This is a genomic window from Bacteroides mediterraneensis, assembly GCF_900128455.1.
GTDB classification, from domain to species: domain Bacteria; phylum Bacteroidota; class Bacteroidia; order Bacteroidales; family Bacteroidaceae; genus Phocaeicola; species Phocaeicola mediterraneensis.
Genome location: NZ_LT635783.1, coordinates 1,142,919 through 1,200,589 on the forward strand (window position 1 = coordinate 1,142,919; position 57,671 = coordinate 1,200,589).

Consider the following 57,671-nt stretch of genomic DNA (forward strand, 5'->3'; position numbering starts at 1 on the left):
GTGTATAAGAGACAGAGCTGGGCCTGATGAAGCCGACCGCCATTCTGATTAATACAGGCCGTGGCGGACTGGTCAACGAGCAGGATTTGGCAGATGCCTTGAACGGCGGGAAGATTGCGGCTGCCGGTCTGGATGTGCTTTCTTCCGAACCGCCCCGTGCCGACAACCCGTTGCTGAAGGCACGTAATTGTTACATAACTCCTCATCAGGCCTGGGCCACCAGTGAGGCACGTGTCCGTCTGATGAATCTTGCAGTAAACAACCTGAAGGCTTTCATGGAAGGTCGTCCGGTGAATGTGGTATCAAAATAAAATGGAACGACGTATGACAAAGGAAGAACGTATAGAAAAGGCAGTCAGCCTGTTTAAGGAAGGATATAACTGTTCACAGTCGGTGGTGGGAGCATACGCCGATTTGTATGGGTTTACATTTGAGCAGGCGATACATATTTCAGCTTCATTTGGTGGAGGTATCGGCAGAATGCGTGAAACTTGTGGAGCGGCTTGCGGTATGTTTTTGTTGGCAGGGCTGGAACGATGTGCCAAGGACGGAGCCGACCGTGAAGGGAAAGCGGCCAACTATAAGCTGGTGCAGGAACTGGCTGGAAAGTTTAAGGAAGAATGTGGGGCACTTCGTTGCGCCGATTTGTTGGGACTTTCCAAGACGGAACCCATTGTTTCCACTCCGGAAGCCCGTACCCCGCAGTATTATGCCAAGCGCCCGTGTGCTCACATGGTGGAAACTGCGGCGAGAATTTGGGGCGATTTTTTGGAAAATGAAGGAAAATTGTAATAAGAAGCCGTTTTCTCAAATCTAAAATGAAAGTTTCCGGTTTTTCTTTATGCATTTATCTTGTTTTTTGTTAAATTTGCTGCCAAATAGAAAACGTCAATATTAGATGTTTAATTATAAAAGCAAAAAGATTATGTTAAAAGAAAAAGCGGGTGTCATTGCCGGACAAATCTGGGAGGCACTGAATGAAACAGAAGGCAAAACTCAGAAGCAACTGAAAAAGGAAGCAAAATTGAAGGCAGACAAGGATTTGTTCCTTGGATTAGGCTGGTTGCTGAGAGAAGATAAAATTGAAACAAGTGAAGTGGATGGGGAATTGTTTGTAAAACTGAAATAATTCTTTCAAAAATAAAAATGCGCCGAGGGGAGAATCCTTTCGGCGCATTTTTATTTTATCGTCTGGTCTGTCTGTAGCATCCTTCAGAGGCGTCACAGCAGTGAGTTTCGGAGGTTTCAAATTCGATGGTGGAATGTGTGATTCCGTAAGTGGATAGCAGTTGCTTCAGCTGCCGTTTGGTGTCTTCCATTTCCGCAAGGTTGCGGATTACCACATGGAGAGTGGCTGCGTTTTCAGTGGTACTGACGGCCCAGACATGCAGGTGATGCCAGCTTGCTACGCCAGGAGTCTGCCCGATGGCTGTCTCCAGTTTGTCCAGCTGGACTTGTTCGGGTACGGCATCCAGACACAGATAAAGACTTTCCTTTAGCAGTTTCCATGTGGACACCAGAATAATAAGGGCAATAGCCATACCAATAAAGGCATCAATAAGATAACATTGTGTGAAACTGATGAGGATACCCGATACGACTACTCCTACGGAGACCAGCGTGTCCATGGCCATGTGCAGGAAGGCACCTTTGATGTTCAAGTCGTTTTTCTGACCTTTCATCAGCAGCAGAGCGGTGGTTCCATTGATTAAGATACCCACACCGGCTGTCCAGGAAATGGCTTCGCCGGAGATAGGGATCGTACTTTTCAGTTTGTAGATGCTTTCAATCAGGATTCCTCCTACGGCAATCAGTAGGATGACGGCATTGACCAGCGAGACCAGTACGGTGCTTTTTTTGTATCCGTAGGTGAAGTGGCTGTTTGCTTTCCGGGTGGCCATCCGGATGGCGAAGAGGGAAAGTAGGAGGCTGAATACATCGCTCAGGTTGTGGCCGGCGTCGGAAAGCAGCCCCAGTGAATGATAGGTAAATCCTATACCTGCCTCTACGATGACGAACAGCAGGTTTAGCAGAATGCAGGCAATGAGTGTGGTGCTCACGGATTCTATGGCGTGATGATGTGCGTGGGCGTGTGAATGAACATGTGACATAAGTTAATTGTTTTTATTTTCAGATGCGAAGTTAAGTGCTTTTCTCCTATCTTGTACTCTGTGTGTAATAATAACAACCCGGTTGCAGGGAGAGGCGAAAAATTTGGCAAGACTTCGGGTGATTTGACTGGGAAACATTATTTTTGTAGTTAATCAAAAGAGAAAAGAAATGAAGAAATTGGTATGTCCGCAGTGTAAGATAGCGGCAATGTATGTGAAGAATGCGGCAGAAGAGCGCAGGTTGGTATATGTGACTTCAGAAGGAGAGGTGATTCCGAAGAAAGAAGGTGAATCGCTTGAAGGCTTTAATTTGGATGAAGTATTTTGCTTAGGTTGTTCATGGCATGGCTCTCCGAAGCGAATGGTGAGGTATTGAGCACCGTGTGGTTCGTTTTTCTGTCCTGTGAAATCGGAGAAATAATCTATTTATCGTGAAGTATAGTCTAGTTTATTTTGAGAAGAAAACGGGAGAAATAAGAAAATATACTTATCTTTGTCTATATTTTATGCATTTTAAAGAATAACGATAAGTATGGACAAAGTAATTATTAACTCTTACGAAGAATTTGAGAAATTGGTAGGCCAACAGATTGGTGTATCCGATTGGCTGGAAATTCCACAGGAACGTATCAATCAGTTTGCTGATGCTACACTGGATCATCAGTGGATTCATGTAGACACGGAGCGTGCAAAGGTAGAAAGTCCTTACAAGAGTACGATTGTACATGGTTACCTGACCCTTTCATTGCTTCCTTATCTGTGGAACCAGATTATTGAGGTGAACAACCTGAAGATGATGGTGAACTATGGGATGGACAAGATGAAATTCGGACAGGCGGTATTGTCCGGACAAAGTGTGCGTTTGGTTGCCACTTTGCATTCATTGGTCAATCTGCGTGGAGTAGCAAAGGCCGAAATCAAGTTCTCTATCGAAATCAAGGACCAGAAGAAAAAAGCACTGGAAGGTATTGCTACTTTCTTGTACTATTTCAATTAATACCTTATTAAAGGAAAGATATTGGAGGCTGTCTCAAATTGAAATATAATTTGAGATGGCCTTTTTTGTGTCTGCAAAAAAAATCGGGCAAGCCCCAACTTCGCTCAGTCAGGACTTGCCCGTCTCCCTAATTTTTTGTATCTTAGGGAATCAAGCAATATATCCCAAAGATAATGTTTAAAAACTATACCTCCAACGATAATCTGCTTTTACCTCCGTGTTTAGGCGATTTTATTCCCCAGAACGACCCGGTCCGGGTTGTTCACCGTATCATTGAACAGATCAGCCTGGAAGAACTTTACCGCAAGTACTCCGTCAAAGGCTGTCCGGCCTACCATCCCCGCATGATGCTGCAGATTCTGGTATATGCCTATCTGCGCAACATCTATTCCAGCCGCCGCATCGAAGAGTTTTGCCGCAATGACATCCGCTTCATGTGGCTGACCGGCAATGTGACTCCTGACCACAACACCATCAACCGTTTCCGCAGCAGTCGGCTGAAGGATGTGCTCAAGACCGTCTTCGCCACCATCGTGAAGTTCCTCGTGGCGGAGGGCTTTGTAAGTCTGGACGTGGCCTGCACCGACGGGACGAAGATGGAAGCAAACGCCAACCGTTATACGTTCGTCTGGGGCAAGTCCATCCACACCCGCATCTCCAGAATCGCGGAACAGCTTGAGGAAATATGGCGGTACGCCGAGTCCGTCACCAAGCAGGAGTTGCGCGACTCCGCTCCCGTCACTTACCAGGACATCACCCCCGAGAAGGTGGAAAGGGCGCTGGAGCAGATACATGAAGCCTTGGAGGGAACGGATGCGGACCGGAAAGTGAAGGCCAAGGTTCGGCGCGTGAGGAAGGCATGGCCCGAACAGCTGAAGAAATATGAATCCCAGGGAAAGATTCTCGATGGGCGCAACAGCTACTCCAAGACAGACCCCGACGCCACGTTCATGCGGATGAAGGAGGACCACATGAGGAACGGGCAGCTCAAGCCCGGATACAACCCGCAGGTCAGTACCAACAGACAGTTCATCCTGAACTATACCCTCCACCAGTGTGCCGGTGACACCTCCACCTATCCCCTGCACATGGAAGACTTCCATTCCCTGTACGGCAGATATCCTGACGTGTCCGTCTGTGACGCCGGATACGGAAGCGAGGAGAACTACCTGTACGCCTTCAGGCATGGCATTGAAACCTTCATAAAGTACAGCTATTTCCACAAGGAACAGAAAAGGAGCTTCAGGAATGACCCGTTCCTGTCTGCCAACTTTTACTATAATGAAGAAACCGACGGGATGTACTGTCCGATGGGACAGAGGATGAAAAGACTCTCCGATGTAAAGCGGACGACGGACAACGGTTTTGTACAGACCATCTCAAGGTACAGGGCCCGGAACTGCAAGGGCTGCCCGTTAAGATGCCGGTGTCACAGAAGCCGGTCGGAAAGGATTGTGCAGGTAAACCACAGGCTGAGGAAAATCAAGGAAAGGGAACGTGAGAAACTCCTTTCTGCGGAAGGTCTTAAATACCGGAGCCAGCGGCCGCAGGATGTGGAAGCCGTATTTGGAAACCTCAAGAACAACAAGCACTTCAAGAGGTTCCATCTCCGTGGACTGAAGAAGGTGGAAATTGAATTTGGCCTGCTGGCCATAGCGCATAATCTTGCAAAAGTAGCCTCTTAGGAGGCTTCTGACCAAGAAAAAACCGTTTAAAGCGATGAAATCTGTAGAAAGAAACTTGTAAATTCCTTTTTTTGAGAAAAATCCAAACGACTTCAGTCTGATATGAAACGACAGAGGCCATCTCAATTCATTTTGAGACAGCCTCTTTTTTTTGTTTAAAATTTCAGTGAAGCATAGAATCCGCAATATCCGTCGCCTGCCATGGGACTGATTGCCAAATCATGTTTCTGGGCGAACGGACGGGTAAAAATATAGGAACTTCCTACACCGATGGCAGCTCCTGCAGCCACATCCCACCAGTCATGTTTTTTTCCGTACACCCGGCTCCAGCCTACATACGTAGATACGACATAAGCCGGCAAGCCCCATTTCCATCCGTAGCGTCGCTGGATAAAGGAAGCGGCGGTAAAAGAAACGGATGTGTGCATGGAGGGGAACGAATGGTTGTCGCTATGGTCGGGCCGTTCCTTCTTGACCGCATATTTCAGTGCGTAGGTCACTCCCAGGGTGGTGATTCCGGCCAAGGCTCCTTGCTGCAATCCTTTCCAATCCTTTTGTATTAGAATGGCGGTTAGTCCGGCCACAGGAAGCAGAACGGCTCCTATATCGCCGGAAGTACGGACTGCTTTTCGTGATTCACTGATTTCGAGCTGTTGGGCATGAAGGGATACAGTGAGACAGAGAGCCGTCAGGAAAAGTATAAGCTGTTTCATAACAAAAGAAGAATTTTAGGAACGAAGATGATGAGCCCGACGATAGCAGCACCGATAGCCAGAATCAATACGGCTCCGGCAGCCAGGTCTTTGGTACGTTTGATGGCTTCGTTGTAACCGGGAGAAACCAAGTCGGCCAGTGCCTCGATGGAAGAATTGACGGCTTCTGCCGCCAATACCATGGCGATGGCGAATACAATGGCAATCCATTCGATGGATGATAGCCCGATGAGCCATCCGGCTATCGTGACACATACAGCGGCAAAACAATGAATCCACGCATTGTGTTCATGGGCAATGAGCAGACGGATACCGTTGCCGGCAAACTTAAAGCTCCGCAACCGTTTTCGTAAAGTGAATCCTTCGTTCTTCATCTCATAAAACTTAAATTTCGACAGTGACTTCCACAGGGCAGTGGTCAGAACCGAATATTTCGGTATGTATTTTAGCTCCCTTCAATTTGTCGGAAAGGCTGGCTGAGGCCAGAAAATAATCGATACGCCACCCGGCATTCTTCTCGCGTGCCTTAAAACGGTAAGACCACCAAGAGTAGATGTTGGTCTGGTCGGGATAGAAATGACGGAAGGTATCGACGAATCCGGCATCCAGCAGCTGCTGGAATTTATCGCGTTCCTGGTCGGTAAATCCGGCGTTCATCCGGTTGGTTTTGGGATTCTTCAGGTCAATTTCCTTATGAGCCACATTCAAGTCGCCGCATACCAGTACCGGTTTTATTTGGTCGAGCTTTTGTAAATATGCCCGGAAGTCATCGTCCCAAGTCATGCGGTAGTCCAGGCGTTTCAGCCCGTCCTGCGAATTGGGGGTATAGACCGTTACCAGGAAAAATTTTTCCATTTCCAACGTAATGACACGCCCTTCATGGTCGTGCTCGTCAATTCCCAGACCATAAGTCACTTGTAGGGGTTGGTGACGGGTAAAAATAGCCGTGCCGGAATAGCCTTTCTTTTCGGCATAGTTCCAGTAGGAAGTGTAGCCTTCGAAAGAAAGGTCAAGCTGTCCTTCCTGCATTTTAGTTTCTTGCAGGCAGAAGAAATCGGCATCAAGCTGGTTGAATACATCGCGGAAACCTTTGTCGCAGCAGGCACGCAGTCCGTTTACGTTCCAAGATATCAGTTTGATCATACAGGTTATTTTTTCAAGTCAAATAAATAGGTGAGACGTCCGCCGATATAAGAATGTGCGGAACGTGAAAAATAGTCTTTTTTACTGTTGTTATAAAAGTCGCTTAGCCCGAAATAATAGCGGGCTTCCAGCAGGAAATGGCCGATTCCGGTACGTATCTCGACACCTCCGCCTCCTACAATGCCATAGTCGAACTTCTTGTCGGCGAATTTTCCATATTGCGCGTCGGTCCCTTGTGGGCGGTTGGAGGTATTCCATGTGGAAAGGTCGCTATAGAATTCTTTTTCACTTATCAGAAAACCGATTTGCGGGCCGAGGTTGATGATAAATCGGGCACCGTTACCCTGGTCCTTCCCGAAGGCAAGATGGGCCAACAGAGGAACTTCCACATAATTCATGGCACGGTGGTAAGTGTTGTCGCTGCCGTCTTCAATGACTTCTTTCCATCCTCGTTGGGAGAAATTGATTTCGCCTTGTATGCCACAAATCATCTTGAAGTATTTTTCGGAAATATAACGGACGGTAAGTCCGAATTCCGGGGCTATGAAGCTTGTCTGCTTGATGCTGGGAGAGAAACTGACAGAGTTCAGGTTTACTCCTCCGTTGATTCCTACCGCAAGATTATGCCGCTCGTCTTGTAGCTGGGCATGGATGAATTGCGGAAGCAAGCAGAGCAGACTGCATATAAATAGGATTCGTCGGTATCTTTTCATCTTATTCAAAATCAAGTTTAATCAGTTCGTAGTTTTTGGTCAGGTGCACAAAAAAGACTTTCTGGTTGATGAATCCTCCCCAGTTGTTGACTCTTTCAAACTTGAATCCGGTCTGGATAGGGGTGACATGGACCTTATCCAAATTCTCTTCCAGTTTGTTACCCTGCTGTGCGAGGCCTTTCAGGAAGAAATATCCCGTATCAAAGCCCAACATACCGTATTTGGGGAAGATGTTGGCCATATCTTTACTATACCAGCGGCGGTAGTTTTGGGCAAAGCGCACCGCTTCCGGGAACAGATTGTTGGTATAGAAAGAGGAATAAAAATAGGTGTCCAGTTCATAGAAGCTGGCCAAATGTTCTTGTGTGTAGGTCTGCCATTCCGGATAACCGAACAAATGCATGTTGAAAGCAGGGTGAGCCCGCAACACATTGCTCAGTTGTGGAATGATTCTGGTCAAGGCACTGCTGCGTCCGGATGTCGGAATGAAGATGTTTTCCCGAAGTGTATCCATGGCTGCAATCACTTTTTCCGGAGTGAGGGTGGCTCCCAATTGAATTTGTTTGAACTTCACACGGTTGTCTTTCAATTCGTTTTTCAGTCCGTTGACAAATTCTGCTTTTTCTTTATCTCCATTAGCGATGTCTATGAAAATAATGTTCGACTGGCTGAATTTTCGCAAGAAGTGTTCATAGACTTCTGAATAGAAGTAAGACTGAGGAGTGTTAATCTGGTAAATCATCGGGTTGGTGAAGACCTGATCCACTTTTGGCGCAAAAGGAATAACCAGACGTATTTTGTGACGTTTGGCAAAGTCGGATAACTGTCCTATTTGGTTCGTATGGACAGGACCGAAAATAATATCCATGTCTTGCATCTCCGGTTTGTTCAAGATACCGGAAATGGCGTTTCCGCTTCCTTTGGTGTCGTAAGTGTACAGATTGATGGATACTCCCTGCCGTTTCAGGCTGTCTACAGCCAGTAGAAATCCTTCGTAATATTCTATCATCCGGCTTTGCTCTTCGGCTTTGGCATTGTTGGCAGCTGTAAACGGAAGCATGACAGCGGCCTGGATTGTTCTTAAATTCCTGGGTGCTGTTTTGCTTTGACTGAATAGTTCTTCGTTAGACGGGGTGGTGACAGGCGTCGCAACTGTTTGTTTGTTGGGCCGACTGTTTTTCGGATAAGGAATAAAGAGGAACATCCCTTTCTTCAGTTTCCCGTTTTTCAGTTCTGGATTCAGGGCCAGAAGGTCTTCTCGGGTTATTCCATACTCTAGGCAGATGCTGTAAATCGTTTCTTTCCGTTCTACCTTGTGCATCTCTTTCCAATCCTTCTGGGATGTGGCCGGAGTGACAGTGGGGTGAGTTTCGGCTGGCTTGGAGACTGGTGTTGTGTGGTTTCCTGTCGGGATGGAAATGACTTGTCCGATTCGGAAATTGCTGGCGCTCAGTCCCGGGTTGGCATCACAGATGGCCTGTGCACTGACATTGTACTTTACGGTCAGCTGATACAACGTTTCTCCCGCTTGTATGGTATGAAAAGTGCCGTTTTCGCCGGAAGAAGTGGGGTTTGCCTGTGGTATCTTCAGAGATTCACCTGCCCGGATTTGTTTGTCGCTTCCCGGATTCAGGCGTACAATGTCGTCCACCGTCACATGATACATGCTTGCTATGGAATAAAGGCTTTGTCCCTTACTTACTGTATGTAGAAAATAATTATTGTTCCCGTTTTGTGCGTGAAGGGCCGTTATGGCACTTCCAATGGTGAATGCCAGTACAAGACACGCTATTTGAAAGAATCTCATGGTCATTTATATGATTTGTTGAGTGGCAAAAGTACAAAAAAAATTGCATTGTAGGATGAAAATGGAAAAGTAAATATCTCTATCTTTGCAAAGATATCATTGAAGGATTATATGACTGAAGGAACTGAAACGATTTGTGTGCAGGGAGCCCGGGTACACAACTTGAAAAATATAGATGTAGAAATTCCCCGTGATAGTTTGACGGTGATAACCGGATTAAGTGGAAGTGGAAAATCGTCCTTGGCCTTCGACACCTTGTTTGTGGAAGGACAGCGGCGTTACATAGAGACCTTTTCGGCGTATGCCCGTAATTTCCTGGGGGGAATGGAACGTCCGGATGTGGATAAGATTACGGGACTGAGTCCGGTGATTTCCATCGAGCAGAAGACAACCAATAAGAATCCACGTTCTACGGTAGGAACCACTACGGAAATATATGATTATCTGCGTTTGTTGTTCGCGCGGGCAGGCACGGCTTATTCGTATCTGTCGGGAGAGAAGATGGTGAAGTACACCGAAGAGCAGATTCTGGATTTGATTCACCGGGATTATAAGGGAAAACGAATTTTTATTCTGGCTCCTTTGGTCCGGACACGTAAAGGACATTATAAGGAGTTGTTCGAGCAGGTGCGCAAGAAGGGTTACCTTTATGTCCGGGTAGACGGGGAAATCAAGGAGATTGTCCATGGCATGAAATTGGACCGTTACAAGAACCATGACATTGAGGTGGTGATTGATAAAACGGTGGTGACGGACAAGGAAGACAGCCGGTTGAAGCAAAGTGTGTCTACGGCCATGCAGCAGGGCGACGGCCTCCTCATGATATTGGATGCACAGACCGAGAGTGTACGCCACTATAGTAAGCGACTGATGTGTCCGGTGACCGGGCTGTCCTATAAAGAACCCGCACCGCATAATTTTTCGTTCAATTCGCCACAGGGAGCATGTCCGCGTTGTAAGGGATTGGGGTATGTCAATTTGATTGACGAGGACAAGGTGATTCCCGACCGTTCGTTGTCTGTCTATGAAGGAGCAGTCGCCCCGTTGGGAAAATACAAGAATGTGATGATTTTCTGGCAGCTGGAAGCCTTGTTGGAACGTTATGAGGCCACGCTGAAAACTCCGGTAAGTGAATTGCCGGAAGATGCCATCAATGAAATCTTGTACGGATGCGATGAGCGTCTGAAAATTAAAAGTACATTGATTCATACCACTTCCGATTATTTCGTGGTGTATGAAGGTATTGTCAAGTATATCCAGATGATGCAGGAAAAGGAGGCTTCGGCTACCGCACAGAAATGGGCGGAACAGTTTGCCAAGACGGATGTGTGCCCGGAATGCAAGGGGGCACGTCTGAACAAGGAAGCCTTGCATTTTCGGATTCATGACAAGAATATTTACGAGCTGGCCACCATGGATATCAGTGAACTGTATGACTGGGTGTGTCATGTGGAGGATTTCCTGGAAGAAAAGCAACGTTTGATTGCGACGGAAATTTTAAAGGAAATACGTACCCGCTTGAAGTTCTTGCTGGATGTGGGGCTGGATTATCTTTCTCTGAACCGTTCTTCGGTCACTTTGTCGGGCGGAGAGAGTCAGCGTATCCGTCTGGCCACTCAGATTGGTTCCCAGTTGGTCAATGTGCTGTATATCTTGGATGAGCCCAGTATCGGGTTGCATCAGCGTGACAATATCCGGTTAATCAATTCCTTGAAAGAACTGCGGGATTTGGGAAATACTGTGATAGTGGTGGAGCATGACAAGGATATGATGCTGGCCGCAGACTACATTGTAGACATGGGGCCGAAAGCCGGTCGGTTGGGAGGAGAGGTAGTCTTTTCCGGTACTCCGGCAGAAATGCTGAAAACCAATACGCTGACCTCACAATATTTGAACGGGAAGATGAGCATTGAAGTGCCGGCGGAACGGAGAAAGGGCAATGGGTATTCTTTGATTCTACGGGGAGCCCGTGGTAACAACCTGAAAGGGGATGATGTGGAGTTCCCGTTGGGCAAGCTGATTTGCGTGACGGGCGTTTCCGGTAGTGGAAAGTCTACATTGGTGAACGATACGTTGCAGCCGATTCTCTCCCAGCATTTCTACCGTTCGTTGCAAGACCCCTTGCCGTATGACCGCATTGAGGGTTTGGAATACATTGACAAAGTGGTGAATGTGGACCAGTCTCCGCTGGGAAGAACGCCCCGTTCCAATCCGGCAACATATACGGGCGTGTTTTCCGATATCCGTAATCTGTTTGTCGGCCTTCCGGAGGCGAAGATCCGTGGCTATAAGGCCGGGCGTTTCTCGTTTAATGTGTCGGGCGGACGATGTGAGGCTTGTGGCGGAAACGGTTACAAGACTATCGAGATGAATTTCCTGCCGGATGTGCTGGTGCCGTGTGAGGTGTGTCACGGCAAGCGCTACAACCGTGAGACGCTGGAAGTGCGCTACAAGGGAAAGTCCATTGCCGATGTGTTGGATATGACCATCAACCGTGCGGTGGAATTTTTCGAGAATGTACCGCAGATTTTGAATAAAATCAAGGTGTTGCAGGAAGTAGGACTCGGTTATATCAAGTTGGGGCAACCTTCCACGACCTTGTCGGGAGGGGAAAGCCAGCGCGTGAAACTGGCTACGGAATTGTCGAAAAGGGACACAGGAAAGACCGTATACATTCTGGATGAACCTACCACCGGATTGCACTTTGAAGATATTCGGGTGTTGATGAATGTGTTGAACCGTTTGGTGGACAAAGGAAATACGGTTATCGTGATAGAGCATAACTTGGATGTCATTAAAATGGCAGACTATATTATTGATATGGGACCCGAAGGCGGAAAGGGAGGAGGCCAGTTGCTGGTTTGCGGTACTCCGGAAGAGGTGGCCGAATCGGGTAAAGGATATACATCAGGATTTTTGAAGGAAGAATTGAAAGGAGTGATTAAAGATGGCAAAAGATAAGATTGCAAAGACCAATGCAGCCCGTCTGTTGGATCGGGACAAGGTGAAATACGAACTGGTTCCATACGAGGTCGACGAGAACGACTTGAGTTGTGTGCATGTGGCTGCCACGTTGGGAGAGAATATCGAACAGGTGTTCAAAACACTGGTTTTGCAGGGAGATAAATCGGGATATTTTGTTTGTGTGGTTCCGGGGGAACATGAAATCGACCTGAAAATGGCGGCCAAGATTTCCGGAAACAAGAAATGCGACTTGATACCCATGAAAGAACTGCTTCCGCTTACGGGTTACATCCGTGGGGGATGCTCTCCCATCGGGATGAAGAAACATTTCCCCACTTACATCCATCACACTTGCAATGATTTTCCTTATATCTACGTCAGTGCAGGAGTGAGAGGGTTGCAGGTGAAGCTGGCTCCGGCCGATTTGATTAAAGTGAGCCAGGCAGAAGTGTGTACATTGTTTTAAGATAGTAGAATAATAGAATTAATCGTTTATGGGATACGGAAAATGGATTGGGGGAATCATGGGATTCATGACCATGGGACCTCTGGGGGCCTTGGCGGGATTTGCCATCGGTTCTTTGTTTGACAAAAGTGTGGCTGCACAGAATGAAATGGGGGAGACTTCCGGAACTTATACGCAGGAGGATATTTATGCCGGACAGCGCAACAGTTTCTTGTTCTCCATGCTGGTCATGGCTTCGTATATTATTCGTGCAGACGGTCGCATCATGCACAGTGAGATGGAATTTGTACGTCAGTTCCTGCGGGTTAATTTTGGTGCCAATGCAGTGGACGAGGGTGAACGTATTTTGCTGAACCTGTTTGAACAGCGCAAGCAGATGGAACGGAATGACCCTTCTGCGTTTCGTCGTACCATCCGGGAATGTGGGGCGCAGATTGCTGCCAATTTGACCTATGAACAGCGTCTGCAGTTGCTCGATTTCTTGGTAAAGATTGCCCAGAGTGACGGCAATGTGTGTCAGGCAGAGATTGACGCCCTGAAGGAAGTGGCTCAGTCCATGCAGTTGTCTTTACAGGAAGTGGATTCCATGCTGAACCTGAAGGGCGATTCACTGGAGGATGCTTACAAGGTGCTGGAAATCGAACCTACCGCTTCGGACGAAGAAGTACGCAAGGCTTATCGCAGTCTCGTGTTGAAGCATCATCCTGACCGCGTGGCTACGTTGGGGGAAGACATCCGGAAAGCTGCCGAAGAAAAGCTCCAGCGCATCAATGATGCGAAAGAGCGGATTTTCAAGGCGCGGGGTATGAAATAAATACAAGAGAGGCCTGTCACGTTCATTTACGCTGGCAGGCCTCTCTTGTATCTTTTTATGAAATTGATAAATAGATTATTATGCTTTGCGAGTACTGCCTAAGAAGTACCGCAGTACTTCCTTGGCAGTACTGTAGTACTTCTTAGGCAGTACTGCAGTACTTTCGGGGAAGTACTGGCTAATCGTACCAGTTGAGTTCGTCTTCCTTCAGGTCGAATTCCAGGTTGTCTGTAACACCAGCCTGCTTCAGGGCATTGCGGATGATTTCCTGTTCCTTGGGAGGCAGTTTTCTTTCCCCTCTTCTTCTTTCAAAATAAGGGTTTCGTCCGAAGCGGGCAATCAGGATATTCATGAATTTCTGGTATTGGTCGGGGTACATTTGCTTTTTCATTTGGCTGAAACCGCGCATGTAGGTCACCGGAGTGGCATCGCGGTAGTACGGGCATGAAGTGTCTTTGGTGCATCGTGCAGGATTGGCCAGGTGCAGGAATGTCTCCCGTTCCAGCAATATCGGATAAGCCAGCTGGCGTAGGCAATTGGAAGCGCAGGTACAGTCAGTATGTAAGCAGATGGAAAAACTGGCCGGAGCCTCTTTGTAAGGATTCTTTTTCATAAGTATGTTTTTTAGCTTGAGCGGATAGCAAACTTACGGAAAATAATTTTGAAACAGGAGGAGTCCGGCTATTTTTTTTGATGGCATGACAAAAATATTTTGTGGCTTACGCTTTTGGAGCCGTGAAGGAATGGGGCCTAATCAGCAGTTGGACGAGGGAGGCGTATCCGCCTTCGACGGGCCGAACCACTTGTCAATGAGCAGTGCCAAGGCTCCGTCGCCCGTTACGTTGCAGGCCGTACCGAAACTGTCCATGGCAATGTAGAGGGCAATCATCAGGGCTTGCGCGTTTTCGTCAAATCCCAGCATGGACGACAAGATGCCGAGCGAGGCCATAATGGCTCCTCCCGGTACACCCGGGGCGGCTACCATGGTGATTCCCAACATAAAGATAAATCCGGCAAACATCTGAAAATTGTAGGGAATATCCTGCATCATCATCAGGGCCAGGGCGCAGGCCACAATCTTCATGGTACTTCCCGACAGGTGGATGGTGGCACACAAGGGGATGACAAATCCGGCAACTCCTTCGTGTACACCGTTTTGTATGGTCTGTTTCAGGGTCACAGGAATGGTGGCGGCAGACGACTGGGTTCCTAAGGCGGTGAAATAGGCCGGCATCATTCTTGCCAGCAGACGGAATGGATTCTTGCGTACAAACAGTCCCGCGATGCAGTATTGGAATATTAGCAGGAAGATGTGCAGCAGGAAGATGATACCGATAATCTTAATAAACACTGCCAGTACGTGAAACACTTGTCCGGAGTGAGTCATGTTGAAGAAAATGCCGAAGATATAAATCGGCAACAGGGGAAGGATTACGGCTTGTATGGTCTTGACGATAATTTCCTTGAAATCGTTGCAGACATTTTTCAGGTAGGTGGTATCCAAGTGAGCCAGTCCGAGTCCGAGGGTGAAGGCCATGACGAGTGCGGTCATAACGTTGAGCGGTTCGGGTATGGCCACGGTGAAGAACGGGGTGGTTCCTTGTGCCTCACTGATTTCCGATAGTGGAATGTTTCGGGTGATGAGGCTGGGGAAGAAGGTTTCTCCCACGCCGAATGAAAGAAATCCGGAAAACAGGGTGGCTCCGTAAGCCAGCAATACGGTGGCTACCAGCATTTTCCCGGCTCCTTTCCCGATGTCGGCAATGGCCGGGGTAACCAGTCCTACAATAATCAGGGGGATGATGAAGTTCAGAAACTGGCTGAAAAGCGCATTGAATGTCACAAAAATGCGTACCGGAAGTGCCGGTGAAACTGTACCTGCACCAATACCCAAAGCGATAGCTAGGATGATGCGGGCAAGGAGTCCTAGTTTAATTTTTTTCATGGGGCTTAGTTTTTGTCACAAAGATAGTATAATAATCCTGAATAAGCGATACACCCTACCTGAGGAAATGATTACTTTTGTGCCCGAGAAAAATAACGGACAAAATTAGTTAAATTATGGAACCGACTCAAAAGAAGATTAACAAGGTAGAGCTTCGAAATTTGCAGATTGAAGACTATGCACAGCTTGCCCAGTCGTTTACTCGCGTTTATGCAGACAAGGATGTGTTCTGGACACATGCACAAATAGAAAAACTGATTCGTATTTTCCCCGAAGGACAGATTGTGACCGTCGTGGATGACAAGATTGTGGGATGCGCACTTTCTATCATCGTGGATTATGATTTGGTCAAGGGAGACCATACGTATGCGAAGGTGACAGGAGATGAGACTTTCAGTACGCACAACCCGAAAGGAAATATCCTTTATGGTATTGAAGTGTTTATCCATCCCGAATACCGGGGATTGCGTCTGGCCCGCCGAATGTATGAATATCGTAAGGAATTGTGTGAAAAGTTGAATCTGAAAGCCATCATGTTCGGTGGACGTATTCCGAACTATTACAAATATGCCGACCAGATGCGTCCGAAGGAATACATCGAGAAGGTCCGTTCGCGCGAAATCTACGATCCGGTGCTGACCTTCCAGCTTTCGAATGATTTCCACGTACGTCGTGTGATGCGTAATTACCTGCCGAACGACGAGGAATCCAAGCATTGCGCTACGTTGTTGCAGTGGGATAATATTTACTATCAGCCGCCTACGGATTCGTACATTGACAAGAAGACCACAGTCAGAGTTGGGTTGGTACAGTGGCAGATGCGTTCCTATCAGACATTGGATGACGTGTTTGAGCAAGTGGAGTTCTTCATCGATGCGGTAGCCGGATACAAGAGTGACTTTGTACTTTTCCCGGAATATTTCAATGCTCCGTTGATGGCCAAATTCAACAATATGGGAGAGGCCCAGTCTATCCGTGCTTTGGCTCAATATACGGAAGATATCAGAGACCGTTTCATCAACCTGGCTATCAAGCATAACATCAATATCATTACAGGTAGTATGCCTTACGTGAAAGAGGACGGCGGACTCTATAATGTGGGATTCCTTTGCCGTCGTGATGGAACTTACGAAATGTATGAGAAGATTCATGTAACCCCCGATGAAGTGAAGAGCTGGGGGTTGAGCGGCGGTAAGAAAGTACAGACCTTTGACACCGACTGTGCCAAAATCGGTGTGCTGATTTGCTACGATGTGGAATTCCCGGAACTTTCCCGACTGATGGCCGATCAGGGCATGCAGATTCTGTTTGTGCCGTTCCTGACCGATACGCAGAACGGTTATTCACGTGTACGGGTCTGCGCACAGGCACGTGCCATTGAAAATGAATGTTTCGTGGTGATTGCCGGAAGTGTGGGCAACCTGCCTCGTGTGCATAACATGGATATCCAGTATGCCCAGTCGGGAGTCTTTACGCCGTGTGACTTTGCTTTCCCGACCGACGGAAAACGTGCGGAAGCTACTCCGAATACGGAAATGATTCTGGTTTCCGATGTGGATTTGGACTTATTGAATGAACTTCACACCTATGGTAGTGTGCGTAACCTGCGTGACCGCCGGAATGATTTGTATGAATTGCGTATGAAAAAGAACGCACAGGAAAATAATTGATAAAAAATCCCCGGATGGCAATCTCGTTATCCGGGGATTTTTGTGTCTTATTCTTTGTAAAGGTCTTCGTGGTAGTCGAACAGCCAGTTGGCTTCTGCCAGTAGCGGATGGTGTTTGTCTTTCTCCGAAAGGATGACTTTTTCGGCAGGTATCTTCCAGTCAATCTTCAAAGCCGGGTCGTTCCAGGCAATGGCTCCTTCACTTTGGGGGGCATAGAAATTGTCGCACTTGTACTGGAAGATGACTTCATCGCTCAGTACGCTGAATCCGTGGGCAAAGCCTCGTGGAATGAAGAACTGGCGGTGATTGTCTTCGGTCAGTTCCACAGCTACATGTTGTCCGAAAGTGGGAGAACCCTTTCGGATGTCCACCGCCACGTCGAGTACAGAACCCTTGATGACTCTTACCAGCTTGCTTTGAGCAAACGGTGGTTTCTGAAAATGCAGTCCGCGTAATACCCCGTAACTGGATTTACTCTCGTTGTCTTGTACGAAATGGATGGTGCGTACTTGCTTGTCGAAATCTCTTTGTGAAAAAGATTCAAAAAAATATCCTCTCTCATCTTTGAACAGGCGGGGTTCGATAATGACCACCCCTTCAATCTCTGTATTTATTACTTCCATGTGTGAATGATTAATATCATTTATCGGTTGTTCTTTTGCAATTCGTCGATGACCTTCAGTAAATACTGGCCGTATTGGTTTTTCAGCATGGGCTGGGCCAGTTCTCTCATCTTTTCGGGGGTAATCCAGCCTTGTCGCAGGGCTATTCCTTCCAGGCAGGCAACTTTCAGTCCTTGTCGTTTTTCAATTACCTCGATGTAGGTGGATGCCTCTGCCAGCGAGTCGTGTGTGCCGGTGTCCAGCCAGGCGAATCCTCTTCCCAAAGTCTGGACTTTCAGTTCTCCGTCGGCCAGGAAACGCTGGTTCACCGAAGTGATTTCCAGTTCACCGCGGGCGGAAGGTTTGATTTGTTTGGCCACTTCCACCACTTTGTTCGGATAGAAATAAAGGCCTGTCACGGCATAGTTGGACTTGGGGTGCCGAGGCTTTTCTTCAATGGACAGGCAATTTCCTTCCTTGTCGAATTCAGCCACTCCATAACGTTCCGGGTCGCTCACCCAATAGCCGAAAACGGTCGCTTTTCCTTCTTCTTCGGCCATACGGACCGCTTCTTTCAGCATCACCGTGAAGCTGTTCCCATGGAAAATATTGTCACCCAGTACCAGGCAGACTGCATCCTTTCCTATAAATTCTTCTCCAATCAGGAATGCTTGTGCCAGTCCGTCGGGGGAAGGCTGTTCTGCATATTCAAAATGTACGCCGAAATCGCTTCCGTCTCCTAGCAGCCGGCGGAATCCGGGAAGGTCGTAAGGAGTAGAAATAATCAGAATATCACGTATCCCTGCCAGCATCAGCACAGATATCGGGTAATAAATCATGGGTTTGTCAAAAACTGGAAGAAGTTGTTTGGAGACCCCTTTGGTTATAGGGTAGAGTCGAGTGCCCGACCCTCCTGCAAGAACAATACCTTTCATGGTTGAATGATTTTAATTAGTTTGCTGCAAAGAAAAAAGTTTTTTGTGAGAACTCAAAGTTTCTGCCTATTATCATTAAGGTAGAAAGGCTGTATGGGATACTTTTTGTAAAGAAAAATACAAATTCCTTTCTCCAGGTATTGTAAGTTTCAAAAATAGTTGTACCTTTGCAACGCATTTGAGAAAAACAAGTGCGGCGAACATTCTGGTTCCTTGGATGAGTGGCTTAGTCAGCGGTCTGCAAAACCGTGCACGGCGGTTCGAATCCGCCAGGAACCTCGCAAATTGGAAAGAGAGAACATCGGTTCCTTGGATGAGTGGCTTAGTCAGCGGTCTGCAAAACCGTGCACGGCGGTTCGAATCCGCCAGGAACCTCCAGACAACAAGATGCACTCTTAGCTCAGTTGGTAGAGCAACTGACTCTTAATCAGTGGGTCCAGGGTTCGAATCCCTGAGGGTGTACGAAGGATGGTTTTAGGGATTTTCCCTGAAACCATTTTTTTTGTTTCCAATTTTTCCTTTATCTGTTTTTAAACATAAAGCATTCTTTTGTGGTCTTACATAAAATCTTTTCCTTTGTGTCAGCATAGTTCAGCACAGATAATGCATTGATATGGATAAGAGTATACAATTTGGAAAACAGTCCACTAAGGTAAAGCAACTGTCGGATTGGATTGAACAGGACATCTTGATGGGAAAGTATCGGACGGATACGAGTTTGCCTTCTATCAATGTGTTGAGCAGAACCTACCATGTGTCGCGTGATACGGTATTTAAAGCTTTTGCCGACTTGCGTGAAAGGCGTTTGATTGATTCTACTCCCGGCAAGGGATATTACGTCATTAACCGGCAAGAGAAGATTTTTCTGTTGCTGGATGAATATTCACCTTTTAAGAATACCTTATATAATAGTTTTGTCAAGAAACTTTCTACCTTGTATAAGGTAGATCTTTGGTTTCATCAGTATAATGAACATATATTCGACACCATCTTGCGGGAAGCTATCGGGAGATACAATTATTATGTGGTCATGAATTTTGACAATGAAAGGTTTTCTCCTTTGTTCGATAAGATTCCCTCTTCCAGACTTTTACTACTCGACTTTGGCAAGTTTGAGAAAGGAAGCCATTCTTACATTTGCCAGAATTTCGATGAGGCTTTTTATAAAGCGCTGTCAGAATTGTCCGCACGTTTGAAGCGTTATCGTAAAATTGTGTTCCAGCTTCCTCAAGAATCTAAGCATCCCCATTCTTCCATACAGAGTTTTGAAGCTTATTGCCGTGACAATCATTTTGGGGCGGATGTGATACAAGATGAAGAGATTCAGGAAATAGAAAAGGGGGTTGTGTACGTTGTTATCCGGCAAACAGACGTGGTGAACGTCATTAAGCGGAGTAGGGAGAGAGGATTGAAGTGTGGGGTTGATTTTGGATTGATTGCCTATAACGATACGCCAGCTTATGAAGTGATAGATGAGGGAATTACGGCACTTAGCATTAACTGGGAAGAAATGGGAAGAAAAGCGGCGCATTTTATTTTGACAGGTGAAGGCGTACAGGAATTTCTTCCTACGGAAGTGCATCTTCGATGTTCTGTTTGATAAAAATGAAAAGTGCGTATGCTGTGTCTCAGCTTCAGCACGGCCAGTATGGATAAATGAACAAGACAATATAATAGAAGTTTAACTTTGTAAAAAATCGAAACATGAAAAATTATCCGAAAATTGGGATTCGTCCCACCATTGACGGGCGTCAGGGTGGCGTTCGTGAAAGCCTTGAAGAAAAGACTATGAATCTGGCTAAAGCCGTAGCCGAATTGATTTCTTCCAATCTGAGAAACGGTGATGGAAGTCCCGTGGAATGTGTAATTGCAGATTCTACCATCGGGCGAGTAGCTGAAAGTGCAGCTTGTGCCGAAAAATTTGAACGTGAAGGGGTGGGAGCTACTATTACTGTCACTTCCTGCTGGTGTTACGGGGCTGAAACAATGGACATGAATCCTTATTATCCGAAGGCTGTGTGGGGATTCAATGGAACGGAAAGACCGGGAGCGGTGTATTTGGCAGCGGTGTTGGCCGGACATGCACAGAAAGGATTGCCGGCATTTGGCATTTACGGTCATGATGTGCAAGATATAGAAGACAACACTATTCCGGCTGATGTAGCCGAAAAGATTCTGCGCTTTGCCCGTGCAGCTCAGGCAGTGGCAACCATGAGAGGAAAGTCCTATCTTTCGATGGGTAGCGTGTCCATGGGAATTGCCGGTTCGATTGTAAATCCGGATTTCTTCCAGGAATATTTGGGTATGCGTTGTGAATCAGTGGATTTGACCGAGATTATCCGCCGTATGACCGAAGGAATTTACGATAAGGAGGAATATGCCAAGGCGATGGCATGGACTGAAAAGTATTGTAAAAAGAATGAAGGAAAGGATTTCAACGTGGAAGCAAAGGTCAAGACACGTGCTGAAAAAGATGCCGACTGGGAGTTTATCGTGAAAATGACGATTATCATGCGCGATTTGATGACTGGAAATCCGAAACTCAAGGAATTGGGTTTCAAGGAAGAGGCATTGGGACATAATGCCATTGCAGCCGGTTTCCAGGGTCAGCGCCAGTGGACAGACTTTTATCCCAATGGGGATTTCTCGGAAGCATTGCTGAATACGTCTTTTGATTGGAACGGCATTCGTGAGGCTTACGTGGTAGCAACAGAAAATGATGCTTGCAATGGAGTAGCCATGCTCTTCGGCCATTTGTTGACCAACCGTGCACAGATTTTCTCTGATGTACGTACCTACTGGAGTCCGGAAGCCGTGAAACGTGTGACAGGTAAGGAACTGACCGGACTGGCACAGAATGGCATTATTCATTTGATTAATTCCGGAGCTACCACATTGGATGGTACAGGACAGCAGACCGATGCCAATGGCAATCCGGCGATGAAGCCGTCTTGGGAAATTACGGAGAGCGAAGTGGAAAAATGCTTGGAAGCAACTACTTGGTATCCGGCCAACAGAGACTATTTCCGTGGAGGTGGTTTCTCTTCTAACTTCTTGTCAAAGGGGGGCATGCCTGTCACCATGAGCCGTTTGAACTTGATTAAAGGACTGGGTCCGGTTCTCCAGATTGCAGAAGGATGGACAGTGGAAATCGATCCGGAAATCCATAAGCTGCTGGATGAACGTACCGACCGTACATGGCCGACTACTTGGTTTGTACCCCGCTTGTGCGACAAACCGGCTTTCAAGGATGTTTATTCTGTCATGAATAATTGGGGAGCTAATCATGGAGCCATCAGTTACGGGCACATTGGTCAAGATTTGATTACGCTGGCTTCTATTCTGCGTATTCCGGTTTGCATGCACAATGTGGAAGATGACAAGATTTTCCGTCCCGCCGCATGGAATGCATTTGGTATGGATAAAGAAGGAGCTGATTACCGGGCATGTCAGAATTACGGTCCTATTTATAAATAACTCATTTAATTTTGCCGGAACGGATGGGAGAACCCGTTTGTTCCGGCTATATATCCATTCTTGATAAGATTATGATTACAAACGAACAGATTGAAGAATTTTTGAAGCAGGCTCATCGGGTAGGTGATGCCGGATTGACCGTGTGCAGCAGTGGTAATCTTTCATGGCGTGTGGGCGATGAAGTGCTGGTGTCTGGCACAGGCTCGTGGGTTCCTTCCCTGACAAAAGATAAAGTGGCGGTTTGCCGGCTGGAAAACGGAGAGGTGTTGAATGGAGTAAAACCCTCCATGGAAAGTGTTTTTCATTTGGGAGTGTTGAGAGAGCGTCCCGATGTAAATGTGGTGCTTCATTTCCAGTCACCCTATGCTACTGTGGTGTCGTGCATGGAAAATACCCCCAAAGATTTTAATGTGACAGCAGAAGTGCCTTGCCATGTGGGAGCAGAGATTCCGGTCATTCCGTATTTCCGTCCGGGTTCCAAAGAATTGGCTGAGGCTGTGATTGCAGCTATGAAGTCGCATAATTCCGTATTGCTTCAAAAGCATGGGCAGGTGGTTTGCGGAAAAGACTTTGACCAGGCTTTCGAAAGAGCGATGTTTTTTGAAATGGCGTGCCGTATCATTGTGCTTTCCGGAGGTAAATACAAGACGTTGACAGCGGAAGAGATTGATGATCTCGACACATATATTTTAGGAAAAAAGACGAAATGAAAGAAGCATATTTAGCGATAGATTTTGGAGGAGGTAGCGGCAGAGTAATTGCCGGCTACCTTTCCGGTGACGAACTTCAGCTGGATACGGTACATCGTTTTTCCAATCGTCAGGTGCGGATGGGAGGACATATTTATTGGGATTTTCTTTCTTTGTTTGAAGAGATGAAAGTCGGTATCCGTATGGCGGTAGAAAAGGGATATTTTTTGAAAAGTATTGGAATAGATACTTGGGGCGTGGATTTCGGTTTGATTGATGCACAGGGAAATTTACTGGGGAATCCAGTCTGTTATCGCGACAGTCGTACGGAGGGTATGCCCGAGGAGTTTTTTTCGAAGGTGAATGTAGCGGCACATTATGCGGAATCGGGTACACAGGTCATGGCAATCAATACTCTGTTTCAACTATATGCTATGCAAAAGGAAAACAATACATTGTTGAAGATCGCCGACAAATTGTTGTTCATGCCCGATTTGTTCAGCTATTATCTGACAGGAGTCGCCAACAATGAATATAGTATTGCTTCTACTTCCGAACTGCTGGATGCCAAGGCACGCACCTGGAATTTCAAACTGATTCGTGAATTGGGACTTCCAACGCATCTTTTTGGAGAAATTGTCATGCCGGGTACTTCACGTGGATTCTTGAAGCAGGAAATCAAGGAACAGATAGGAATAGACTATGAAGTGGAAGTGATAGCGGTGGCTTCGCATGACACCGCTAGTGCAGCCAGTGTGGTTCCTTCGTCTGTGGATGGAAAGAAAGTGGCTTTTTTGAGTTCAGGCACCTGGTCTTTGCTGGGAGTCATGAACCCTGAACCGATTTTGACAGAAGAAGCCCGTTTGGCTGGATTCACCAATGAAGGAGGAAGAGAAGGACAGATTTGTTTTTTGCAGAACATCACCGGATTGTGGATTCTGCAGAAACTGATGCAGGAATGGAAAGACGAGGGAAAGGATGTGGCCTACACTACCTTGTTGCCGGCTGCGGAATGTGCGGAAACCGAGGCGTTGATTGATGTGGATGAGGCCGATTTCCAGTGCCCGGTGCGTATGGCAGATGCGATTGCCGCTTATTGTGTGGCTCAGGGGCAGAAACCGCCTGTCACTCAAGGAGAATTTGTGAAATGTGTGCTTCGTTCGCTGGCCTTGCGTTATAAAACGGGCTTGGAGGCCCTGAACCGTCTTTTGCCGGAACCTGTCGCAAAACTGTATGTCATAGGCGGAGGAAGTCAGAACAAATATTTGAATCGGCTGACAGAAGAAGCCATTGGAATTCCCGTAGTAGAAGGACCGGTTGAGGCCACTGCCATCGGAAATATCATGCAACAAATCAAGTGACAGGATAAAAAAATCTACTGTCCTTATTAAAAATCTGATACCATGAATAAAACGTCAAATAACCAATCCATATTGAAAAAGGATGGGGTGAATTTTCTGATTCCCTTTATTCTGATTACTTTTTGTTTTGCCTTGTGGGGATTTGCCAATGACATTACCAATCCCATGGTCAAGGCTTTCTCCAAAATATTCAGGATGAGCGTGACCGACGGAACCTTGGTGCAAGTCGCATTTTACGGCGGATACTTTGCCATGGCTTTTCCGGCTGCGATGTTTATCCGCAAGTATTCCTACAAGGCAGGCGTTATGTTGGGCCTGGGACTGTATGCCTTGGGAGCCCTGTCTTTTTTCCCAGCCAAGTTAACCGGAAACTATTATCCCTTTTTGCTGGCCTATTTCATTATGACGTGCGGATTGTCTTTTCTGGAAACCAGTTGTAATCCTTATATTCTGTCGATGGGAACAGAAGAAACCGCTACCCGCCGCCTGAATCTGGCACAGGCATTCAATCCCATAGGTTCCTTGATGGGAATGTTTGTCGCCATGAATTTCATCCAGAATCAGCTCCATCCGCTGGATACCGCCGAGCGTGCCCAGCTCAGCCAGACCGAATTTGAGGCTATCCGTGATTCGGACTTGAGTATCCTCATCACTCCTTATCTGGCCATTGGTGTGTTGATTTTGATTATGCTGCTGGTCATTCGTCTGACAAAGATGCCTAAAAATGCTGACCAGTCTCATGCCATCAACTTTATTCCTACTTTGAAACGCTTGTATGCCGTGAAGCGGTATCGTTATGGGGTAGTGGCGCAGTTCTTTTATGTCGGAGCGCAGATCATGTGCTGGACTTTCATCATTCAGTATGGCACCCGTTTATTTATGTCACAAGGCATGGAAGAGCAGGCGGCTGAAGTTTTGTCACAGAAATACAACATTATCGCCATGGTCATTTTCTGTATCAGCCGTTTTGTTTGTACCCTGATGTTGAAATATGTCAATCCGGGCCAATTGTTGAAAGTGCTTGCCATTGCAGCTTCCCTGTGTGTGCTCGGTGTGATATTCTTGCAGAATATCTATGGCATATATTGTCTGGTGGGAGTTTCCGCCTGTATGTCACTGATGTTTCCCACCATCTATGGTATTGCGTTAAAAGGAATGGGCGACGATGCGAAGTTTGGTGCCGCCGGATTGATTATGGCCATTCTTGGAGGTTCGGTACTCCCTCCCTTGCAGGCTTCTCTGATAGATTGCAAGACCCTGTTGGGTATGCCGGCTGTAAATGTGTCGTTCGTACTTCCGCTAATTTGTTTTCTGGTCATTATAGTCTATGGCCACCGGATGCGCCGGGAAAAATAAGAGCCAACAAACCCATTTTTCCAGTTTTTAAAGGAAAATGGGTTTGTTATATTTACAAGTTTGTTGTAATATTCAATTAAGTTCTTATCTTTGCAGATATTTCACCAACTTATGATGAATGAACTTAAAGACTAACTTACTATTCATTGCATTGTTGCTGCTTTCCATAGTAGTGCAATGTGTTTTTGGCAATTTTCCGTTTGCCTTTTTCGCTTTTCCGTTGGATGTTCTCCTAGCCTTGCTTTGGATAGGAGGAATGGTATATATGTATAAGGAGAAGCGTTCTTCCCAAGCCGTCAGGCTATGGTTTTCTTCTCAATGTACTTACTGGACATTAGGCTGGTTCCTGGCCGGTTGTCTGGTTATCGGTTTGTTTCCTCAACTTTCTGTACAGGAAACTGCGGAGAAATCGGGTATCTTTTCCCGCTTGGGATGCTACAATTTCATGTCTTCCTGGATTTTTGTGACAGGTCTGTTCGCTTTGCTCACCCATTTGGGGATGATTACCTTGAAGAGAGGATTTCTTCCGGGGCGTAACCGGTGGCGTTTTGTACTCAACCATGCCGGATTGTGGCTGGCCCTTTTTGCCGGAGTGATAGGAAGCGCCGAAGAACAGACGCTGCGTATCCCGGTGTTTCGGGATTCCCCTAGCAATGAGGCTTATTCGGAACAAGGAACCAAGGTTTATCTGCCAAAAGCATTACAGCTTACTGATTTTGCCGTGGACTATTATCCCAATGGAAACCCGCGTCATTTTTCTGCGGAAGTTTCGGTAGACGGACAGCCGGTTCATCTGGAGGTAAATCATCCTTATGCGGCAAACTGGGCCGAAGATTATTATCTGACATCTTATGATGTGCAGTCGCCGCAGCCTCGGTATTGCGTGGTCCAGATTGTGCGTGAACCCTTGAAACACCTCATGTGGCTGGGCATCGTGATGATGTTGTGTGGAAGTGGCCTGCTGTTTTTGGCTGGCCCTGACAGGCGGAGAATGACTTCATATTAAGAAATATTGATGACTAGACTTTATTAAAACGAATACTTTGCATACATGATTACGTGGAATAATTTTCATTGGTTTGCCCTTTCGGCCATAGCCTTGTGGGGCAGTGGGGCAGGTGTTGCGTTGTTTTCCAGAGAGCGTAACCGGTGGGCCATCCTGCTGACATTGTCGGGCATCCTGGTCTTTGGGGTGTTTATTGCCGGTTTCTGGATATACTTGCAGCGTCCTCCTTTGCGCACCATGGGTGAGACCCGGTTGTGGTATTCCTTTTTTATGGGAGTTTCCGGACTGCTGACCTATATCCGCTGGAAATATCCTTGGATATTGTCCTTTTCTACGGTGGTAGGTGCGGTATTTGCTCTTATCAATATCCTGAAACCCGAAATTCATGACCAGTCTCTCATGCCTGCCTTGCAGAGTCCGTGGTTCATTCCCCATGTCACAATTTACATGTTTTCTTACTCTGTGCTGGGATGCGCCTTTATCTTGTCGTGCATGGGACTCTTTAAGCATCGTGCGAACTATCTTGAAGCAGCCGACAAACTGGTTTATGCAGGGTTGGCTTTTCTTACCGTCGGTATGCTTACAGGGGCTATCTGGGCCAAGGCAGCCTGGGGACATTATTGGAGCTGGGATCCGAAAGAGACCTGGGCCGCAGTGACGTGGACGGGCTATTTGTTGTATGTACACCTCCGACTGTTCCGTAGGAATGCTTCCCGCATGCTGTACTGGATATTAATTGTTTCTTTTCTGTCGCTTCAGATGTGCTGGTATGGAGTAAACTACCTTCCAGCGGCTCGGCAGAGTGTGCATTTGTATAACCGTTCTTAGCATTTTCATTGTGTGAGATATTTATCAAGTTATTAATTTTAATCGTATTCTTATGAAAAAAAGAACAAAGATTGTGTTTTCTGTGCTGGTTGTGGCTGCGGTGCTTGCCGGAACCTATCGGGTGGTAAACCGTCCGCCTTCAGCCAGTCTGGAAAGTAGTGCTCAAATGGAGGAAATCATTGCGAGCAGTGGTTGTATGGCCTGTCATACAGCCAATCCGGAACTGCCTTTCTACGCCGGACTTCCGGTGGCTGGCAAGTTGGTGAAAGAAGATGTCCGTCTGGCTTATCGTTCATTCGACATGTCTCCGATGCTGGAAGCTTTGAAGAAAGGGGAGAAAATCAGCGAAGTTGATTTGGCTAAAGTGGAAAAGGTGATTCTGGACGGTACCATGCCGATGGCTAAATATTATCTGGTGCATTGGGGGGCTTCTTTAAATGACACCGAAAAGCAGATGGCGCTTTCTTGGGTGAAGTCGCAGCGGGCCGCGTTCTATCCCAATCAGTTGGCAGATGCCCAGTGGAGCAATGAAACCATCCGTCCGGTGCAGGATTCCGTGCCGGTGGATATGCGTAAGGTGATATTGGGTAACCTGCTGTTCCACGACGTACGTTTGTCGGCCGACAATACCGTGTCATGCTCCTCTTGTCACGGATTGAATACGGGTGGAGTAGACAACAAGCCGTTTTCGGAAGGTGTAGGCGGACAGCATGGAGGTGTGAACGCACCGACGGTCTTCAATGCGTTGTATAATTTTGTGCAGTTCTGGGACGGACGTGCCGCTACATTGGCCGACCAGGCAGCCGGACCTCCTTTGAACCCGGTAGAAATGGCTTGCAAGTCGTTCGATGAAATCTGTGATAAGCTTAAAGCAGATGCGGCATTCAGCAAGGCATTTACGGAAGTATATCCCGACGGCATTAACGAAGCCAACATCACGAATGCCATTCAGGAGTTTGAAAAAACTCTGCTCACGCCGAATTCGCGTTTCGACAAATACCTGAAAGGGGATATGGCAGCGTTGACAACCGAAGAACTGGCCGGATATGATTTGTTCAAGAAATACAATTGCGCCACTTGCCATGTAGGCGAGAACATGGGCGGACAGTCGTACGAACTGATGGGTATCAAGCAGGACTATTTTGCCGACCGTGGTACGGAACTGACCGTGGAAGACAACGGTCGTTTCAAGGAAACAAAGAACGAAAGAGACCGTCACCGCTTCAAAGTGCCCGGCTTACGCAATGTGGCACTGACTGCGCCTTATTTCCATGACGCCACTCAGGCTACACTGGAAGATGCTGTCAGAGCCATGGGAAAATATGAAGTCGGTGTAGATTTGTCGCAGCAGGAAGTGAAGCAGATTGTTGCTTTCTTGCAGACGCTGACGGGTGAGTATCAAGGTAAATTGTTGACGAATGTGAATTTGCAGAAATAAGAGTATACCTATTATATAATAAGAACCGTTTCAGTCATTCAAGCTGGAACGGTTTTTTTATTTATTTTTTCCGCTTTTGTTTGGTTTATAAAATAAACTTATTTATATTTGCAGTGAAAGCAAGAGAGAAGCGCGCCTCCTTGCTTTTATTTATCAGTTTATGGTTTATAATATAAACTATTTTGTTTAATCAAAAGGAGGAATGATGGAAACGATTAAAAATTGGGGGCGGTGTTGTCGCCGGTGGCCTGCACATTTAAAGCTAAAAATTATGCGATATGTGGTGATGAATCTTTTCCTGGCAATGTTGAATTATGCAACCTCCCCGCACTGCTGGTGGGTAGGATGGGTGGCCTTGGGCTGGGGCCTGAGTCTTTCCATGGAAATCATTTCATGGTATTACACGGATAAGGAGGAAAAATAATGAAACGTTTGTGGAGTTTATGCTTGTTATTGAGAAGTTTTGTCACTGGTATGGTGGCCCGAGAATTTAAGTGAAAATTTGGTTTATTTGATAAACTACATTATTTTTGAAAAACTAAAAACAAATGAGTGCCTTATGGAAGAAAAGAGATTATCAGAACGGGAAAGTCTGGAACTGATTTCACAGATGATTCATTCCACACGGAAAAATCTGGAAGTGGGCAGTGGCAACCAGTTTCTTTACTGGGGCTATTTTACTACCGCCCTTTCAGTATTGTTGTTTTTGTTGGTGTACTACACGGGTGATTCCCGCTGGAATTTTGGTTGGTTCACTATGTTTTTGTTCTGGGGCTTCATGCTTTGGGAACAGCGTCGGCAGGTCGCGGAGGTGATTACTTATACAGACCGTGCCATTACGCAGGTCTGGAAAGTGATAGGAAGTCTGTTTGTGCTGACGGTGCTTATCATGTGCTTGCTGACCTTTTATTATGGAAGAGTGGATTTTTCACTGATGCTTCCTCTTTCCTTGCTTTATTGCGGCATCGGTGTTTCCATTACCGGTGTGGTTATCCGCAGCCGTCTGGTGACGTGGTGTCCGCTGGTGGCTTTCTGCTTTGCCATCTATATGCTGATGGCCTACACCATCCACCAGTCTTCCACGGTCGACTGGAATCTGTATTTCGGATTGTCGTTTCTGGTGATGATGGTTTTGCCCGGCCATTATTTGAACCGTAAAGCCCGTCAGGTATGTTGAAGGAATTAAATCCGTTGCTCCATTCCCAGTTGCGGCTGGCGGTGATGTCCATTCTTTTGTCGGTGGAGGAAGCCGAGTTCGTATACCTGAAAGAGCAGACCCAGGCAACGGCGGGTAATCTCAGTGTTCAGCTCGACAAACTGAATGAGGCCGGCTACATCGAGATTGAGAAGAGTTTTGCGGGCAAGAAACCTCGTACCGTTTGCCGGATGACTGCAAAAGGCAGGGAGGCCATGGCAGAATATGTGGAAGCACTGAGAGAATATTTCCCTGGATTTTGAGGATTTTTGAATACATTGGAGGAGATATGAGTCCTCGTGAAAAACGCAAGTACGTTTGCTCGAAAACGCACTTGCGTTTTGTTTTAAATGCACTTGCGTTTTAAGTAAAACGTACTTGCGTTTTTTTGATGAGTCTTTTTTTGAATTTAGGTCAATTTTTTCTTGTTTCTATGGCTCTGTTTTTTCTCGATGTTTTACTTTTGTAAAGTATTATTGTTTTAAAAAAATATAAGATGAAACTAGACGCTTTTGAACTAATCCTTTCATACAATAACTGATTTGACAAGACTTTTTAGTGGAGAGGGGTTTGAAATCCCTCTTTTTTATGTTGTACAACCTAAATGTATCCTGAGATAATAAAAATGTAACATTTTCAGTGGTTATGTAACACGGCATGCAGTTGTTGGTAATGCTAAATAACTTGCATGAGTCAAATAAAAAATATATTTGTGATGTGTTAAATGAACTATAATTGTGTAATCTTAAATGAAATGCGTAATGGATACTAAGGGAAAAGACGGAGGATAACGAAAGTAATGTTATTAGGTAACTCTTTGTAATTTTTTATTTTTAATTATTGGTATAATGAAAAACATAAGACAAAAGTTTCTCGAGAATAATTCTTCCAGGCAGAAGATATTTCTCATGCGAAGCCACATTTTCTTTTTGTTATTTCTATTCTGTAGCGTTTCGTTGATGGCGCAGAATGGTATTCTGGTGAAAGGAAAGGTGCTTGACGCAAACGATGAGCCCTTGATTGGTGCGGCTATTGTATTAAAAGGTAATACAAATGTGGGAACGGTCGCCGACTTGGACGGTAATTTTTCACTTCAAGTCCCCAGTCAGAATTCTGTGCTGACGGTTTCTTATCTGGGAATGACTCCACAAGATGTGAAGGTAAATGGAAAAACAATGATTGTGGTTGTATTGCGCGAGGACAGTGAAGTGCTGGATGAAGTGGTGGTTGTCGGTTATGGACAACAGAAAAAGGCCTCAGTTGTGGGAGCGATTACACAGACATCTTCTAAAGTGTTGGAACGCGCGGGTGGTGTTTCCGATTTGGGTTCTGCATTGACAGGTAACTTGCCAGGTGTCATTACTACGGCTTCTACCGGTATGCCGGGTGAAGAGGATCCGCAGATTGTAATTCGTGGAGCAAGTTCATGGAACAATAGCTCTCCTTTGATTCTGGTGGATGGTATTGAACGTCCGATGTCGGGAATTGATGTCAATTCAGTGGAATCTATTTCCGTATTGAAAGATGCGTCAGCCACAGCAGTGTATGGTGTAAAAGGTGCAAACGGTGTAATCTTGATTACAACAAAGCGTGGTAAAGAAGGTAAGGCTACCATTAATGTGGGTGGTAGTATGGCATTGAAGATGCCTTCCAAATTGCCTAACAAACTGGATTCATACGATGCGTTCCAATTGCGTAATGATGCAGTGGAATATGAATTGGGTTTGACACCCGATTCATGGATGTACATGATGTCGCAAGAACAGATGAATAAGTATCGTAATCCGGCCAATCAGGCAGAAGCGGAACGCTATCCTAATATTGACTGGGCAGACTGGATGTTTAAGGATTATGCATTCTCTGAAAATGCAAACGTCAGTGTGAGTGGTGGTACACAGTTCGTGAAGTATTATGCTGCCATTGACTACCAGCATGAAGGTGACTTGTTCAAGGAATATGATAACGGTCGTGGTTATCAGACAGCGTATGGATATAACCGTGTGAACATGCGTAGTAACCTTGACTTCCAGCTGACTAAGACTACCTTATTGAAAACCAATCTTTCCGGTTCTCATGGCGTGAAGCAAGGACCTCGTACGGATTATGAATATAACATCTGGGGAAGTGCCTATACAACTCCTCCTAATGTATTTTATCCCCGTTATGAAGATGGAACTTGGGGATATGACCCGATTAACAATGCCAATAACTCGGTAGCCGGACTGGCTTTGGCTGGGCAGAATACACGTACTACCACCCGTCTGACCACAGACTTCACATTGGAGCAGAAACTGGATTTCATCGTAAAGGGTTTGAGTGCCAAAGCTTCTATCTCCTGGGATAACGTTTTCTATGAACAGAACCGTGGTGTAAGCTCAACAGACCAGGCTTTGTATAAATACATTAATCCGGAAACAGGAGCTGTCAGCTATAACCCCAGTCAGGGTAGTCATAATTTTGATTTCCATGAACAAATCAACTGGGTGGCTGAAGGAGGTGCCATCGATGACAATGCTACGGAACGTCATCTATATTATTCTGCTCAGATTGATTATAACAATACATTCGGTAAACATACGGTAGGTGCCATGGGATTGTTCAGCCGCCAGGAACGTGCGAAAGGTAGTATTGTTCCGAACTATCGCGAAGACTGGGCTTTCCGTGTGACTTATAACTATGCCAACAAGTACTTCTTGGAATATAATGGTGCGTATAACGGTTCTGATAAGTTCAGTGCTGATAACCGTTTCGTATTCTTCAACTCTGGTGCTCTTGGTTGGATGGTTAGTGAAGAAAAATTCATGAAGAAAATCAAGTTCCTTGATATGTTGAAGCTGAGAGCTTCTTACGGTGAAATCGGTAATGACGTAATCGGTGACGAATGGGATACTACTCGCCGCTGGTTGTATATGGATCAGTGGGAAACTGGAGGCAATATTGCGACCGGTTTGTATAATGTGGCCAGCCCTTACACTTTCTATCGCCAGAAAACGGTAGGTAATACGGACATTCACTGGGAAGTGGTTCGTAAGTTCAATTTTGGTATCGATTATTCATTCTTGGGAGGTTTGTTTGCCGGTAATGTGGAAATCTTTAGAGACAGACGTTCCGACATTCTTATCAGCGGTTCCGATCGTGCCATGCCTTCTTACTTCGGCGGTATTGTCAGTGCACCTTGGGTAAATATGGGTAAGGTTAAGAATCGCGGTTATGAGCTGGAACTTCGTTTCAACAAGACTTTGAGAAACAGCTTGCATTTGTGGGCCAATATGAACATGACGCATGCGGTCAATGAGGTGATTGAAGCAGACGATCCAGAATTGCTTCCTGATTATCAGAAAGATGCAGGAAAGGCCATCGGCCAGACCCATACTTATGTAGACCATGGTTACACACAAACGATGGATGACGTATACGGAAGTACGGCTTTTGAATCAAACGATGACCAGAAACTGCCTGGTACTTACTATATTCTCGATTACAACGGTGATGGTGTGATTAACTCTTACGACCAGATTCCTTACGGATATTCAGGCAGTCCTCAGAACACATACAGTGCTTCTCTCGGATTCGATTATAAAGGATGGAGTTTCTTCATCCAGTTCTACGGAGTTAATAATGTAACCCGTCAGGTGGTGTTCTCTACATTCGGTCAGAAACAGTTGATTGCCTACGATGAAGGTTCACGCTGGAGTAAGTATAACGCAAATCCGGATGTGCCGATGCCTCGTTTTGGCTCTACCACCAATAGTTATTATGATGCAGCCCGTTACTTCTATGACGGTTCATATATTCGTTTGAAGAATGTTGAGTTGTCTTATACCTTTACTAGCGGCTGGATTAAGAGTTTGGGACTTTCTAATTTGAAACTATATGTTAATGGTAATAACCTTTGGGTATGGACTCGTATGCCTGATGACCGTGAATCAAACTTTGCAGGTACCGGTTGGGCTTCACAAGGTGCTTATCCTACGGTGAAACGTATTAACTTCGGTTTAAAATTCACATTATAAAATGATAAGTCAAATGAAAAGAAAATATATACGTACATTATTCTATGGCGGACTTCTTTCACTGTGCTGCGTAGGAATGAGCTCTTGTGAGGATTATCTTGACAAGGCCCCCGAAAGTAGTGTGAATCCAGAGGACGCATTCAAGAATTTCCGAAATTTCCAGGGATTCACGGAGGAATTGTATTATTGTATTCCTGATTTTGCCCATGGTTATTGGAACAACTCATTCAACTGGGGAGAAGATGAACTTATCTCCTTTAGTATTGATTATCACATGGGATATAAGATTGACATGGGAGACTTCTGGGGATGGCAGTCAAGTTATGATGGCTGGCAGTGTGGCTGGATGGACCGCAGCAATACGGTAGCTAATTCTACCGACCGTTTCCAGAAATCCTTGTGGCCTTTGGCATGGTATGGCATTCGTAAATGCAATCTGGGTATTGAAAATATAGATAAAATGGTGGAAGGTACGGAGGAACAGCGTAACCTGATTTTGGGACAGCTTTATTTCTTCCGCGGATGGTTCCACTTTGAACTGATGCAATATTTTGGCGGTTTGCCTTATATTGATTCAGTACCTTCTTCTACCGAACCGCTGCGTAATCCGCGTTTGAGTTATCAGGAATGTGCTGATCGGGCTGCGGAAGATTTTCGTCGTGCGGCAGACTTGTTACCTATAAACTGGGATGATACCACTACGGGTAAGGCCACGTTCGGAAATAACCAGCAGCGCATCAATAAGATTATGGCTTTGGGCTATTTGGGTAAGAATTATTTGTGGGCCGGCAGTCCGCTGATGAATTATGAATCTCAGGGCAGTAGAACGTATAATGCGGATTATTGCAAGAAAGCGGCAGATGCATTTGCTGAATTGTTGACTTTAGTTGAAGGTGGTCAGACTCAATATGCTTTGGTTGATTTTGAACATTATACGGATATCTTCTATTCATTTAAACAGAATAGCAAGAATCCGGGTTCCACTGAGGCTATTTTCCAGACACCCATGTATGACTGGTGGATGGGTTCCGGATGGTGTCTGGGTCCACAATATGTTCCTTCTATTCTGGCCAACGAAACCAATGGGGTCGTATTTTCACCCACAGCCAACTATGTGAACTATTACGGTATGGCCAATGGACTTCCGTTGAATGACTCGGATTCTGGTTTTGATAAAGAGCATCCTTGGAAGGACCGTGACCCACGTTTCTATGCTGACATTACTTATGATGGCTTGCAGGTCATTGAGAATACGGCCAAATTCAGCGCAGACCAGCGTGAAAAGCAGATTCAGTATGCCAATCTTTATACAGGCGGTAATTATCGTGACGTCAAGAATGAAAGTCGTACAGGATATTTATTGCACAAGTTTACTCCGCTTGTAGTGAATGGTTTTGACGAAGGTCTGCGTGATTACGGTGATGCCTTGACCATTCAGGTAAGTTGGATGCGTTTGTCCGATATATATCTGATGTATGCCGAATCGGTTGCGAATGGATATGGAAGTCCGACATCCAAGGCTGGACAGTGCCAGTTGACTGCACTTGATGCAGTGAATAAAATCCGCGAACGTGCAGGGGTAGATGATATGGCAAGTAAATATGCCGGCACTTTAAGTGGGTTCATGAGTGAGCTGCGACGTGAACGTGCCGTAGAATTGGCATACGAAGGACATCGTTTCAATGACTTGCGCCGCTGGTTGCTGTTGACAGAGTATCCTTATACTATCAAGACTTCACAGGAATTTGACCGCGTGGAATTGAACAAGGAAGATCCTACTCAGAGCCGTGTCGCCAATTTCAGAGAAGAAGTTATTGTAACCCGTAATTTCTCTGAGAAACATTACTGGTTACCCTTAAAGGTTTCAGATGTGAATATCTATCCGGAATTTACTCAGAATCCCGGTTGGTAATGTTCTTGAGAATTTTGAATGCTATAATTAAAAAGGAATTAAAATGAAAAACATACGAATAAAGTCTGTTTTATGTATAGCACTTGCAACTCCTTCATTGTATGTCGGTGCTCAGAATTTGCCGTCAGATTTGCGGGGTGCCGGTTCTGATTCACTGTCGGTTGCTGAAGAGGAGTTAGTACAAGTAGCATATAGAAAGGTCAATAAGAACGATCTTTTAGGAGGAGTTTCTTCTGTGAACGTAGAAGAACTCATGAAGAAGGATTATTTTACCTACAGTCTGGATGGCATGGAAAACATGGTCAGCGGCTGGAATGGAAGTAGCTTATGGGGAATGGATTCCTATTTGGTGTTGGTGGATGGAGTGCCACGCGATGCAAATAACGTGATGCCTTCCGAAATCAAGGATATCACTTTCATGAAAGGTGCTTCGGCTGTTGTTCTTTATGGTAGTCGTGCGGCTAAGGGAGTCATATACATTACGACCAAACGTGGACAAGTTGGTGATACTCGCATTGACGTACGCGGTAATACGGGTTTCTTCGTGCCGAAAAGCTATCCGAAGTACCTGGGATCGGCCGAATACATGACTCTTTATAATGAAGCTCGTGTGAATGATGGTATGGACCCATTGTACAGTGAGGCGGACATTTATAATTATGGTTCTGGAAGCAATCCTTATCGTTATCCGGATGTGAATCTTTATTCAGACGATTATCTGAAGAAAGCTTACAACCAGTCGGATGTGACGGCTGAAATCTCAGGAGGTTCCGAAAGAGCACGTTTTTATACCAATATCAATTTGTATAATACAGGGTCTCTGTTGAAAGTCGGCAATGCGAAAGATGACCGTACTACCCGCTTTAGCGTACGAGGTAATATTGATGTCAATTTAGGACAGTATGTAAAAACCTATGTGAATGCCAATGCCACTTTCTATGATGGACGAAGTGCACGAGGTGATTTCTGGGGAGCAGCTGCTTCGTTGAGACCGAACCGTATTTCTCCGCTGATTCCAGTCGATTATATTATGCAGAATAATACGGATGCTTGGAATCTGGTGAATAACAGCCGTTACCTGATTGACGGAAAATATTTGCTGGGAGGTACGCAGGTGGATCAGACCAATGAAATTGCAAACCTTTATGCGGCAGGTGTCAATACTTATACAAGCCGTCAGTATCAGTTCGATATGGGAGTGGATGTAGACCTTTCCATGCTTTTGAAAGGACTTTCATTCCAGACACGTTTTGCCATTGATTATTCTACTACTTACAATCGTTATTACAGTGATACTTATGCCACTTTCGAACCTCAGTGGTCTAATGTCAATGGTGAGGATTTGATTGTTGGCTTGACGAAATATGGCGACGATGTACACGATGGAATCCAGCATGTTGCCGATAGCTGGAACCGTCAGACGATGGCTTTTTCTGCCCAGTTGAACTATAATAACAAATTTGCAGATGACCATACAGTTTCTGCCATGTTGGTTGCTGCGGGTTATCAGCAGGGTGAAAGCGCAGTCTATCATAAAACAAGTAATGTGAACTTAGGTTTGCAGGTAGATTATGATTATCTGAGCAAATATTATCTGAGTTTTGGAGGGGCTTTGATTCATTCAGCCCGTCTTCCGGAAAACAATCGTAACGCGTTCTCACCATCTCTCACTTTGGGCTGGCGCTTGAGTAAAGAAAACTTCCTTGCGGATTCTTCCGTATTGGATGATTTGATGCTGAGTGTGTCAGGTTCTGTATTGAACACTGATTTAGGCATTGACGATTATTATATGTATGAGAGTACTTATGACCAGGCTAATGGTGCTTGGTGGGGTTGGGCCGATGGTAACCAAAGTCATGCCACTGAATCTAGACGTAGTAACAATCCGGACCTTTCTTTTATCAAACGTAAAGAAATCAGCGTGGGATTGCGTGGCTCATTATGGAATAAGCTGCTGACATTCGATGCTTCCTTCTTCAAGAACAGCCTCGAAGGGATGTTGGTACAGCCTTCCAATAGTTTCCCGAACTATTTCGTATCCTATTATTGGCCTGAAGATAGTTCATTGCTTCCTTATTTGAATTACAACAACAGCACTCGTACCGGCTTTGATGTAGCCTTGAACTTCAATAAGAAAATGGGTGAGGTTGATTTTAATCTGGGTGTAAATGCGACTTATTATACCAATGAGAATACGAAGGTAGACGAAGAATTGTATGAAGATCAATATCGTTACCGTAAGGGTAAACCTACGGATGGCATGTGGGGATTGCAGGCCGAAGGTTTCTATAATAGTGAGGAAGAAATCCAGAATTCAGGAATTACCTCTTCTTTCGGTGAATTGAAACCGGGCGATTTGAAGTATGTCGATCAGAACGGTGATAAGATTATCGATGAAAAGGATGAGGTCTACTTAGGAGAACGTTATGGTTCGCAGGGAACTCCGTTAACTGTGGGATTGAATCTGACATTAAAATGGAAGAACTTTACATTGTTTGCATTAGGTACGGGTTACTGGGGTGCATCGGCTTTCATGAGCAGTGACTATTACTGGGTATTTGGCGATAAAAAATATTCGGAAGTTGTTCGGGGTCGTTGGACGCCTGAAACGGCTGGAACGGCTACTTATCCGCGTCTGACTACTCAGACCGATAACCATAATTATCGTAACTCAGACTTCTGGATGTATAAGACCGATCGTTTCAATTTGTCTCGTTTGCAGTTGACTTACGACTTGCCACAGCAGTGGTTAGGCAATTCATTTGTACGTAGTTTTTCTGTTTATGCGTATGCGAGCAATTTGTTGACAATCTCAAAAGAGCGTGAAAAGTTGGAACTGAACACAGGGGCGGCTCCTCAGACCCGTTTCTACAACATCGGTTTCAAGATAGGTTTCTAAATTGATATAATTAAAGTAGATTCTTATGAAAAAAATATTGACAGTTTGTGTCGCGGCTCTTTTGCTGGTGGGATGCGATGATTTGTTTACACCGGCTATAGAGAATAATAAGCAGCTTTCGGATGGGCTTAATGATCCTTTGTATGCAGAAGGAGTCTTGGCCAATGCTTATACCCGCAATCCATATAACTCACAGTCATTTAATGATGTGGCAACCGATGATGCGGTAACTAACCAGACCAGTAACACCTATCTGAAGATGGCTACCGGTTCCTGGACTTCCAATAATAATCCCATGGATCAATGGGGGTCGTGTAAAGCGGCTATTCATTATATCAATTTGTTCCTGACACAGGTTGATCAGGTTTCATGGGTAAATGATCCGGTTGTAAACATGATGTTCTGTGACCGTCTGAAAGGAGAAGCATACGGGTTGCGTGCGATGTTTAATTTCTATATGTTGCAAGCACATGCCGGTTATACGGCTGATGGTCGTCTGATGGGCGTTCCTATTGTGGAAGAAGTGGAAGACGAAGCTTCTGATTTCAACTATCCACGTAATACATTTGATGAATGTATTCAGGCAATTTATGATGATGTGCAGAGAGCAGAGGATTTGTTGCCGCTTGATTATGAGAATATCTCTTCTGATGCTCAGGTTCCGGAAATTTACCGTTCAGAAGGTGCCAACTTCAGTCAGTATAACATTGTGTTCGGTAATAATTTCCGTACTCGTATGAGTGGACGTATTGCATTGGCATTCCGTGCCAAGGCCGCACTTCTGGCAGCGAGTCCGGCTTTTGCCGATGGAAGCAAGGTCACTTGGGCAGAAGCTGCCGATTATAACGGTGAGATTTTGGACTTGATAGGAGGCATATCAGGTTTGGCTGCCAATGGCAATACATGGTATAAAAATGCTGATGAGATCAATAGCCTGACCGGAGGTTCCAATCCGCCGGAAATGTTATGGCGAAACGGTAAGGATGCTACAGCCTATTCTTTGGAACAGGCACAGTTCCCGCCCAGCCTTTATGGTAGCGGACAGATTAACCCAACCCAGAATCTGGTAGATGCTTTCCCGATGGCGAATGGTTATCCTATCAGTAGTTCTGAAGCTGGATATGATGCGCAGAATCCTTATGCAAACCGTGATCCACGTTTGAACCTTTATATTGTGGTGAATGGAACGACAATGGGTACTGATGGTAAGACGATTGACACAAGTGCAGATAATACCGACAACAACGATGGCTTGAATCGTGAGAATGGCTATTCAACGCGTACTGGTTATTACATGCGTAAACACTTGCGTGAAGATGTGTACTTGAGTTCTACTACTACCACTGGCCAGCCGCATTATAGTCCTCGTATCCGTTATACGGAGATTTATCTGAATTACGCAGAAGCTGCCAATGAGGCCTGGGGACCTACAGGAACTGGAAAACATGGATATTCTGCGTATGACGTCATCAAGGCGATTCGTCAGCGTGCCGGTATCAAAGATGAAAATGGAAATGACCCTTATCTGGAAAGCATTAAGAACAATCAGGCTAAGATGCGTGATTTGATTCGGAATGAGCGCCGTTTGGAGCTGTGTTTTGAAGGTTTCCGTTTCTGGGATTTGCGCCGTTGGAATATGAGTTTGAATGAACCTGCAAAAGGTGTACGTATTAGCGGAGGTACTTATCAGGTATTTGATGTGGAAAGTCGTACATATAATGATTTCATGCGGTTCGGCCCGATACCTTATAGTGAGGTGATAAAATTTGATGCTTTGGAGCAGAATGTGGGTTGGAAATGATTTATGTTGAATAACTTTAATGACTGAAAAAATGAAAAAACTATTTTATTTGTTTTCATTGATTACGCTGATTGCTTTTTCTTCTTGTAAGAACCAGGATTGGTCTTTCCCGGATTATGGAACAACAACTGTATATTTTGCGTACCAGTATCCGGTAAGAACACTTGTGTTGGGTAATGATGAGACATTTGACAATACCAGAGACAACCAGCATAAATGCCTTATTAAAGCGACAATGGGTGGTGTGTATGAAAACAACATTACCCCTATAGTCGATATCAATGTGGTGAATTCATTGTGTGATAACTTGACTTTCTCCACTGGAGGTAAAGTGGAACCGATGCCTTCCGATTATTATAAATTATCTTCGGATCAGATTGTCATTCCGCAGGGTGAGATTAGTGCCGGAGTGGAAGTTCAGCTGACGGATGCTTTCTTTGCAGACCCTAAATCGATCGAGACTACTTATGTGATTCCTCTGGTGATGTCGAATGTGCAGAATGCGGATTCCATTCTTTCCGGTTCTCCGATGGTAGAGAATCCTGTCCGTTGCAATAAAAACGACTGGAATGTACTGCCTAAAGATTATATTCTGTATGCGGTGAAATATGTCAATCCATGGGATGCGGTATATTTGCGTCGCGGAGTGGATCAGGTTTCTCAGGCCGGTGCTACAAATACGGTGGTTCGTCATGCTGGTTATGTGGAAGATGATGAGGTCTGTGAATTGACAACACGTTCCTTGAAAGAGGCAAACTTTGCCTTGTCGCTTAATAATCAAGATTGTAACTTGATTCTTTCTTTTAATGACAACAATGAATGTACAATCTCGACAGATACCCAGGGATGTACGGTTTCCGGTTCTGGAAAATACGTAGAAAAAGGCGAAAAGAATTCTTTTAATAACAAGGATCGTGATGTGTTGTATCTGGATTATGTAGTAGATTTGGGTTCGGTAACTTATGCTACGAAGGATACATTGGTTATGCGTGACCGTCAGGTAAAACCTGAATGGTTTGAAGTAACCTATAATAATTAACCTTAAAAAATGGAGAACATGAACCAATATATTAAACTGCTTCCGGCATTGGCATTGGGAATGACCATGGGCTCATGTGTGGATGATGCTATATTGCCTTTTGCCGTAGAGAAGCCGACAAGTATTGCTCAATATGAGTATTTGAACAACTACGATGTGTTGAAGTCGTATGTAGATCGTGCCAAAAATCCCAACTTTAAGTTGGGATTGGCTGCGAGTGTAAGTGATTTTGTCCAGAAAGGCGTAGTTTACGAAGCTGTGACGACTAATTTTGATGAAATGACAGCTGGTAATGCCATGAAGTACGCTTCTGTGGTGGCCGATGATGGTACAATGAATTTTTCAACGGTATCTAATTTCGTAGAGACGGCAAAAGCTGCTGGAATCACTATTTACGGTCATACTTTAGGATGGCATGCACAGCAGAATATGACTTATTTGAACGGATTGATTGCGGATAAGGAAATCGAATTTGATCCGGGAGATATGGAGGAGGTGCAGGATGCATATTTCGATTATTCGACATATACTGATTATCCCTTCTATGTGATGGGATATACGCCGGAGTTTGTGGATGGTTGTATGGTAAGTCATTACCCAGGTGAATGGTATCAGTATTTTGTTGCCGACCAGATTCCTACGGCTGTAGGGCAGAATTATAAACTTACGGTTTGTATTCAAGGCTCTGCTCCTGGCTCTCTCAATGCACAGTTTGGTAACTGGGGGAATCTGTTGGAACAGACTGTATCCTTTAATGAAGAGTGGCAGGAAGTTTCAGTGGAATTTGCAAATTGTCCGGTTGAATCAAGCTTTGTGGTTTTTCAGCCTGGAACATTTGAGGGGGACGTGAAAATCAAGTGGTTGAAAGTTACACATACTGTAGCACCTTCTATCGGTAAGGAAGTGCCTGTAATTGAACATGATTATTCCGATGGAGAACCCATATCTGGTTGGGGTGCAGATTTGAGCATCTCAGTGGTAGATGGTGCGTGTGTGATTGAGAATCCTTCTGCCGCTCAGAGCTGGGAAAAACAGTTGTGCTATGAACAGACGACTCCGTTTGAGAATGGAAAGACTTATTTCTTGAGATTAAAAGTCAAAGGAACAAAGGATGGGGCTGTTACAGCAGGTTTCCAGAATCCTAACGGATATGTAGGTTGTGGTGATTTCCCGGCCTTTGCCGTTACTACAGATTGGCAGGAAGTAAAAGTATCCACCACTTGTACAGGTGATAATGCCACTCGTCTGCTGTTTAATGTAGGCGATTATGAAGGGACTTTGTATTTTGATGATGTTTGTTTGTATTATGAAGAAAAGACAAATGTAATTGAAATGACTCCTGAAGAGAAGAAGGACACCCTTACCTGGGCATTGCAAAATTGGGTGAAAGGTATGATGGAAGCTACTGGCGGTTATGTGACTGCTTGGGACTTGGCAAATGAAACAGTATCCGGAGCAGACAATGACGGTGACGGCATTTATGATTTGCAGTCATCTGCCAATGGTGACCCTTCAACAAACTTCTATTGGACAGATTACTTGGGTGATATTGATTATGTACGTATTCTGGAATCAAGTGCCCGTAAGTATTTCAAAGAATATGGAGGTGACCCGTCTCAATTGAAACTGTTCATTAACGACTTCAACTTGGAGTCTTGGTGGGATGGAAACCAGAAGGCGAAAAGTTTGGTAGAATGGATTAAGAGATGGGAATCTGATGGTGTGACCAAGATTGATGGTATTGCAACTCAGATGCATGTAAGCTACATTTTGAACGAAGCCGACCAGAAGGCTCAGGAAGATGCGATTGTCAATATGTTTAAGATTTTGGCGGAGAGCGGTAAGCTCGTCAAAATCTCAGAATTGGATATGGGTATCGTAGACAAGGCATCTGGTACGGCAATCAAGACTGAGAATGTGACTTATGAACAGCAACAGAAGATGTCAGAGTTCTATCAGTTCATTATCAGTAAATATTTTGAGATTATTCCTGTAGAACAGCAATATGGTATCACTCAGTGGTGCGCAACAGACAGTCCTGCAGATTCTGGATGGAGACCGGGAGAGCCTACAGGCTTATGGGACAGTAGCTATAAACGTAAACCGACTTATGCCGGATTTGCCAATGGTCTGGCCGGTAAGGTTGTGGCAGAACCTTCTGAAGAATTGAGTCAGGGTGAGTGATAGATACCATCAAGTATTTGATCAAGTGATGAATTCACAAGGATAATCAAAGTTAAATATAAAGAGTTCTCTTATTCTTGTATTTGCTGTAGGCAAAATGGGGAATAAGAGAACTTTTTTTAATGTTGCATCTTTAAATCTGTTTATATGAAAATGGTTTGTCTGTGTGGTTCAATGTTGATTTCCACTCACAGGCAACCGAGTTGTATTTGCCATGAAAATATGTAGTGTAATTTGTTTATTGTTTGCAGTGTGTGTGGATGTGCTGTCTGCAAACCGGTTTGTGACCTTTCAGAAAGAAAATAATTCATTTCCTTTGGTATGCAATGAAACAGCGGTGAATATACTCATTGATGAAAAGGACCAGAAGGGAATCAGTCTTGCGGTAGAGAATTTGCAGGACGATTTTAATGCTGTATTTGGACTTAAACCACATTTACTGACCGAAGCTTCCGGAGGTAACTGCATTATAATAGGTAGCTTGAATTCATGTTATATTCAGCAGCTAGTCAAAAAGAAGAAACTGGATGACAAAGAATTGCAGGGTAAAAATGAAAAATACATTCTCACTACGGTTGAGAAGCCTCTGGAGGGGATTGAAAAGGCACTGGTGATAGCAGGAAGTGACCGTCGTGGAACAATCTATGGTATTTATGAGTTGTCCAAACAGATAGGGGTGTCCCCTTGGTATTGGTGGATGGATGTACCGGTAGTAAAGCGGACGGAGGCTTATGTGTTGCCGGGTATGTTTACCGACGGAGAGCCTGCCGTTAAATATCGGGGGATTTTTCTGAATGATGAGGCTCCGTGTCTGACAAGCTGGGTAAAGCAGTATTTTGGAACGGATTTTGGCGATCATCGTTTCTATGCACAAGTTTGTGAGTTGATTCTCCGTTTGAAAGGTAATTTTTTGTGGCCTGCAATGTGGGGATGGGCTTTTTATGCGGATGACCCACTAAATAGCAAAACGGCCGATGAGATGGGGGTTATTATTGGCACGTCACATCACGAGCCTATGGCACGCAATCATCAGGAGTGGGTACGTAAGCGTAAAGAATATGGTGCCTGGAATTATGCTACAAACAAGGAGGTGTTGGATAATTTTTTTCGTGAAGGAATTGAAAGAGTCAAAGGTACTGAGGATGTGATAACGATTGGTATGCGTGGCGATGGAGATGAGGCAATGAGTGAAGATACCAATGTGAAGTTGATGGAGTCGATAGTGGAAAACCAACGTAAGATTATCAAACAGGTGACTGGTAAATCTGCGGATAAGACTCCTCAGGTGTGGGCTCTCTACAAAGAAGTGCTGGATTATTATGATAAAGGAATGCGGGTACCTGATGACGTAATTATGCTTTTGTGTGACGACAATTGGGGAAATGTACGCCGTTTGCCTGATGAGAAAGAACGCAAGCATCCCGGAGGTTGGGGAATGTATTATCATGTGGATTATGTGGGGGCACCCCGTAACTCAAAGTGGATGAATATGACACCGATACAGGGGATGTGGGAACAGCTTCATTTGACGTATGAGTATGGAGTGGATAAACTTTGGATTCTGAATGTGGGAGATTTGAAACCTATGGAATATCCTATCACTTTGTTTATGGATATGGCATGGAATCCTCAAGGTTATACAGTAGATAATTTTATGAAGCATCCTCATGAATTTTGTGCACAGGTCTTTGGAGAAGCACAAGCGGAGGAGGCAGCCAGAATACTGAATTTATACAGTAAATATAATGGACGCGTGACAGCGGAAATGTTGGATTGCAAGACTTATAATCTGGAAACAGGAGAATGGAAACGGGTGGCAGACGATTATGCACGGTTGGAGGCGGAAGCGTTGCGCCAATATCTGTCTCTGTCTCCTGAATACAGAGATGCCTATAAGCAGTTGTTGTTGTTTCCCGTACAAGCTATGTCGAATTTATATGAAATGTATTATGCGCAAGCCATGAACCATAAGCTTTATGCAGACGGTAATCCTGAAGCCAATGACTGGGCAGATAAGGTAGAAGCTTGTTTTGCTCGTGACAAGGCCTTGAGTGAGGACTACAATCATATTATGAGCAAAGGGAAATGGGAGGGAATGATGACCCAGAAGCATATAGGTTATACATCATGGAATGATGACTTCCCAGCCGATAAGTTGCCGGAAATCTTTAGATTGCCGGCTGTGGAAAGGAACGCAGGCGGGTATGTTTTTACGGAGAAGGATGGATACGTGGCAATCGAAGCGGAACACTTCTTTGACAAGAAATCGCCTGAAGGGATGGATTGGAAGGTCATTCCTGATATGGGGCGCACGCTGAGTGGTGTAACTTTAATGCCCTATACTAAGCCGGTGAAGGGGGCTACACTTTCTTATAAAATGACTTTGTCAGAGAAAATGAAGCAACTTAAACAGGTTCGTGTGATTGTGGTAGTTAAGTCGACCCTTGCTTTTCAGGATGTAAAAGGGCATAAGTATTCTGTGGGTTTTAGAGGTGGAAACAAGGTAACGGTCAATTTCAATCGTGATTTGAATGAGTTGCCGGAGAATATTTATGATAAATTTTATCCTACGGTTGCAAGGCGTATCGTAGAAAAAGAAGTGACTCTGGAATTACCTGCATCGAATGGAAACACTTTTATCCTCGATTTTTCTCCTTTAAATCCGGCAATTGTGCTTGAAAAGATTGTGATTGATGGTGGAGGGTATGAGGACTCTTATTTGTATATGAATGAATCTTCCTGCAAGAGAGTAAAATAGTTATTTTATATGAGATACTTATTTATTATCTTATTATTGGGAATTTGTGGAACTCTGTGTTCGCAGAGTGATGTGGGGAAACAACGCTTGATTGTCACGACGGATTTGGGAGGAGCTGATCCTGATGACAAACAGTCGCTGATACATCTTTTGGTATGTGCCGACAGGGTTGATTTAGAGGGTATTATCAGTTCGAATGCTTGGGTGGATGATCCGGACCGGACCTCGGACATTATGGAAGTGATAGATTGTTATTCGGCTATTTATCCGTCTTTGAAGAGGCATTCAAAGGGATTTCCTGATGTAAATTATTTGAGGTCGATTGTAAAAAGAGGGCAGGAAAAGTCGAATATGTCGGGAGTTGGCGAGGGAAAGGACTCTCCGGGATCTGAATTGATTGTTGCTGCGGTGGATAAAAAAGATGATTCCCGGCCTGTATGGCTTGCAGCATGGAGTGGAATGAATACAATCGCACAGGCTATCTGGAAAGTCCATGCGACAAGAAGTCCGGAAGAATTCCAAAAATTTACAGCTAAAATCAGGATTTATGATGTGCTGGGGCAGGATGATGCAGGTGCGTGGATTGCCAAGTCTTTTCCTGAGATTTACTATATACGGAACAAAGAGATTTATGGATGGGGACCTTCTGACGAATGGATAATAGAAAATGTGCAGTCCAAGAAACCTTTTGGAACGTGTTATCCGGATAGAATCTGGGCTTCGGAGGGTGATTCTCCTTCTTTCTTATATGTGTATGCCAATGGGTTGAATGTGCCGGACAGCCTTACTTATGGAGGATGGGGAGGCCGGTTTAATGCGGAACGTACAGCCGGCATAAGAGGGATGGACTTTATTGAAAAATCAGGGAAGAATGAGGGGATGTATGACCCTTATTTTATGCATGCCAGTTCGAAAGAAGGTATTGCCGCCATTAATAAATGGCGACAGCATATTTTGAATGATTTCGCTGCCAGAATGAATTGGACAACTACTGACAAGTTCTCGGAGGCAAATCATCATCCTGTGGCTGTAATAGAGAATGATTCTACTTTTAATTGCCTTAATCGGGTGGTTAAAGCAGGGAGTTTGGGGGTATTTGATGCAACTTCTTCGTATGATCCTGATGGAGATGAGCTAGACTATAGGTGGTTTGTTTACAAGGAACCGAGCTCCTATAAAGGAGAGGTACAATTGAATGTGGATGAGCAGGGCATTTGCTGTTTGCGCATGCCTAAGGAAGCTTCCGGTAAAAATATTCATTTGATTCTCGAATTATCAGATAGTGGAGTTCCACAGCTTACAAGTTATCGTAGAATTGTGATTCATGTAAAATGATGTCCATAAAAAAAGAGGCTATCAAAGCCTCTTTTTTTATGGGTCATAAGGCAGTGAAAATCCTTAGACCCTGTCGTGTTACTAAATTGTGTATATTATAGCGCTTCCGCATCATTGGATGAGGTGGCATATAATCCAATCATGGCACCTGTAAATCCTCCGGCTACGTTGGTCGAGAGGATGTCCCCAGACACAGTTCCTCCTACGGTCTGATAGTTGTCATCTTTTACGGAGTAGCTGAATGTATAGTTGTCGCCTTCAGCGTTTACCCGCAGGCTGACAGGTGCATCCTTTTCAATCTTTTCGCTGGCAAGAGTAGAAGAGTTTCCGTTTTCAGTCCGTTGCAGGACGATGTAGTTTTCTTCCCCTTTCTTGGTTAGCCCGAATACGTAGTTGAACTTCTCACTTTGGTAGCAGGCGATTCCGGCAAGATCTTTTTCAGTGCGGGGAACATATTTCAGAGTCGTAGTGACGGTGAAATTAATGTGCTGCTGACGATAGAACAGAGTGGAAGTGGGAGCCACAGCCTTGATATTGGTTTCATAAGGCGTTATTTTCAGTCCTTCTGCCGTGGTGGAAATGAATCCTTCTTTAGCTCCTCTTACTCCTACCCAGCGATAATCGAGTGGACTCTGTGTGAATGTCTCTGTGTATGTGAAGTTTCCATTAGGGAAATATCCGTTCTTTCCCGTTTCGTTTTTCACACCTTTGGGCAGAGTCAGTTTAGGCTGGATAGGCTCCAGGCCACCTTTAAATACGGGGAAAGTACCGCTCCAGTCGACAGGCAGCATGAACGTCTCCCGTCCGGTATTTACTCGGTTGGCTTCATTGGGTCGGATAGCCAGGAAAACACCGTAGTATTGTCCGTCAGGACCTTCCACCAAATCGGCATGACCAGCCCAATCTACCTTGAATGGGCGTTCTGCAGGAAGATGTCTCTGTGAAAGAATCGGATTTTCAGGAGCCGGTTTGAAAGGTCCTTGAGGATTGTCGCTGATGAAGATGACTTCGCTGTGCCAGCCACCTGTTCCTCCTTCTGCGCACATGAGGTAGTATTTCCCGTCTTTTTTATAAAGGTGGGGAGCTTCTATCCAGATGGGCTTCTGAGATAAATCTACTCCTCCGTTCACTACTACTTTGTCTGTACCAGGGATTATCTGGTCTTTTTCCACGTCATACTCCCACACTTTGATTACTCTGTGTCCTTCGTATAACGGCTTTTCAGGTGCATCGTTATGTGTGACGTATGCTTTACCGTTGTCATCAAAGAAAATATCCGGATCGATACCTTCGAAATTCAGCTTGATTGGGTCGCCCCATCCTTTCATGGGGTCTTTAGTCTTTACAATCATGTTTCCCATACCTCCTGAGAATTGGGTCGTAATCATATAGAAGGTATCGTTGTAGGGATTGTATCGTATGGTGGGGGCGTAAATGCCGGCGCTGATACCAGAATCTTCTACTTTGAGTTGTGAGGGGCGGTCGAGCACATGTCCAATCTGCTTCCAGTTGACCAAATCGGTGGAGTGGAAAATGGGCACTCCGGGGTTGATGGCAAAAGAAGAGCATACCAGGTAATAGTCGGTACCTTTTTTGCAGATACTGGGGTCAGGATAGCAGCCCTGTAGTATCGGATTGTAGAATTCGCCTTCGTTGAGTGGATTTTTTTCGTACACCGCATCTTTTCCTGTGTAGGTGAACTGACCGAAAACCGGGACTCCAGGTTCAGGCATAGTCACCTTGTTACTACAGGAGGCGGCCAGAAGACCTAATGTCCCTAGTGTAAGTAGTTTAAATTGATTTTTCATGATAAATAATTAATTGTAAATAATTGAATGATTGTGTGGTTAAATGAAGTGTAATCTTTCTGGATGCAAATGTACGTGTTTTGTATGGGGAGGATGTGACGGTATGTTGCAGATTTCTTATTGTATGTTACGATGTGGCTGGTATTGCAGGATAAGGTTGTGATTTCTGTAAATATCTGTAAAACAAAATATTATAAAGAAAAATGTAATCTGAGAATAGGTAAAATGTACGCTTTGTAAATGGAATAGGTGCTGTGTGTAACATAAACAAAAAGACTAGTAACGTAAAATCTTGTAGTTTTTCTATGTGTGAAGTATTTTTGTGTAGATTAAAATTTATGTCTATGAATAAACATGTTTTTATTGTTATTTTGTCTGTTTTAGGCTTGATTCCTGTCTCATTGTTTTCACGTAGCAGGGTAGTGAATGATACGATTTTTAGTAATAAATTGAATACGGAAAGAGTCTGTTCCATTTATCTGCCTCCTTCATACGGTGAAGTTCCGGGAAAGAAATATCCGGTACTTTATCTTTTCCATGGCATGTCGCAGACCAATCAGGATTGGGTGTGGCGCGGACATGTGCAGGAAGTGGCCGACCGTTTGATTTATGCACAGGAGGCCAGTGAGATGATTATTGTGATGCCGGACGCAGGTGGTGATATTTACAAGGAAGTCTGGAACGGCTTTTTTAACATGCCGGGTTGGCTTTATGAGGATTTCTTTTTTGAAGAATTCTTGCCTCATGTGGAAAGTAAATACAATATAATCGGTGATAAGGAAAATCGTGCCGTAGCCGGGTTGTCTATGGGCGGTGGCGGGGCCACAGGTTATGGCTTGTGGCATGCAGATAAGTTTGCTTCTGTTTATGCCATGAGTGCGCTGATGTCTATTCCGGAAGAAGGGGCGGCTCGTTTTGAAAATCCAAACAGCAAACTGGCTATATTAACCCGTGCCGTGATAGACCGCAGTTGCATAAAACGTGTGGCAGAGGCGGAGGAAAATACGGTTCAGGCATTAAAATCGGTGAGATGGTTCATTGACTGTGGAGATGATGATTTTTTGCTTGATCGGAATATTGAGTTCTTTCAGGCTATGCGTAAGGCAGGTATCCCCTGTCAGTTCAGAGTTAGAGACGGTGGGCACGACTGGGAATATTGGCATTCTGCTTTGTATATGTGTCTGCCTTTTGTGTCAAGGACTTTTGATAAATAACGGGTTACGATAGGTATCTATGAGAAAAGTTCTGTGTGTATGTGTGCTTCTGATAGCTTCTGTCTTGGGGTTAATCGCTGCAGAGACGGAGGATTTGAAATTATGGTATTCGGCTCCGGCACGTAACTGGTGGGAAGCATTGCCTGTAGGTAATTCTCATATAGGAGGAATGGTGTTTGGAGGAGTTGCACATGAAGAAATTCAGCTGAATGAAGAAACCTTTTGGGCAGGTGGTCCTTACAATAATAATAGAGAAGGGGCATCCGCTTATTTAAATGAGGTGAGAAAACTGATTTTTGAAGGGAAAAACTCAGAGGCCAGGAGTTTGCTGGATGCAAAGTTCATGCCTTCTCAGCATGGAATGCGTTACCTGACTTTGGGTAGTCTGCGGATGGATTTTGATTGCGAAGGAGAGGTGGATGCTTATTCTCGTGACTTGAATTTGGAGGATGCGACGGCTTCTGTCCGTTTCCGTTGTGGTGGAGTGGAATATACCCGTCGGGTGTTTACTTCCTTTGCCGATAATGTCATGGTGATTGAACTGGCTGCGGGTGAGGTAAGTAAGAATTTGGGAGTTGACTTGAGATATGCTTGTCCACTGACTTCAGAGGTGAAAAATGAAGGGGAATACCTTGTCATGTATTGTAATGGTGCGGAACATGAAGGTGTTCCGGCTGCGCTTCATGCGGTGGTGATGATGCGTGTAAAGTCGGATGGAAAAGTGGTATGCAAGGATGGAAGCCTTTCTGTGAAGGATGCATCGTCGGCTACCATCTTATTGAGTGCGGCAACTAATTTCGTCAATTATCAGGATGTGTCGGGAGATGCATACGCTAAAGCACGCCGTGCCATCGAAGGAGCTTGGGGCAAACCGAATAAAATATTGTATAAGGAACATAAGGAAACTTACTCTGAGCAGTTCGGAAGGGTGGACCTGAGTTTGCCTTCTTCTGAATTCTCGAAGAGGGAAACAGACATACGTATCAATGATTTCAATAAGGTAGAAGATTGTTCGCTGGCTGCATTGATGTTTCAGTATGGGCGTTATCTGTTGATATCGTCCTCTCAGCCAGGTAGCCAGCCGGCAAATCTACAGGGTATATGGAACAAGGATTTGTATGCACCTTGGGACAGCAAGTACACCATTAATATTAATGCGGAGATGAACTACTGGCCGGCAGAAGTGACTAACCTGTCGGAGACGCATCGTCCTTTCTTCGAGATGGCACGTGACCTTTCTGTAACGGGAAGTGAAACAGCCCGTGTGTTGTATGGGGCCAAAGGATGGGTAGCTCACCATAATACGGATATTTGGAGGGCGGCCGGACCGGTGGATTTTGCAGATGCAGGTATGTGGCCCAATGGAGGGGCATGGGTAGCTCAGCATCTTTGGCAGCATTATCTGTATTCCGGTGACAAGAATTTTCTGCGGGAGTATTATCCGGTGTTGAAGGGTACGGCCGATTTTCTTTTGTCGTTCATGACCAAGCATCCCCGTTATGGTTGGATGGTGACGGCTCCTTCTGTTTCTCCAGAGCATGGACCGAACGGGGTATCCATCGTGGCAGGATGTACGATGGACAACCAGATTGCTTTTGATGCATTGAGCAATACGCTGCATGCGGCACGGATATTGGAGGAAAGCCAGGCATATTGTGACTCTCTTCAGCACTTGATAAACCAGTTGCCTCCAATGCAGATCGGACAGTACAATCAGTTGCAGGAGTGGTTGGAGGATGTGGATGATCCGAAAGACCAGCATCGGCATATCTCTCATCTGTATGGTTTGTATCCGAGCAATCAGGTATCTCCTTATCGAAGTCCGGAATTGTTCCAGGCTGCCAAAAATACCTTGATACAGAGAGGGGATATGGCAACCGGGTGGAGTATTGGCTGGAAGATTAATTTCTGGGCGCGCATGCTGGATGGCAATCATGCATATCGAATCATCCGGAATATGCTTTCTTTGTTGCCGTGCGACAGTCTGGCTGGAAGATATCCTTTGGGACGTACGTATCCGAATATGCTGGATGCGCATCCACCTTTTCAGATAGACGGGAACTTCGGCTTTACGGCTGGAGTGGCTGAGATGCTTTTGCAGAGTCATGACGGGGCTGTACATTTGCTGCCGGCCATACCCAATGAGTGGCAGGAGGGAAGTGTAAAAGGTTTGGTGGCCCGAGGAGGCTTCGTGGTGGATATGGACTGGAAGAATACGAATCTCACGCAGGCGGTAGTCTATTCCCGAATTGGGGGAGTGATTCGTTTACGGTCTTATGTTCCTCTGAAAGGAAAAGGCTTGAAGGAAGCTTCGGGTGATTGTCCGAATGACTTGTTGAGGCAGGCAGAAATTTCTGCGCCGCTGATTTCGGAGAAACTGATACAACCGGAAAAACCTGGATTGAGGAAGGTGTATGAATACGATTTGAAGACGAAGCCGGGAAAGCGGTATGTAGTTTACGCAAAATAGAATTTGAACGAATCATTTGTAAAAGTATATATAATCATGAAAAAACATTTTTTGTTAGCTTGTCTGTTAATGGCTATGGGAGGTATATGGGCCGGTCCGGCCAATGCGCAATGTGGAGATAACGGGGATGGAACGTTTTCTAATCCGGTATTCTGGGCAGATGTGCCCGACCCGGATGTCATACGTGTGGGGGATGACTTCTACATGGTGAGTACGACCATGCATCTGGTTCCCGGAGCGCCCATCATGCATTCAAAGGATCTGGTGAATTGGGAGATTGTCAGTTACCTGTACGATCGGCTGGATGACAAACCTAATTATGACTTGAAGGAGGGGACAGTTTACGGACGAGGACAGTGGGCTACTTCCTTGCGTTACCATGATGGAATGTATTATGCGTATTTCTCTCCGAATGATACTCCTTACAAAGGATATGTATATACGACTTCCGATCCGAAAAAGGGATGGACCTTGTTGTCGCGAATTCCTCACTTTCATGACGCATCGTTGTTTTTTGATGATGACGGAAAAGCGTATATCTTTTATGGAACCGGACAGCTGCGTGAGTTGAAGCCTGATTTGAGCGGTGTCATGCCGGGTGGGGTCGATATGAAGATATTCGAAAGAGATAAGGAGGAAAATGCCTTGCTGGAAGGTAGTAGGGTGATTAAACACGATGGAAAGTATTATTTGCTGATGATTTCATGGCCTCAGGGAGGCAATCGCCGGCAGGTATGCTATCGGGCGGATAAGATAACCGGACCTTATGAGAAAAAGGTGATATTGGAAGATGCGTTTGCAGGTTTTCCGTATGTGGCACAAGGTACGATTGTGGATGACGGAAAAGGGAACTGGTATGGTGTTATTTTCCAGGATCGGAATGGGGTAGGTCGCGTGTTGACCGTGATGCCTTGCCGTTGGGTGGACGGCTGGCCGATGCTGGGTGACGAAAACGGACATGTGCCGGCGACGATGAACAAACCTGTACAGGGATATTCTTCCGAAGGGCTGGTAGTCAGCGATGATTTTAGTGGAGACAAGTTGAAATTGAACTGGCAGTGGAATCACAATCCGATGAATGACTGCTGGTCATTGACTGAACGCAAAGGATATTTGCGTTTGAAAACCGGACGGGTGGTTGATAATTTGTTTGTGGCTCCCAATACGTTGACTCAGCGCATGGAAGGGCCGGAATGTTCGGGAGTTGTTTGTATGGACCTTTCAGGCATGAAGGATGGAGATGTAGCCGGACTGAGTGCCTTTAATGGAGATGCGGGCATCTTGTCCGTGACTTGTAAAGGGAACCGGAAATACCTGACCATGAAGACGGAAAGTGTCCGGCTGGATGACACGGACAAGGCCGTGACAGGTATCGACCGGAATGTGATGCAGACTGTCGACTTGACGTCGGATGTGATATACCTTCGTCTGGATGGAGATTTCAGGTTGAACAAGGACATGGCCTGTTTCTATTATAGTTACGATAATAAGGACTGGAAGAAAATCGGTTCTGATTTCAAAATGATTTTTGACTATCGTCGTTTCTTTATGGGAACCAAATTTGCCTTGTTTAATTATGCAACAAAGACTCTGGGAGGTTTTGTGGATATAGATTTCTTCGATTATAAACACATTAAGAAGTAATTGTGGATTTGAAATTTTATGAAGGTTGGAATGATGAAACGGAATTTGATTGCAGGATGCCTGTGTTTGATGATGTGGAATGGTATCTCTTCGAATATTCAGGCACAAGATAGATTGTACAAGAATACTTTTCCTTTAGGGGATGTAGAATTGCTTGACGGGCCGTTTAAGCATGCACAGGAATTGAACCTGAAAGTGTTGATGGAGTATGACGTCGATCGGCTTTTGGCTCCCTTCCTTAAAGAAGCAGGCTTGCCTTTGAAAGCAGAGCCATTCCCGAATTGGGCGGGGCTTGACGGACATGTCGGCGGGCATTATTTATCAGCTATGGCGATGAATTATGCAGTTACAGGCAATGAAGAGTGCAAAAAACGGATGGAATATATGCTGAGTGAATTGAAACGTTGCCAGGAGAGTAATGGAGACGGCTATATCGGAGGTATTCCTAATGGAAAGGTGCTGTGGACGGATATAAAAAACGGAAAAGTAGAGTCTATCTGGAAATATTGGGCTCCGTGGTATAACGTACATAAAATCTTTGCTGGATTGAGAGATGCCTGGATGTATACGGGAAACGAGGACGCACTGGATATGTTCTTGAAATTGTGTGACTGGGGTATTTCTGTCACAGAAGGACTTTCAGACAATCAGATGGAACAGATGTTGGCCAATGAATTTGGGGGAATGGATGAAATCTTTGCCGATGCCTATCAGATTACGGGTGAGCAGAAATATCTGACTACGGCCAAGCGTTTCTCTCATCGGTGGTTGTTCGACAGTATGGCAGCGCACAAGGACAATCTGGACAATATACATGCGAACACACAGATTCCGAAAGTTATCGGGTATCAGCGTATAGCAGAAGTGTGTGGAGATAATCAATACTTGGATGCAGCCGATTTCTTTTGGAACATTGTAGCCTGCAAGCGTTCGCTGGCGTTGGGCGGGAACAGTCGTCGGGAGTATTTTTCGGCCATGGACGATTTCAGAAGTCATGTAGAAGTGCGGGAAGGTCCGGAATCCTGTAATACGTATAACATGTTGAAACTGACGGAAGGTTTGTTCCGGATGACAGGAAAGGCTACATATACGGACTTTTATGAGAGAGCCCTGTATAATCATATTTTGTCAACACAGCATCCGGAACACGGTGGTTACGTGTACTTCACTTCGGCTCGTCCGGCACACTATCGGGTGTACTCGAAACCTAACAGTGCCATGTGGTGTTGTGTAGGCACCGGAATGGAGAATCATGGGAAGTATGGGGAGTTTATCTATACGCATGCTTCTGATTCCCTATTTGTCAATCTTTTCATTCCTTCACGACTGAACTGGGAACAGGAGAAAGCCACGATTACGCAGGAAACCCAGTTCCCTGATGCGGAGACCTCTCGGTTGACAGTGGGGTTGAAGGATGGAAGGTCTCGTCATTTCAAATTGTTGGTGAGACGTCCGGAATGGGTCACAGATGGATATGAAGTGAGATGCAATGGAAAGGTTGTGGAGGCTTCGGAGAAGGCAGACGGTTCTTCTTATATTTGTATTGACCGTGAATGGAAAGATGGCGATAAGGTGGAAGTGTTCTTGCCCATGAAAATGCGATTGGAATCCCTTCAAGGAGAAGATGATTTTGTGGCCATTATGCGTGGTCCTATCCTGATGAGCGCATCTGTAGGTACAGAAAACTTAGATGGGCTGATTGCTGATGATGGGCGTTGGGGGCATATTGCTTCAGGCAAGTTGGTGCCATTAAGTGAAACTCCGGTCTTGATTGGAAGTAAAGAAGAGGTGACCAATTACCTGAATGGTCTGAAACCCATGGAAGGTCAGACTTTACGTTATAAATTGTCGGGCATATTCAATGATGCGAAGTTTGACGGTCTGGTGTTGGAACCCTTCTCCCGTATTCATGATTGTCGATACATGATGTATTGGTTATGTATGACGGCGGATGGATATGCTGCGTATACGAAGCGTACACAAGAAGAGGAAAAACGGTTGATGGCATTGGATGCGCGTACGTTGGATGCGGTAAGTGTCGGTGAACAGCAGCCTGAAGTGGATCATAAGATGCTGAAAGAGAACTCTGAAACCGGATTATTGAAAGGTAAGAAGTGGAGGGATGCCCGCAATGGAGGGTATTTCAAATATACACTTTCTACTAACGGCAAGCAGCCTTCTTCCCTCATGGCTACTTATTGGGGGAATGAACAAGGTAATCGGAATTTTGAAATTGTGGTCGATGGTACGGTTGTGGCGACTGAGAATATCGTGGGCAAATGGAACAAGGAAGAATTTGTGGATGTGGAATATAAATTGCCCGAAGCTCTGGTAAAAGGAAAGAATCAGATTGAAGTCATGTTTAGAAGTAAGGACAATAATGTGGCAGGTGGAATTTTCATGCTGCGTTTGCTTACGGAATAATTGTTCTCAATAGGAATCTATAAAGAATGAGTATCCGCAATGGGTTGTTCCTATTGCGGGTTCTCATACTTGAAACAAAAAGTAAGAACTTATAAAACAAAAATGGTGGGATATCGTTACATAAAACTTTGTTTATCGCTTTGTTTTCTTTATCCACTTCTGCTCAAAATGTGAACAAAGTGGTGGAAAGGACGGTGGTAAATCCTTCTTTCAAAGCGAGAACCGGGAGTATCAATACGATAACTAAGGTGGAAA

The 57,671-nt window shown here is 45.2% G+C and carries 44 protein-coding genes, 3 tRNA genes and 1 pseudogene (1 of these 48 only partly in view); 37 read left to right on the plus strand and 11 right to left on the minus strand.

Features of this window, described 5'->3' with window-relative positions; genetic code table 11:
- Positions 1 to 17: 17 nt before the first annotated feature.
- The 3 genes and pseudogenes from BQ7480_RS04585 to BQ7480_RS04595 form a co-directional block, all read left to right on the plus strand.
- Positions 18 to 311 (plus strand): annotated as a pseudogene (locus tag BQ7480_RS04585) (NAD(P)-dependent oxidoreductase); the annotation flags it as partial.
- Positions 312 to 324: 13 nt separating this feature from the next.
- Positions 325 to 792: a C-GCAxxG-C-C family protein gene (locus tag BQ7480_RS04590; protein ID WP_022352776.1), complete on the plus strand. Its 468-nt coding sequence runs from the start codon at positions 325 to 327 to the stop codon at positions 790 to 792.
- A 133-nt stretch (positions 793 to 925) separates the two neighbouring features.
- Positions 926 to 1,129 carry a winged helix-turn-helix domain-containing protein gene (locus BQ7480_RS04595; RefSeq protein ID WP_022053671.1) on the plus strand — a complete coding sequence of 68 codons (204 nt, stop codon included), beginning with the start codon at positions 926 to 928 and terminating at the stop codon, positions 1,127 to 1,129.
- Positions 1,130 to 1,184: 55 nt separating this feature from the next.
- Here BQ7480_RS04595 and BQ7480_RS04600 read toward each other — a convergent pair whose 3' ends face one another.
- Complete coding sequence (locus BQ7480_RS04600; protein WP_072541903.1) at positions 1,185 to 2,111, minus strand: cation diffusion facilitator family transporter; 927 nt, start codon at positions 2,109 to 2,111, stop codon at positions 1,185 to 1,187.
- Positions 2,112 to 2,280: 169 nt separating this feature from the next.
- On the opposite strand from BQ7480_RS04600, the gene BQ7480_RS04605 reads away from it, so the two are divergent.
- The 3 genes from BQ7480_RS04605 to BQ7480_RS04615 all read left to right on the plus strand — a co-directional run bounded on the left by BQ7480_RS04605 (position 2,281) and on the right by BQ7480_RS04615 (position 4,793).
- Positions 2,281 to 2,487, plus strand: a complete 207-nt coding sequence (locus tag BQ7480_RS04605; RefSeq protein ID WP_072541904.1) for a hypothetical protein — start codon at positions 2,281 to 2,283, stop codon at positions 2,485 to 2,487.
- 156 nt (positions 2,488 to 2,643) lie between these two features.
- Positions 2,644 to 3,108, plus strand: a complete 465-nt coding sequence (locus BQ7480_RS04610) for a MaoC family dehydratase (RefSeq protein WP_072541905.1) — start codon at positions 2,644 to 2,646, stop codon at positions 3,106 to 3,108.
- 173 nt (positions 3,109 to 3,281) lie between these two features.
- Complete coding sequence (locus BQ7480_RS04615; protein WP_083581734.1) at positions 3,282 to 4,793, plus strand: IS1182 family transposase; 1,512 nt, start codon at positions 3,282 to 3,284, stop codon at positions 4,791 to 4,793.
- A 155-nt stretch (positions 4,794 to 4,948) separates the two neighbouring features.
- On the opposite strand, the gene BQ7480_RS04620 is transcribed toward BQ7480_RS04615, so the two are convergent.
- Genes BQ7480_RS04620 through BQ7480_RS04640 form a run of 5 tightly spaced genes read right to left on the minus strand, consistent with a single transcriptional unit; the run spans position 4,949 to position 9,169 of the window.
- Positions 4,949 to 5,506 carry a phosphatase PAP2 family protein gene (locus tag BQ7480_RS04620; protein WP_072541906.1) on the minus strand — a complete coding sequence of 186 codons (558 nt, stop codon included), beginning with the start codon at positions 5,504 to 5,506 and terminating at the stop codon, positions 4,949 to 4,951.
- Positions 5,503 to 5,880 carry a diacylglycerol kinase family protein gene (locus tag BQ7480_RS04625; RefSeq protein ID WP_072541907.1) on the minus strand — a complete coding sequence of 126 codons (378 nt, stop codon included), beginning with the start codon at positions 5,878 to 5,880 and terminating at the stop codon, positions 5,503 to 5,505. Before BQ7480_RS04625 ends, BQ7480_RS04620 begins: the two co-directional genes overlap by 4 nt.
- A 10-nt stretch (positions 5,881 to 5,890) precedes the next feature.
- Entirely contained in the window at positions 5,891 to 6,649 is a 759-nt protein-coding gene (locus tag BQ7480_RS04630; protein WP_072541908.1) for an exodeoxyribonuclease III, read from the minus strand.
- Between the two features lie 5 nt (positions 6,650 to 6,654).
- Entirely contained in the window at positions 6,655 to 7,362 is a 708-nt protein-coding gene (locus BQ7480_RS04635) for a porin family protein (protein WP_072543900.1), read from the minus strand.
- Between the two features lies 1 nt (position 7,363).
- A complete protein-coding gene (locus BQ7480_RS04640) occupies positions 7,364 to 9,169 on the minus strand; it encodes a PBP1 and LysM peptidoglycan-binding domain-containing protein (protein WP_072543901.1) in 1,806 nt (601 codons plus the stop codon).
- Between the two features lie 111 nt (positions 9,170 to 9,280).
- Between BQ7480_RS04640 and uvrA the strand changes: the two genes are divergently transcribed.
- Genes uvrA through BQ7480_RS04655 form a run of 3 tightly spaced genes read left to right on the plus strand, consistent with a single transcriptional unit; the run spans position 9,281 to position 13,413 of the window.
- Positions 9,281 to 12,130: an excinuclease ABC subunit UvrA gene (gene uvrA / locus BQ7480_RS04645; RefSeq protein WP_072541909.1), complete on the plus strand. Its 2,850-nt coding sequence runs from the start codon at positions 9,281 to 9,283 to the stop codon at positions 12,128 to 12,130.
- A complete protein-coding gene (gene ybaK, locus BQ7480_RS04650; protein WP_022352787.1) occupies positions 12,117 to 12,599 on the plus strand; it encodes a Cys-tRNA(Pro) deacylase in 483 nt (160 codons plus the stop codon). Before uvrA ends, ybaK begins: the two co-directional genes overlap by 14 nt.
- A 28-nt stretch (positions 12,600 to 12,627) precedes the next feature.
- Entirely contained in the window at positions 12,628 to 13,413 is a 786-nt protein-coding gene (locus BQ7480_RS04655; protein ID WP_072541910.1) for a TerB family tellurite resistance protein, read from the plus strand.
- Positions 13,414 to 13,591: 178 nt separating this feature from the next.
- On the opposite strand, the gene BQ7480_RS04660 is transcribed toward BQ7480_RS04655, so the two are convergent.
- Positions 13,592 to 14,026, minus strand: a complete 435-nt coding sequence (locus BQ7480_RS04660) for a DUF6078 family protein (RefSeq protein WP_072541911.1) — start codon at positions 14,024 to 14,026, stop codon at positions 13,592 to 13,594.
- Between the two features lie 141 nt (positions 14,027 to 14,167).
- Entirely contained in the window at positions 14,168 to 15,358 is a 1,191-nt protein-coding gene (locus tag BQ7480_RS04665) for a dicarboxylate/amino acid:cation symporter (RefSeq protein ID WP_072541912.1), read from the minus strand.
- A 116-nt stretch (positions 15,359 to 15,474) separates the two neighbouring features.
- Here BQ7480_RS04665 and BQ7480_RS04670 point away from each other — a divergent pair, with 116 nt between their 5' ends.
- Positions 15,475 to 17,028: a carbon-nitrogen hydrolase family protein gene (locus BQ7480_RS04670; RefSeq protein ID WP_072541913.1), complete on the plus strand. Its 1,554-nt coding sequence runs from the start codon at positions 15,475 to 15,477 to the stop codon at positions 17,026 to 17,028.
- 47 nt (positions 17,029 to 17,075) lie between these two features.
- Here BQ7480_RS04670 and rfbC read toward each other — a convergent pair whose 3' ends face one another.
- Entirely contained in the window at positions 17,076 to 17,651 is a 576-nt protein-coding gene (gene rfbC / locus BQ7480_RS04675) for a dTDP-4-dehydrorhamnose 3,5-epimerase (RefSeq protein ID WP_072541914.1), read from the minus strand.
- 20 nt (positions 17,652 to 17,671) lie between these two features.
- Positions 17,672 to 18,565, minus strand: coding sequence for a glucose-1-phosphate thymidylyltransferase RfbA (rfbA, locus tag BQ7480_RS04680; protein WP_072541915.1), 894 nt, complete (start codon positions 18,563 to 18,565; stop codon positions 17,672 to 17,674).
- Between the two features lie 207 nt (positions 18,566 to 18,772).
- Between rfbA and BQ7480_RS04685 the strand changes: the two genes are divergently transcribed.
- The 22 genes from BQ7480_RS04685 (at position 18,773) to BQ7480_RS04790 (ending at position 47,856) form a co-directional block, all read left to right on the plus strand.
- Positions 18,773 to 18,844: transfer RNA gene (locus tag BQ7480_RS04685), tRNA-Cys, on the plus strand.
- A 24-nt stretch (positions 18,845 to 18,868) separates the two neighbouring features.
- Positions 18,869 to 18,943: transfer RNA gene (locus BQ7480_RS04690), tRNA-Cys, on the plus strand.
- A gap of 11 nt (positions 18,944 to 18,954) precedes the next feature.
- Positions 18,955 to 19,027, plus strand: a tRNA-Lys gene (locus tag BQ7480_RS04695).
- 151 nt (positions 19,028 to 19,178) lie between these two features.
- Positions 19,179 to 20,165 carry a GntR family transcriptional regulator gene (locus BQ7480_RS04700; RefSeq protein ID WP_072541916.1) on the plus strand — a complete coding sequence of 329 codons (987 nt, stop codon included), beginning with the start codon at positions 19,179 to 19,181 and terminating at the stop codon, positions 20,163 to 20,165.
- A 104-nt stretch (positions 20,166 to 20,269) separates the two neighbouring features.
- The gene (fucI, locus tag BQ7480_RS04705) at positions 20,270 to 22,042 is read left to right on the plus strand and encodes an L-fucose isomerase (protein ID WP_072541917.1); all 1,773 of its coding nucleotides are present in this window, start codon (positions 20,270 to 20,272) and stop codon (positions 22,040 to 22,042) included.
- Between the two features lie 71 nt (positions 22,043 to 22,113).
- Positions 22,114 to 22,752, plus strand: coding sequence for a class II aldolase/adducin family protein (locus BQ7480_RS04710; RefSeq protein ID WP_072541918.1), 639 nt, complete (start codon positions 22,114 to 22,116; stop codon positions 22,750 to 22,752).
- Positions 22,749 to 24,092 carry a rhamnulokinase gene (locus BQ7480_RS04715; protein ID WP_072541919.1) on the plus strand — a complete coding sequence of 448 codons (1,344 nt, stop codon included), beginning with the start codon at positions 22,749 to 22,751 and terminating at the stop codon, positions 24,090 to 24,092. Before BQ7480_RS04710 ends, BQ7480_RS04715 begins: the two co-directional genes overlap by 4 nt.
- Positions 24,093 to 24,134: 42 nt before the next feature.
- The gene (gene fucP, locus BQ7480_RS04720) at positions 24,135 to 25,448 is read left to right on the plus strand and encodes an L-fucose:H+ symporter permease (protein ID WP_072541920.1); all 1,314 of its coding nucleotides are present in this window, start codon (positions 24,135 to 24,137) and stop codon (positions 25,446 to 25,448) included.
- A 265-nt stretch (positions 25,449 to 25,713) separates the two neighbouring features.
- Positions 25,714 to 26,454 (plus strand): cytochrome c biogenesis ResB family protein, encoded by a 741-nt coding sequence (locus tag BQ7480_RS04725; protein ID WP_235816636.1) that lies wholly within the window; start codon positions 25,714 to 25,716, stop codon positions 26,452 to 26,454.
- Between the two features lie 45 nt (positions 26,455 to 26,499).
- Positions 26,500 to 27,282, plus strand: coding sequence for a cytochrome c biogenesis protein (locus BQ7480_RS04730; protein ID WP_072541922.1), 783 nt, complete (start codon positions 26,500 to 26,502; stop codon positions 27,280 to 27,282).
- 52 nt (positions 27,283 to 27,334) lie between these two features.
- Positions 27,335 to 28,720, plus strand: a complete 1,386-nt coding sequence (locus tag BQ7480_RS04735; RefSeq protein ID WP_072541923.1) for a cytochrome-c peroxidase — start codon at positions 27,335 to 27,337, stop codon at positions 28,718 to 28,720.
- A gap of 205 nt (positions 28,721 to 28,925) precedes the next feature.
- The gene (locus tag BQ7480_RS18295; RefSeq protein ID WP_072543902.1) at positions 28,926 to 29,144 is read left to right on the plus strand and encodes a 2TM domain-containing protein; all 219 of its coding nucleotides are present in this window, start codon (positions 28,926 to 28,928) and stop codon (positions 29,142 to 29,144) included.
- 135 nt (positions 29,145 to 29,279) lie between these two features.
- Positions 29,280 to 29,897 carry a hypothetical protein gene (locus BQ7480_RS04745; protein ID WP_022352921.1) on the plus strand — a complete coding sequence of 206 codons (618 nt, stop codon included), beginning with the start codon at positions 29,280 to 29,282 and terminating at the stop codon, positions 29,895 to 29,897.
- Entirely contained in the window at positions 29,891 to 30,178 is a 288-nt protein-coding gene (locus BQ7480_RS04750; RefSeq protein WP_022352920.1) for a winged helix-turn-helix domain-containing protein, read from the plus strand. Before BQ7480_RS04745 ends, BQ7480_RS04750 begins: the two co-directional genes overlap by 7 nt.
- A gap of 585 nt (positions 30,179 to 30,763) precedes the next feature.
- A complete protein-coding gene (locus BQ7480_RS04755) occupies positions 30,764 to 33,928 on the plus strand; it encodes a SusC/RagA family TonB-linked outer membrane protein (RefSeq protein WP_394332617.1) in 3,165 nt (1,054 codons plus the stop codon).
- A gap of 13 nt (positions 33,929 to 33,941) precedes the next feature.
- Positions 33,942 to 35,840 carry a RagB/SusD family nutrient uptake outer membrane protein gene (locus tag BQ7480_RS04760; RefSeq protein WP_072541924.1) on the plus strand — a complete coding sequence of 633 codons (1,899 nt, stop codon included), beginning with the start codon at positions 33,942 to 33,944 and terminating at the stop codon, positions 35,838 to 35,840.
- A gap of 43 nt (positions 35,841 to 35,883) precedes the next feature.
- On the plus strand, positions 35,884 to 38,739 hold the full coding sequence (locus BQ7480_RS04765; RefSeq protein ID WP_072541925.1) for a SusC/RagA family TonB-linked outer membrane protein: 2,856 nt from the start codon (positions 35,884 to 35,886) through the stop codon (positions 38,737 to 38,739).
- A 25-nt stretch (positions 38,740 to 38,764) separates the two neighbouring features.
- Complete coding sequence (locus BQ7480_RS04770) at positions 38,765 to 40,540, plus strand: RagB/SusD family nutrient uptake outer membrane protein (RefSeq protein WP_072541926.1); 1,776 nt, start codon at positions 38,765 to 38,767, stop codon at positions 40,538 to 40,540.
- Positions 40,541 to 40,571: 31 nt separating this feature from the next.
- Positions 40,572 to 41,579, plus strand: coding sequence for a DUF5627 domain-containing protein (locus BQ7480_RS04775; protein ID WP_210436321.1), 1,008 nt, complete (start codon positions 40,572 to 40,574; stop codon positions 41,577 to 41,579).
- A gap of 18 nt (positions 41,580 to 41,597) precedes the next feature.
- Positions 41,598 to 43,763, plus strand: coding sequence for an endo-1,4-beta-xylanase (locus BQ7480_RS04780; protein ID WP_072543904.1), 2,166 nt, complete (start codon positions 41,598 to 41,600; stop codon positions 43,761 to 43,763).
- Between the two features lie 214 nt (positions 43,764 to 43,977).
- Complete coding sequence (locus tag BQ7480_RS04785; RefSeq protein WP_072541928.1) at positions 43,978 to 46,521, plus strand: glycosyl hydrolase 115 family protein; 2,544 nt, start codon at positions 43,978 to 43,980, stop codon at positions 46,519 to 46,521.
- Between the two features lie 9 nt (positions 46,522 to 46,530).
- The gene (locus BQ7480_RS04790; protein ID WP_072541929.1) at positions 46,531 to 47,856 is read left to right on the plus strand and encodes a nucleoside hydrolase-like domain-containing protein; all 1,326 of its coding nucleotides are present in this window, start codon (positions 46,531 to 46,533) and stop codon (positions 47,854 to 47,856) included.
- A gap of 95 nt (positions 47,857 to 47,951) precedes the next feature.
- Here BQ7480_RS04790 and BQ7480_RS04795 read toward each other — a convergent pair whose 3' ends face one another.
- Positions 47,952 to 49,589: a glycoside hydrolase family 43 protein gene (locus tag BQ7480_RS04795; protein WP_235816722.1), complete on the minus strand. Its 1,638-nt coding sequence runs from the start codon at positions 49,587 to 49,589 to the stop codon at positions 47,952 to 47,954.
- Between the two features lie 419 nt (positions 49,590 to 50,008).
- Here BQ7480_RS04795 and BQ7480_RS04800 point away from each other — a divergent pair, with 419 nt between their 5' ends.
- From BQ7480_RS04800 to BQ7480_RS04820, 5 genes are all read left to right on the plus strand, one after another.
- The gene (locus tag BQ7480_RS04800; RefSeq protein WP_072541931.1) at positions 50,009 to 50,878 is read left to right on the plus strand and encodes an alpha/beta hydrolase; all 870 of its coding nucleotides are present in this window, start codon (positions 50,009 to 50,011) and stop codon (positions 50,876 to 50,878) included.
- A 19-nt stretch (positions 50,879 to 50,897) separates the two neighbouring features.
- Positions 50,898 to 53,348, plus strand: coding sequence for a glycoside hydrolase family 95 protein (locus BQ7480_RS04805; protein ID WP_072541932.1), 2,451 nt, complete (start codon positions 50,898 to 50,900; stop codon positions 53,346 to 53,348).
- A 36-nt stretch (positions 53,349 to 53,384) separates the two neighbouring features.
- Positions 53,385 to 54,992 carry a glycoside hydrolase family 43 protein gene (locus BQ7480_RS04810; RefSeq protein ID WP_072541933.1) on the plus strand — a complete coding sequence of 536 codons (1,608 nt, stop codon included), beginning with the start codon at positions 53,385 to 53,387 and terminating at the stop codon, positions 54,990 to 54,992.
- 30 nt (positions 54,993 to 55,022) lie between these two features.
- The gene (locus tag BQ7480_RS04815; RefSeq protein ID WP_394332618.1) at positions 55,023 to 57,416 is read left to right on the plus strand and encodes a beta-L-arabinofuranosidase domain-containing protein; all 2,394 of its coding nucleotides are present in this window, start codon (positions 55,023 to 55,025) and stop codon (positions 57,414 to 57,416) included.
- A gap of 128 nt (positions 57,417 to 57,544) precedes the next feature.
- Positions 57,545 to 57,671, plus strand: partial view of a TlpA family protein disulfide reductase gene (locus tag BQ7480_RS04820; protein WP_139255711.1) — the beginning only. It continues 1,922 nt past the right edge of the window; the window shows 127 of its 2,049 coding nt (coding positions 1-127); the start codon lies at positions 57,545 to 57,547; its stop codon lies beyond the right edge, outside the window.

Coding starts and splice junctions, on each gene's coding strand:
- BQ7480_RS04590 (WP_022352776.1), top strand. CDS start 325: ATGACAAAGGAAGAACGTATAGAAAAGGCAGTCAGCCTGTTTAAGGAA.
- BQ7480_RS04595 (WP_022053671.1), top strand. CDS start 926: ATGTTAAAAGAAAAAGCGGGTGTCATTGCCGGACAAATCTGGGAGGCA.
- BQ7480_RS04600 (WP_072541903.1), bottom strand. CDS start 2,111: ATGTCACATGTTCATTCACACGCCCACGCACATCATCACGCCATAGAA.
- BQ7480_RS04605 (WP_072541904.1), top strand. CDS start 2,281: ATGAAGAAATTGGTATGTCCGCAGTGTAAGATAGCGGCAATGTATGTG.
- BQ7480_RS04610 (WP_072541905.1), top strand. CDS start 2,644: ATGGACAAAGTAATTATTAACTCTTACGAAGAATTTGAGAAATTGGTA.
- BQ7480_RS04615 (WP_083581734.1), top strand. CDS start 3,282: ATGTTTAAAAACTATACCTCCAACGATAATCTGCTTTTACCTCCGTGT.
- BQ7480_RS04620 (WP_072541906.1), bottom strand. CDS start 5,506: ATGAAACAGCTTATACTTTTCCTGACGGCTCTCTGTCTCACTGTATCC.
- BQ7480_RS04625 (WP_072541907.1), bottom strand. CDS start 5,880: ATGAAGAACGAAGGATTCACTTTACGAAAACGGTTGCGGAGCTTTAAG.
- BQ7480_RS04630 (WP_072541908.1), bottom strand. CDS start 6,649: ATGATCAAACTGATATCTTGGAACGTAAACGGACTGCGTGCCTGCTGC.
- BQ7480_RS04635 (WP_072543900.1), bottom strand. CDS start 7,362: ATGAAAAGATACCGACGAATCCTATTTATATGCAGTCTGCTCTGCTTG.
- BQ7480_RS04640 (WP_072543901.1), bottom strand. CDS start 9,169: ATGAGATTCTTTCAAATAGCGTGTCTTGTACTGGCATTCACCATTGGA.
- uvrA (WP_072541909.1), top strand. CDS start 9,281: ATGACTGAAGGAACTGAAACGATTTGTGTGCAGGGAGCCCGGGTACAC.
- ybaK (WP_022352787.1), top strand. CDS start 12,117: ATGGCAAAAGATAAGATTGCAAAGACCAATGCAGCCCGTCTGTTGGAT.
- BQ7480_RS04655 (WP_072541910.1), top strand. CDS start 12,628: ATGGGATACGGAAAATGGATTGGGGGAATCATGGGATTCATGACCATG.
- BQ7480_RS04660 (WP_072541911.1), bottom strand. CDS start 14,026: ATGAAAAAGAATCCTTACAAAGAGGCTCCGGCCAGTTTTTCCATCTGC.
- BQ7480_RS04665 (WP_072541912.1), bottom strand. CDS start 15,358: ATGAAAAAAATTAAACTAGGACTCCTTGCCCGCATCATCCTAGCTATC.
- BQ7480_RS04670 (WP_072541913.1), top strand. CDS start 15,475: ATGGAACCGACTCAAAAGAAGATTAACAAGGTAGAGCTTCGAAATTTG.
- rfbC (WP_072541914.1), bottom strand. CDS start 17,651: ATGGAAGTAATAAATACAGAGATTGAAGGGGTGGTCATTATCGAACCC.
- rfbA (WP_072541915.1), bottom strand. CDS start 18,565: ATGAAAGGTATTGTTCTTGCAGGAGGGTCGGGCACTCGACTCTACCCT.
- BQ7480_RS04700 (WP_072541916.1), top strand. CDS start 19,179: ATGGATAAGAGTATACAATTTGGAAAACAGTCCACTAAGGTAAAGCAA.
- fucI (WP_072541917.1), top strand. CDS start 20,270: ATGAAAAATTATCCGAAAATTGGGATTCGTCCCACCATTGACGGGCGT.
- BQ7480_RS04710 (WP_072541918.1), top strand. CDS start 22,114: ATGATTACAAACGAACAGATTGAAGAATTTTTGAAGCAGGCTCATCGG.
- BQ7480_RS04715 (WP_072541919.1), top strand. CDS start 22,749: ATGAAAGAAGCATATTTAGCGATAGATTTTGGAGGAGGTAGCGGCAGA.
- fucP (WP_072541920.1), top strand. CDS start 24,135: ATGAATAAAACGTCAAATAACCAATCCATATTGAAAAAGGATGGGGTG.
- BQ7480_RS04725 (WP_235816636.1), top strand. CDS start 25,714: ATGTATAAGGAGAAGCGTTCTTCCCAAGCCGTCAGGCTATGGTTTTCT.
- BQ7480_RS04730 (WP_072541922.1), top strand. CDS start 26,500: ATGATTACGTGGAATAATTTTCATTGGTTTGCCCTTTCGGCCATAGCC.
- BQ7480_RS04735 (WP_072541923.1), top strand. CDS start 27,335: ATGAAAAAAAGAACAAAGATTGTGTTTTCTGTGCTGGTTGTGGCTGCG.
- BQ7480_RS18295 (WP_072543902.1), top strand. CDS start 28,926: ATGGAAACGATTAAAAATTGGGGGCGGTGTTGTCGCCGGTGGCCTGCA.
- BQ7480_RS04745 (WP_022352921.1), top strand. CDS start 29,280: ATGGAAGAAAAGAGATTATCAGAACGGGAAAGTCTGGAACTGATTTCA.
- BQ7480_RS04750 (WP_022352920.1), top strand. CDS start 29,891: ATGTTGAAGGAATTAAATCCGTTGCTCCATTCCCAGTTGCGGCTGGCG.
- BQ7480_RS04755 (WP_394332617.1), top strand. CDS start 30,764: ATGAAAAACATAAGACAAAAGTTTCTCGAGAATAATTCTTCCAGGCAG.
- BQ7480_RS04760 (WP_072541924.1), top strand. CDS start 33,942: ATGAAAAGAAAATATATACGTACATTATTCTATGGCGGACTTCTTTCA.
- BQ7480_RS04765 (WP_072541925.1), top strand. CDS start 35,884: ATGAAAAACATACGAATAAAGTCTGTTTTATGTATAGCACTTGCAACT.
- BQ7480_RS04770 (WP_072541926.1), top strand. CDS start 38,765: ATGAAAAAAATATTGACAGTTTGTGTCGCGGCTCTTTTGCTGGTGGGA.
- BQ7480_RS04775 (WP_210436321.1), top strand. CDS start 40,572: ATGAAAAAACTATTTTATTTGTTTTCATTGATTACGCTGATTGCTTTT.
- BQ7480_RS04780 (WP_072543904.1), top strand. CDS start 41,598: ATGAACCAATATATTAAACTGCTTCCGGCATTGGCATTGGGAATGACC.
- BQ7480_RS04785 (WP_072541928.1), top strand. CDS start 43,978: ATGAAAATATGTAGTGTAATTTGTTTATTGTTTGCAGTGTGTGTGGAT.
- BQ7480_RS04790 (WP_072541929.1), top strand. CDS start 46,531: ATGAGATACTTATTTATTATCTTATTATTGGGAATTTGTGGAACTCTG.
- BQ7480_RS04795 (WP_235816722.1), bottom strand. CDS start 49,589: ATGCCTGAACCTGGAGTCCCGGTTTTCGGTCAGTTCACCTACACAGGA.
- BQ7480_RS04800 (WP_072541931.1), top strand. CDS start 50,009: ATGAATAAACATGTTTTTATTGTTATTTTGTCTGTTTTAGGCTTGATT.
- BQ7480_RS04805 (WP_072541932.1), top strand. CDS start 50,898: ATGAGAAAAGTTCTGTGTGTATGTGTGCTTCTGATAGCTTCTGTCTTG.
- BQ7480_RS04810 (WP_072541933.1), top strand. CDS start 53,385: ATGAAAAAACATTTTTTGTTAGCTTGTCTGTTAATGGCTATGGGAGGT.
- BQ7480_RS04815 (WP_394332618.1), top strand. CDS start 55,023: ATGATGAAACGGAATTTGATTGCAGGATGCCTGTGTTTGATGATGTGG.